The organism is Streptomyces sp. NBC_01264 (assembly GCF_026340675.1).
GTDB lineage: Bacteria > Actinomycetota > Actinomycetes > Streptomycetales > Streptomycetaceae > Streptomyces.
The window spans coordinates 1,593,010-1,649,416 of the sequence record NZ_JAPEOX010000002.1; the positions used below are offsets into that span (position 1 = coordinate 1,593,010).

The window sequence follows — 56,407 nt, forward strand, 5'->3', positions numbered from 1 at the left end:
TCGCGCCGCTGGTCGTCGTCGGCCGCGTACAGCCGGCCGACCAGCGCGGAGATGTTCGGCTTGAGCAGTCCGGTGCCGATGACGATGAGGACCAGGCCGGGCCAGACGAAGACCGGGTTCGGGACGGCCATCAGGACGTGGCCGGCCATGATGACCACGCCGCCCCACAGGACGGCCCTGCGGGCGCCGAGGAACCGGTCGGCGATCCAGCCGCCGGGCAGCGCCAGCAGCGAGATCATGGCCATGTAGACGCCTTCCACGGCCTCCGCGGTGCCCTCGTGGAGTCCCATGCCCCCGTGGCCGCGGGAGGCGGCGAGGAAGTGCACGAGGATGGCGACCATGCCGTAGAGGCTGAAACGCTCCCACAGCTCGGCGAGGACGAGGGTGGCGAGCCCGCGCGGGTGGCGCTTCCCGCCCACCACCGCCGCGCCCGGTCCTGCGTCCGGTGCTGCGTCCGACGCCGGGGGCTTGTGCATATCCATCGAAGGCTTCACATATTCAGTGGAGCCCTGTCGCGCGGGTCCCGGAACGTCCTTTCGGCCTGTTACCGCGGGAAACGGAACGCCCCGGACCGAAGGGCCCGGGGCGTTCGTCGTACCGGAGGGAGCGAGGCGCGGGTCAGAGGTCCGCGAGGGCCAGACCGGCCTGCGCGGCGGCGGCCTGGACGGTCTGCTCCAGCAGCACCGCGATGGTCATCGGGCCGACGCCGCCGGGGACCGGGGTGATCAGGGAGGCGCGGGCGGCGGCCGACTCGAAGTGGACGTCGCCGACGTTGCCCTCGTTGTAGCCGGCGTCCAGGACCACGGCGCCCGGCTTGATGTCCTCGCCGCGGATGAACTCGGCCTTGCCCACGGCGGCGACCAGCACGTCGGCCTTGCGGACGATGGACGGCAGGTCCACGGTGCGGGAGTGGCAGTAGGTGACGGTGGCGTTCTGCTCCAGCAGCAGCATCCCGGCGGGCTTGCCCAGGATCGCGCTGCGGCCGACGACCACGGCGTGCTTGCCGGTCAGGTCCACGTCGTAGGCCTCCAGCAGCCGCATGATGCCGCCGGGGGTGCAGGAGACGAAGCCCGGCAGTCCGAAGCCCATGGCTGCGAAGGAGTGCATGGTGACCCCGTCGACGTCCTTCCCCGGGGCGATGGCCTCGAAGGCGGCGCGCTCGTCGATGTGGTGCGGGACGGGGTGCTGGAGCAGGATGCCGCTGATCTCCGGGTCCTCGGAGAGCGCGGTCAGGGTGGCGACGAGCTCCTCGGTGGTCGTCGCGGCCGGCAGCTCCACGTGGCGGGAGGTGATCCCGGCCTTGGCGCAGCGGTTCTGCTTCATCCGGACGTAGGTGACGGACGCGGGGTCCTCGCCCACCAGCACGGTGGCCAGACAGGGTGCGGTACCGGTGCGCTCGGTGATCTTCGCGGCGTACTCGGCGGTCTGCTCGGAGATGCGGCGGGCGAGGGCGGTGCCGTCCATCAGCGTGGCGGTCCGTGCCTGTTGGGCGGTCGTCTGAAGTGTCATCGGGGCTCCTGGCGTCGCTACGGGATCGCGGTTCGCCCAGGCGCGCGGCAGTCGGCGTACGGGATGCGGGATGCGGGTGTACGCCGGGCCGCTCCCCGGTGGTGATCCACCCGAACGCCAGTCACGGCCCGCCGTAAGTGTAAGCGAACCCCCGCGGGGCCCGGTGCGGGCCCCGCGCCCGGCAATCGGGTGGATGACCGGGCCCGGACCTGGGACGATCGAGGGATGACGCGTACTTTCGACCACCTCGTCGCGGAAGCGGAATCCGTCTCCGTGGACGGCTGGGACTTCTCCTGGCTCGACGGCCGCGCCACCGAGCAGCGTCCCTCCTGGGGCTACCAGCGCCTCCTGGCCCGGCACCTGGCGCGGGTCGGCTCCGCCCTGGACATCCAGACCGGAGGCGGGGAGGTGCTCGCCGGAGCCGGGCCCCTGCCGCCGCTGACGGTGGCCACCGAATCGTGGCCGCCGAACATCGACAAGGCGACAAAGCTGCTGCACCCGCTCGGCACGGTGGTGGTCGCGGACTCCGACGAGCCGCCACTGCCGTTCGGCGACGAGGCCTTCGAGTTCGTCTCCAGCCGGCATCCGGTGACGGTCTGGTGGGAGGAGATCGCGCGGGTGCTGAAGCCCGGTGGCACGTACTTCTCCCAGCAGGTCGGGCCGGCGAGCGTTTTCGAGCTCGTGGAGTACTTCCTGGGCCCGCAGCCCGAGGAGGTCCGGCGGGGCCGGCACCCCGACGACGCGGTCGCCGGGGCCACGAAGGCGGGGCTGGAGGTGGTCGATCTGCGCTCCGAGCGGCTTCGGACCGAGTTCCACGACATCGGAGCCGTGATCTACTTTCTGAGGAAGGTGATCTGGATGGTGCCGGGCTTCACGGTCGGGCAGCATCGGGACCGATTGCGCGAGCTGCACGAACAGATCGCGCACGAGGGCCCGTTCGTCGCTCACACCGCCCGCTTTCTCATCGAAGCCCGCAAAACGGGCTGACAAAACGGGCGGACGCGACCACCCGCGACCGGCTCCCCGGTCACGGCGTGGCGCAGGTCACTCAATTCAGCGCGTAACGAATCTACTCGGGCATGCGATGAACCGACAGGTGTCCTCGTGCGGCCCGGAATACAGCCCCCCCTCGGGTCTGTTTCCCGAGTTCGCGCGATGATGTCCCGCCACCCCTTATCTGTTCGCAACGAGAGGCTCCTTGTGTCGCTCAGCCCGTCCCGTACGTTCCCCACGGAAATCGCCGAATCAGAGGCCCTGGTCGCGCTTGTCGAGCGCGGCCGCGAGCAGGGTCACATCAACGGTGATGACGTGCGCCAGGCCTTCGAGGCCGGCCGCATCCCGGTGGACCAGTGGAAGCGGGTCCTGCGCAGCCTGAACCAGGTCCTGGACGAGGAGGGCGTCGCGCTGCACGTGAGCGCCGCCCCCGCCACGAAGGCTCCCGCCAAGAAGGTGCGCAAGGCGGCCGCCGCCCCGGCGCGCGTCGCCAAGAAGGCCGCTGCCCCGCCGCGCCTCATCGGTGCGCGCAAAACGGCCGCCACCACCCCCGCCGCGGCGATATCCGACCCGTCGGCCTCCGGGACCGAGGAGGAGGTGGTGGCCGAGGCCGCCGCCGCGCCCAAGAAGCGGACGGTCAAGAAGGCCGCCGTCAAGAAGACCGCCGTGAAGAAGACGGCCGCCACGAAGAAGACCGCCAAGGACGGCGACGAGGGCGATGCCCCCGTGGCCGAGGGCGAGGACTGGGCGGCCGAGGACCTGGACGAGGGCGACGAGAAGGAGACGCCCAAGACGGGCGGCAGCGCCGGCTTCGTCCTGTCCGACGACGACGAGGACGACGCCCCGGCCCAGACCGTCATGGTCGCCGGCGCCACCGCCGACCCCGTCAAGGACTACCTCAAGCTCATCGGCAAGGTGCCGCTGCTCAACGCCGAGCAGGAGGTGGAGCTCGCCAAGCGCATCGAGGCCGGTCTCTTCTCCGAGTACAAGCTCGAAGAGGAGGAGGACCACAAGCCCGCGTTCAAGCGCGAGCTGGAGATCCTCGTCGAGGACGGCCGCCGGGCCAAGAACCACCTGCTGGAGGCCAACCTCCGTCTCGTGGTCTCCCTGGCCAAGCGCTACACCGGCCGCGGCATGCTCTTCCTGGACCTGATCCAGGAGGGCAACGTCGGTCTGATCCGCGCGGTGGAGAAGTTCGACTACACCAAGGGCTTCAAGTTCTCCACGTACGCCACCTGGTGGATCCGGCAGGCGATCACGCGTGCCATGGCCGACCAGTCGCGCACGATCCGCATCCCCGTCCACATGGTCGAGATCATCAACAAGCTGGCCCGTGTCCAGCGCCAGATGCTCCAGGACCTCGGCCGGGAGCCCACTCCGGAGGAGCTGGGCAAGGAACTCGACATGACCCCCGAGAAGGTCATCGAGGTCCAGAAGTACGGCCGCGAGCCGATCTCCCTGCACACCCCGCTGGGTGAGGAGGGTGACAGCGAGTTCGGTGACCTCATCGAGGACTCCGAGGCGGTCGTGCCGGCCGACGCGGTCTCCTTCACCTTCCTCCAGGAGCAGCTCCAGTCCATCCTGGGCACGCTCTCGGAGCGCGAGGCGGGCGTGGTCTCCATGCGCTACGGCCTCAACGACGGCCAGCCGAAGACCCTCGACGAGATCGGCCGCGTGTACGGGGTCACCCGTGAGCGCATCCGCCAGATCGAGTCGAAGACCATGTCGAAGCTCCGTCACCCGTCGCGCTCGCAGGTGCTGCGCGACTACCTCGACTGAGTCGGCCTGCTCGCAGAGCCCCGCGTCCCCAGCGATCGGTGGGGACGCGGGGCTCTGTCGTCACGGGGCTCCGTCGTCACGGGGGGTCAGACGTGCCCAGGCATCCCGTCAGCGCGTCCCGTACGCGAAGGGGCGATCCACTGGGCCGGGCGCCGGACCAGGAACCGCTGGGCCGCCGGGTAGTGGATCTTCTCGCGCCGGTCGAACGACACGGCGACGCCGGTCCGGTTCCGCGTGACCGCGGTCACGCGGAACACGTGGCCCTCGTGCAATACCTCGTCGCCCTTGGCCAGCTGCTGGGCGATCTTGACGAAGGTGCGGTAACCCTGCGGAGGAGAGGTCTCGTCCATGGGGCCTCCCCTGCGTGCGGGACATTCCCCAGTGTCGCCGGATCCTGGTACGGGTGGTGCGGCTCACCGGCGGGCCTCGACCAGGCGCGGCATGTCGCGGGCCGACTCCACGAGGAACCAGGCGGGCAGCACGGGCAGGCCGTCGGCGTCGTCGGCGATGACGGTCTGGGCGACCTCGACGGAGATCTCGGCGAGCTGGACGAGGAGGGACTTGGCCCGGTACGCGGTCTGCCGGACGGCGGGCGAGACGTGCTCGCGCCGTGCGGGCAGCTCCTTGACCAGCCGGCCCCGGAAGGCGTCGGCCAGGTAGTAGAGCAGGTCGCGGTCGGCGAGGCGGGTGGGCCAGTTCGCGTCGCCCTTCATGATCGCCTCGATGCCGAAGGAGTGGCGGACGATCTTCGCGTAACCGCAGAAGGAGACGGCGTGCGCCGGGGTGAGGGTGCCGTGCGCGATCACCTTGAGGGTCGTCTCGTCCAGCTCGGTGCCGAAGGAGTGCAGGGCGTCCGAGAGCATGTGCCAGGAGCGCGGCGTGGAGAAGGGCTCCTCCGTCTTGGGCGGCTGCGACCACAGGTGGTCGGGCCGGTCGGTGAGGTAGTCGGTGACCCACGGGTGGATCCCGTGCTCGCCGGCCCAGACCAGCCAGTCCCCGGCGGAGGCGTTCAGGTGGACGTGGGTGAGCCGGTTGACCAGCGCGGAGGCGATGGGGCGGGCCAGGGCGTTGTCGGTGGCCCGGTTGCCCGCGCCGATGACGATGGAGCCGGCGGGCAGCTCGTAGGAGCCGATCCGCCGGTCGAGGATCAGGGAGTAGAAGGCCTTCTGCACGTCCGGGCCGGCGGCGTTGAGCTCGTCGAGGAACAGGCAGTACGGCTCCTCGCGGGCGATGGCCTCGGGCGGGCAGAACACGGAGCGCCCGTCACGGATCTGCGGTACGCCGATCAGGTCCTCGGGCGCGAGCTGCGTACCGAGCAGGCTCACGCACTGCAGCCCCAGCGAGTCGGCGAACTTCCGCACGAGCGAGGACTTGCCGATGCCGGGCGCGCCCCAGAGGAACACGGGCCGCACGGTGGCGAGTCCGAGGAGCAGTTCGGGGAGCTGGGCGGGGGTGACGGTGACGGCAGCCTGCACGGGTGGGGATGTCCTTAGGGTCCGGGTACGCGGTGCGCGCGGTGTGCCCAGTGTGAGCACACCGCAGGGCCCGGGGCACCCGGTTTTTCCGGGCCCCCGAGGCCCTCCGGCCCCTTGCGCTCAGGCCGCGGAGTGCTCCAGCAGGTGCTTGAGCTTCTCCTCGCTGCGGGGCATCTCCTTGCGGACCATGGGCTTGACCGCGAGCGGGACGAACGCCCTGCCCAGGCCGTGGCCCTCGAAGTCGACGGCGATGGTCACGCGCGAGCGGGCGCCTCCGTCGAGGGGTTCGATGCGGCCCCGCACGTCCGGGCGGACCGGTCCGTCGACACCGTGGAAGTGCCAGCTCCTCGGCGGATCCATGTCCACGACCTCCATGGTCGTGGGGATCGACCGGCGGCCGACCCGGCGGGTGACGAGGACCCTGGACCCGACATGGACGGGGAGGTCCCCCATCGGCACGGCCGACAGGGCACTGTCCTGCCACTCCGGCAGGTGCGTGGGGTCCGTGATGTACGAGTAGACGTCCTCGGGACTGCGGTCTATGTCGATGCTGTTGCTGATCGCGGACATGGCGACCCCTCGGAGCCCCCCTGGTGGACTCTGCTTCCAAAGTACGCCCGGGGCCGACGGCCGACGCTCCCTGTGCCGACATCCCCGGTGCCGCCGTCGCTAAGCCGCCGGCGCCGGGTCCGTGCCCGGGGTCACCTCGGCCTCCGGGGGAACCGGGACCTGGGGTCCGTCCGCCTCGGTGAGCCAGCGGCGCAGGACCTCGTGGACCGCCTCCGCTCCCACCAGCTCCCCGTCCGGCCGGAACACCGGCTCGGACAGCTCCACCGGCCACATCAGGAACGGGTGGCCCTGTTCCCCGCCCAGGCCGCCGTGCGAGCCGATCTGCTCCTCGAAGGCGTGCACCGAGCCCGTCCGCGGGTCGTAGGCCGAGTTCACCATCACGTCGGCCACGTGCGGGAAGGTGTCGGTCCGCCGGACCGACCGTGCGGCGCCGGGCCCGAAGGGGGCCAGCAGTTCCTCCGCCGCGCCGGGCACGTCCAGCCGGGCCTCGGCTCCGCCGGCCGCCAGGACGGTCCCGTCGACGAGCAGGAACCCGACCCCGGGATGGTTCGCCAGGGTGGAGAGCAGCGCCGGGTGCGCGCGCTCGATCCGTTCCCTGGACGCCCGGCCGGGCAGGTCCGGGAAGGAGATCAGCCCGAGGTTGCCCGAGGCCAGGACCACCGGGTCCGTGCCCGCCCCGGAGCGGGCCTCCTCGTCGGTCTCCTCCTCGGGCCGGTGCAGGGCGGCCAGTACGGCGGACCGCGCCTCGGCGCCGCTGTGCGTGCGGCCGGCCTTCCGGGAGACCGGGAGCCCGCAGCCCGCGCGGACCAGGTCCTTCAGGGTGAGCCCGTACCGGGCCAGGAAGGTCTCCCCCGGGCTCTGGCCGTGGTCCGAGAGCAGCACGATCCGGTACTCGCGGGGCGCGTGCTCGGCGACCCGGGCGATCAGCGCCAGGCTGCGGTCGAGCCGGGCGAGCACCTGCTCGGTGTCCCGCGAGCGCGGGCCCGAGTGGTGGGCGACCTCGTCGTAGGCGACCAGGTCCGCGTAGACCGCGGCGCGCCCGGCCAGCATGTCGCCGATGACCGCGGCGACCACGACGTCGCGCTCCACCACCGTCGCGAAGGCCCGGATCAGCGGGTAGAGACCGCCGCGCGCGACCCGTGGCCGGTCCCCGCGCAGGCGGCCGCGCAGCGACTGGGTGATCTCGCGGGCCACCTCGGCGACGAAGGAGAGCGCCGTGCGGACCGCGTTGGCCGGGTCGGAGAAGTACGCGAAGTACCCGGCGCGGGAGCGGTTGTGCGGGCCCCGCCGGGCGGAGACGGACAGGACGAGCGCCAGTTGGCCGGCGCCGCCGCTGAAGAGGTTGCCGCGGCTGGCGCCGTCGAGGGTGAGCAGGCCGCCGTCCCGGGTCCGTTCGACGGCCCGCCGCTGGAGCTCGGCGGCGCTGGTGGGCCGGTTGCAGACGACCACCTCGCCGGTGTCCTTCTCGTACCAGCGGAAGGCCGGAACGTCGAAGTTGGAGCCGTGCAGGATGCCGAGCTGGCTGGCGCCGGTCTGGCTCGACCAGTCGGTGCGCCAGGAGGTGACGCGGTGGGTGCGGTCGAGCCAGTCGGCCACCGTCGGCATCAGGCCGCTGCCGGCCGCGCGCCGCAGCACCTCGTACCCGACCCCGTCGAGCTGCAGGAACACCAGGGCGGGGGCGCGTTCGTCGGCTCCGGGCATGCCCTCGCGGTGCTGGCGGCGCCGGCGGCGGTCGGCGAGCCGGTAGAGCCGGCGCCGGTAGGCCTCGTCGTCCCGTACGGCGAGGGCGGTGGAGGTCGCGGACGCGACGGCGGACATCACGGCGGCGACCACCACCGCCGTCTCGGGGTCCGCCTCGCCGCGGCCGGCCGGGATCAGGCTGAGCGCCAGCAGCAGCAGCGAGCCGTTGAGGAAGAAGACGAGCAGGCCGAGGACCAGGGCCGGCACGAGCAGCAGGGCGCGTACGAGAACCGGCCACACCAGCGCGCTCAGCAGACCGAACGCACCGGCGCCGATGGCGGCCGTCAGACCTATCCGAGTGATGCTGTCGCGGTCGCCGCCCGCGCCCGCCTGGAGATGGAAGTCGGGGAGGATTCCGGCCAGGGCGAGCATCGTGAGGGTGGACACCGCCCAGACGATGACCACGCGCACCAGGGCGCCGCCCGTACGTCGCCACCCGCCTCGCAACACGCCGAACCCGCCTCACCACTGTGGCCCGCGCCGCGCCGACGAGCCCCCGTCCCCACGGTGTCCAGGCTCGCACAGCGGCGACCGCCCGGCCGGGTGACACGGGCGGCGGATGTGCGTACGGGGAGCGGCCGGGGGCTACGTGCCGTCGTATCCGGCGGTCGGCATGGAGAGCCGGCGGTGCACCTCGGCCTTCATCGCGGAGGTGTAGCGCGGCTCTTCGAGACCGGCGGTTTCCAGCCGTACGCCGCGCCGTGCGCACTCGGCGGTGAACTCGCCCACGGAGCGCAGCGCGCGGGTCAGCACCCGGTGGTTGGCGGTGACGAAGAGGTCGACGCGGCCGGCGTCGATGTCGTTCCACAGCCCGCAGTGGTCGGCGCGCAGCCCGTAGACGAACAGTTGGCGGGTCACCACGTAGCCCCGGTCGAGCGCCCAGCGGGCGCACATGGCGTGCTGGCTCCGGGTGTCGACGGCGAAGGGATCCGTGTCCAGATCTTCCAGCGGGGCCAGGCTGGCGATCGCGGCCACGCGCAGCTCATCCATGCCGCCCGACCCTACTCCGATCCGCCGCCGGGGAGGAGGGGGCGTGGAGCCCCGGTTCCGGGCGGTTTGGGCGGGCAGCCTTTAGGCTCGGACGGGACCCGGCGGCAAGCGGGGCGGGGGCAGTCGAGGGAGGGGATCAGGGGCCGGTGGAGATCACCTGGTGGGGCCACGCCACGTGCACGGTCGAGGACTCCGGTGTCCGGCTGCTCACGGACCCGCTCTTCGCACGCCGTCTAGCGCACCTGAGGCGCCGTCGCGGGGCGGTGCCCCCGCCGGAGGCGGCGGTCGCCGACGCGGTGCTCGTCTCGCACCTGCACTCCGACCACCTGCACCTGCCCTCGCTGGCGCGCCTCGCGCGCGGGACCCGGCTGCTGGTGCCCCGCGGGGCGCCGCGCGCGGTGCCGGGGCTGGTGCGGACAGCCGCGGTGCGGGGGCTGGTGGTCACGGAGGTGGCGCCGGGCGACACGGTGGCCGTGGGAGACGGCGTACGGAGCTCCGGCGTACGGGTCCGGGTGGTCAGCGCGCGGCACGACGGGCGGCGGCTGCCCTTCGGCCCCCGGATCGCGCCCGCGCTGGGGTACGTGATCGAGGGCGCTTCGCGGACCTACTTCGCCGGGGACACCGGCCTGTTCGACTCGATGGCCGAAGAGGTCGGCCCGGTGGACGTGGCCCTGCTGCCGGTGGGGGGCTGGGGACCCAACCTGGGCCCGGGCCACCTGGACGCGGCGGGTGCGGCGCGCGCGCTGGCCCTGCTGGCGCCGGCCGCGGCGGTCCCGGTGCACTGGGGTACGTACTGGCCGATCGGGATGGACGCGGTGCGGCCGCACGAGTTCCACGCGCCGGGCGAGGAGTTCGTACGGTGTGCTCGGCGGGAGGCGCCGAAGGTCGCGGTCCGGGTGCCCTCGCACGGTGAACGGGTGCGGCTGCCGTGAGCGGTCTGTGGCAGCTCGCGGAGTCGGCCTCGCAGGTCCCGGCGGAGTCCACCCAGCAGGCGGTCGGCTACCCGACCCTGTTCGTGCTGGTGGCGCTGGGCGCGCTGGTGCCGGTGATCCCGACGGGCGCGCTCGTCAGCACGGCCGCGGTGGTGGCCTTCCACCAGGACTCCCTCCCCTTCGGGCTGTTGCTGGTGTTCGGAGTCTCCTCGCTGTCCGCGTTCGCCGGCGACATGGCGCTGTACTGGCTGGGCCGCCGCGGTGTCCGCTCCCGCAACGGCTCGCGCTGGCTGGAGGCCCTGCGCCGGCGTGCGACCCCCGAACGCCTCGCCCAGGCGCAGCGCAAGCTCGACGAGAACGGCGTCCTGGTCCTGGTGGTCTCCCGCCTCCTCCCGGGCGGCCGCATCCCGGTGATGCTGGCGTGCCTCCTCGCGGAGCTCCCCCTGCGCCGCTTCGCCCGCGGCGACGGCCCCGCCTGCCTGGCCTGGGCGGCGACCTACGGCCTGATCGGCATCGTGGGCGGCTCCCTGTTCGCGGAACCCTGGAAGGGCGTCGCCCTGGCGGTGGCCCTCACGGTGCTCATCAGCACGGCCCCGGGACTGTGGCGCCGCCTCCGCGGCTGACCCGGCCGGTCCCGGGGAGGAGCCGAATCGTGGAACCGGGGGTCCCCCGGACGGAGGCCGAGGGAGGGTAGGGGACAGCCCCGCAGTGACGGGGCACCGGCACCGGCACCGCCTGCGCCTGCGCCTGCGCCTGCGCCTGCGCCTGCGACAGCCTCGAGCCGATGCCGCCTCAGGGTGCCGGGTCCGGGCGTCGAAGGGCAGGGAAGGCGGCGGGGGTTGCCCAGCCGCGCAGGACGGCATCAACCGTTGACCGGAACGCGGTCTCGGCTGCGGTGCCGTCGAGGCCGCCGGCGAGTTCGAGGGTCACGAGCCCGTGCAGGGCGACCCACAACGAGACGGCGATCCGGGTGGTGTCCCCCGCGAGGATCCCGTCCGCCACGGCACGGTCGATCGCCGCGACCAGCGGTCGCACCGGGTCTCGGTCGCCGACCCGGGTCGACGGTACGAAGGACTGTGCGCCACCGAACAACACCGCGTACAGGTGGCGGTGTTCGCGTCCCCAATGGCAATACGCCACGGCCAGCGCGTACAGATCCTCCAGGGCGTCCTCCTTGCCGGGAACGGCCGCCAGGTCCTGGAACAGGCCGGCGACCGCCTGGTCGCGCACCTCGCGGATCAGTCCGCCCTTCCCCTGGAACAACGTGTACACCGCCGCCGTCGACGTTCCGGCGGCGGTGGCCAGCGCGCGGACCGTGACCGACTCCTGGGGACGGGTGGCGAACATCTCGGTCGCGCATGCCACGAGCCGTTCTCTGACGGCGTCGTCGTTCGTTCTCGGCCTTCCCATGGGGAGCAGTTTACCCGTGCTGATAACATCGTTTCAAAACACCGTTTGGAAACTCCGGGGAGCTCGCCATGTCACCATCCGCCATACGTCCGTTGCGTCTTGTCGGCCGCCTGCTGGCGGCCACCGCCGCGGTGGTGGGGCTGGTCGCCCTATTCCTGGCGCTGATCGTCGCGACCGACGGCGCGGGATCGGGATTCGTCGCATGGTCCGTGGCTGTCGGGATCGCGGTTCTCGCAACTCTGTGGCGGGGCCGCCGCCGCTCTCGGCGGGGACAGCTGGTGGCGTTCCTTCCGGTGCTCGTCGCAGCGGGCCTGGCGCTGTCGGTGTGCGTCCCCACCGTCCCCACGACGCGCCACCACCCGCCCGCCCTGTCGTTCGTGACCACCGAGCACTGGCGCCTGTCCACCGGCAGCCGGGTCGCGGTCTACCACTACCCGCCCACCGGCAGCAGCCCCCGGCAGCGCGTCCCGCTCGTCTACCTCAACGGCGGCCCGGTGCGCGGCATCTCAGTGCTCGACCACGGCTTCCTGCGGCGGCTCGCAGGACAGGGCTACGACGTGTACGCCTACGAACAGGCCGGCGGTGGACGCAGCGACCTGCTGCCCATGGACCAGTACTCGATCACCCGGTCCGTCCACGACCTCCGTGCCTTCGTCGGCAAGCTCGGCAAGGGCCGCGCCGACGTGCTGGGATTCTCCTCAGGCGCGGTCGTGCTCACCCGCGCGCTGGCCGACCCGGCCATCGCCGCCCACCTGGGCCGGGCGGTCATCGCCGAGCCGGGCCCGATGGACGGCCCCACCGCCCGGACGGCCGAGCAGAAGGGCCGGCCGTCGGCCCGCGACATCGCACCGGCCCTGACCGGACCGCGCTCCACACACGTCCCACGGTACGCGGTCGCCTTCGGCCTCATGCGGCTCGGACTGCTCAGCCCGGACAACGGGCTGGTAGGGCAGGCGGAGGGCGACAATGCCTTCACCGCCGCCGATCTCGGCAGCGACACCGCGTCCGCCTACTGCGCGCGGGACGCGCACCGCATCCCGGTCGAGGACACTGCGGAGAACTTCTCCTTCAGCGCTGCCGCCAGCCTCCGCATTCAGCAAACGATCAAGGACTCCCCCTCCATCGCCCCTCAGCTCAGGCGCTCCCGGACACCCGCGATGCTGATGATCGCCGAGTGCTCCTCCCAGGCCCGGCAGTGGCAGACAGCCGTCCTCGCGGACAACCCCGCGATCCAGCGCACCCAGTACATGCCCGGCGTCGGCCACCACATGTGGAACGGCCTGGGTGACAACGACCAACGAGCGGCAGCCGCCATCACCGCGTTCCTCCAGGACGAGCCCGCACCGCTGCCCGACTACCCGACCCGAGCCGACATCCCCGCCTTCCTCCGGGGCCACAAGTAGGCGAGCAGACCCACTGCGTCGCATCCGAGGTGCGTGGACGAGTTGGCGGTTTCCCGTGTCGTTGCTCGGCGCTGCACGCCACCTGGCCGTAGCCGTACGAGAACAGGGCCGTGACGCGCAGCCTCGGCTACAGCGCTCGGGACGCCCCGACCGGGAGGTCCCAGAGGTGTTCCCGGGGCAGCCCGGTGCGGGTCCACGCGGCCTGTACCCGCTCCAGCGGCTCCATCACCGGCTCCGAGGAGAGCACGAAGGTCCCCCAGTGCATCGGAGCCATCCGGATCGCCCCCAGGTCCAGACAGGCCTGCACCGCCTCCTCCGGATCCGCGTGGACGTCCCGCAGCCACCACCGCGGGGCGTAGGCCCCGATCGGGAGCAGCGCGAGGTCGATGCCGGGGTGCCGCCGCCCGATCTCGCCGAACCAGTGCCCGTAGCCCGTGTCGCCCGCGAAGTACACCTTCTTCGTGGCCCCGGCTCCGGAGGCGGCGGCACTGAGCATCCACCCGCCCCACAACGTCCGGCACGCGTCCAGCAGCGACCGCTTCGACCAGTGGTGCGCCGGCACGAACTCGAACCGTACGCCGCCCAGTTCGGCCGACTCCCACCAGTCGAGTTCGGTGACCCGGGTGAACCCCCGCCGCCGGCACCAGCGCGCGAGACCGGCCGGGACGAAGAGCGGCGTCGCACGCGGGAGGCGTTTGAGGGTGGGGGCGTCGAGGTGGTCGTAGTGGTTGTGGCTGATCACCACGGCGTCGACCGGCGGCAGTTCCTCCCAGCGCACCCCGACGGGCGTCATCCGGGCCGGGGTTCCGAGGATCCGCCGGGACCACACGGGGTCGGTCAGTACCGTGAGCCCGCCGATCCGCAGGATCCAGCTGGCGTGCCCGGCCCAGGTGACGGACACCGCCCCGGTGGGCACGGCGGGCAGCGGGGCGGGCGCGTACGGCAGGTCCGGGATGCCGCGCAGCCCCTCGGGGCCCGGCCGGAAGGCGCCCTCGCGCGCGAGCCGGGCGAACGCCCGCAGCCCGGGCAGCGGGGTGGTCAGCCGGTCCGCGAACGAGCGCGGCCACAGCCTGTGTTCCCCGAGCGCCCGCGGCCTCGAGTGCCGGACACCGGCAACGGCAACGGGCCCGGCGCTGACACCGGCACCAGCACCCGCACGCGCACCCGCACCGCCCCGGGAAGGCGCCGGGGCGACGTCGGGGCCCGCCCCGGCCCGGGAGGCCGAGGGGGCGTCCGTCTGATCCCTCATCGAGAAGTCTCCGTTCACCGGCGGCAGTCGGGGGTTCCAGGGCGGGGGAGGCCGGGGGCGGGGGCCACGGCGGAGGTCAGTCGGACAGCCCGGCCAGGACCGACCGGAGCCGGGCCAGGGAGTCCCGTACATGGGGCAGGGCGAGCGGGTCGGTCGCGGTGAGCGCCGCGAGCCGCTCCTCCGGGGTGGCGCCCAGCAGCGGTCCGGTCGACAGCCGGACCCGCGGGGCGACGGCCTCGTCGGCGAACCGCTGCCCGCCGGGCGTCGGCGCGCCGAGCCGTCCGCCCAGCCAGTCCTCCAGCTCCATCGCGTCGCCGACCCCCTGCCTGGCGAGCCCCGAGCGCAGCGGGGTCAGGTCGGCGTAGAGGTGGCGGCCGGCCTGCGGGGGCCGGGCCAGTGCCCCGGCGGCCAGCAGTTCCCGGTGCGCGGCCCGGGCCACCGTGCCGTGCAGGGCGGCGGCCGCCGCGGCCCGGCCCGCGACGGCGGCGGGCTCGTCGAGGGCGTGCGCGGCCGCCCCCGCGACGGGGCCCGCGACGAGCCCGCCGGTCGCGGTGAGCGTGTCCAGGGTCCGGGCCCGCAGCCAGGTGCCGCGCGGGGTGCCGGGGAACCGGACGACGGCGGCGGGCCAGCCCGCGGGCAGCAGGGCGCCCGAGAGGTCCAGGAGCACGGCGGTGTCGTCCGGCAGCATCTCGGCGGGGCTGAGCACGACGAGCCGGTCACGGGAGCCCGGCAGCCCGCCGGGGGCGTCCGTGCCCGGGCCGTCCGGCCCTCCCAGCCGGCCGCGGACCGGCCGGTGCACGGTGTCGCGCCAGGTCTCGTCACTGACGACGAACAGCCCGGCGGACGCGGCGGCCTCGCAGGCCTCCCGGAGCAGCTCGGGCGGCGGAACGGTCGCGGTCGGGTCGTCGGCGACGGACAGCAGCAGCACGCGCGGGTCGCCGCCCTCGGCACGCACCCGGCGCACGGTCTCCAGCAGGGCGTACGGGTCGGGTACGCCGCCGCACTCGGCCGGGGTCGGCACGTGGTAGGCCCGCCGTCCCAGCAGCCGGACCTGCGGCGTCCACCAGGCGGGACACGGCCGGGGCAGCATGACGTCGCCGCCGTAGGCGCCGAGCAGCGCGAGCAGCAGGGCGGGCGCGCCGGGTCCGGCGGCCACGTGGTCGGGATCGGTGGGCAGCCCGCGCCTGCCCCAGTGCCGGGCCGCGGCGGCCCGTACGGGCACTCCCCCGCCGGCAGGCTCGGGGGCTGAACGCCAGGCGGCTGCCGCGAGGACCGCCGTGAGCTCGGGCAGCACGGGCAGGCCCGGCTGGGGGGCGGGCGGACCGTAGCGGACCGGGCCCCGGCCCTCGGCCGTCGTGCGCTGGATCCCCGACGTCCCCGACACCGCGCGCCACCTCTCCCTGCCGTTCCCGCGCTCCCGACCATGCCTTTATACGGTTATTCGTCCGTGGTCGCCCGTTGTGCGTCAGCCGCTCCTCCCCAGCAGCGCGAGCAGCCGGGTCTGGGCGTCCGCTCCGGCGGGCACCTCCAGCGGAGCCGCGTACATGCCGCTCGCGGCCAGTCCGTCGGCGTAGGGCATGACCTCCTTGATGGAGAACTCGACGAGGCCGTCCGGCAGCCGGTCGTCCGCGCCGATGCCCCGCGCGAGGTCCCAGGTGTGGACCACGCAGTCGGCGGTCAGTTCCGAGCAGTACGCCGATCCGAGCGCGGGCCCGTAGGAGAGCCGGACCGTGCGGTCCAGCGCCCCGGGGACCTCGAAGGCGGTGTGCGCGGCGGCCGAGGCCTCGTCCCAGGCGGCGGCCGGATCCGTGCCGAGCACGTCGCCGTTGAAGGTGCTGCCGATGTCCTCGACGGTGCGGCCGTCGGTCACCAGGGGCGGTATCCAGAGCTGTTCGGCGGTGACGTGGTTGACCAGGTCGCGCACGCTCCATTCGCTGCAGGGCGTCGGCGCGTCCCACTGCGCGTCCGAGACCGCGTGGACGTACTGGCCGAAGAGCCGCAGCGCCTCGGCGTGCCGGTCGAGCAGCGGGTCCGGCATGGATCTCACCGTCCTTCGTTCCCCCGGATTCACTGTCCTCGCCCCGGCTACAGGCTGCCACCCGCTCGGCCGAACCCCTTGGCGCACAGGGATGGTGTCCACATGTCAAAACGCATATCTCAGATGCCGAACTGATCCCTTACGGTGAAACCACGCCTCGACAGGCCTCGACAGCACTTCGACGACGAAGGAGCCAGGTCCATGAACGCCACGGACTCCGCTGAGCCCGCGCACGAGACCGCGGTCTACACCCACGGACACCACGAGTCGGTGCTGCGCTCGCACCGCTGGCGCACCGCCGAGAACTCCGCCGCGTACCTGATCGGCGCGCTGCGCCCGGGGACGGCCGTCCTGGACGTGGGCTGCGGCCCGGGCACGATCACGGCGGACCTGGCGGAGCTGGTGGGACCGCAGGGCCGGGTCACGGCGGTGGACGCGGCGCGGGACGTGGTCGACCAGGCCGCCGCGTACGCGAAGGAACGGGGCCTGACCAACATCGGGTTCGCCACCGCCGACGTCCACGCGCTGGACTTCCCGGACGACTCCTTCGACGTGGTCCATGCCCATCAGGTGCTGCAGCACCTGGGCGACCCGGTCCAGGCGCTGCGCGAGATGCGCCGGGTGTGCCGGCCGGGCGGGATCGTCGCGGCGCGGGACGCGGACTATGCGGCGATGACCTGGTACCCGCAGACCCCGGGACTGGAGGAATGGCTGGACCTGTACCGGCGGGTGGCCCGCGCCAACGGCGGCGAGCCGGACGCCGGACGCCGCCTGCGCGCGTGGGCGCGGGCGGCGGGCTTCACGGACGTGACCTGCACGGCGACCTCGTGGTGCTACGCGACCGCCGAGGAGGCCGCCTGGTGGTCCGCGCTGTGGGCGGACCGTACGACGGCCTCGGCCTACGCCGGGATCGCGACCGGCGGCGGACACGCGACGCGGGCCGAGCTGTCGGCCGTCGCCGACGCCTGGCACACGTGGGGCGCCGACCCGGACGCCTGGTTCTCGGTGCTGAACGGCGAGATCATCTGCCGCGCCTGACCCCGTGCACCTGACCCCGTGCGACGCCCGGCCGGCCGGGCCGGCCGGGCCGTCCCCGGGTCAGGCCGCCAGGCGTACGGGGAGCAGCTCGGGCCGCTTGGCCGTACGGCCGTCTCCGGAGGAGCGCCCGCGCAGCCGCCTCCCGATCCAGGGCCCGGCGAAGCCCACGGCCCACCGCAGTTCCCCGGCGGCGCCCCGCAGCCCCGTCGGGGCGGCGGGCGGCGGGCCGGGCAGCGGGCGGGTCCACGCGTCGTCGCTGCCGGGCAGCCCCAGGGCGTGCGCGACACCGGCGGCGATCATCGCGTGACCGGACGGCGCGGCGTGCAGCCGGTCCGCGCTCCACATCCGGGGGTCGGTGGAGGCCTCGTGGCGTTCGAAGTCGGCGACGGCCACCCCGTGCCGCTCCGCGGCCCGCCGTATCCGCTCGTTGAGCGCGATGACGCGCGGCGCCGCCCCCTTGGCGAGCGGGACGAGCTTGGCGATGTCGGGGAAGGTGACGGTGGCGACGCGGGCGCCCTGCGCGGTCAGCGCGGCGAACATCGCCTCCAGGTGCCCGGCGACCTCGTCGGCGTCGAACCGGGGCCGCAGCACGTCGTTGACCCCGGCGACCACCGTGGCCAGGTCGGGGCGGAGCGCGAGGGCCGGCCCCAGCTGCCCCTCGCGGACCCCCGCCGCGAGGCGGCCCCGTACGGCCAGGTTGGCGTAGAGCACGTCGGGCTCGTGCACCGCGAGCAGCTCGGCGAGCCGGTCGCGGTGCACCCGCGCAGCCCGGTGCGGTCGTCCCCGTCGCCGACGCCCTCGCTCTGGCTGTCGCCGAGCGCCACGTACCGGGCGTACCGGGCCGGCCGTCGCTGCTCACTGCTCTCCACGGGATGCCCGCCTCTCGTTCAGAATGATCGTGGTGCGCTCGTACCAGGCCCGGTTGGCCCGCTCGAACTCCAGGCCGCGCAGGCAGGTGAGGTAGGGGCCGATCCGTGCGCCGTGGCGCAGGAACTCCTCCTCGGTGCGCTCGCCGCGCATCGAGCGCAGCAGCTTCTCGAACAGCTCCGCCTTGGCCGTCGCGAAGGCGGTCCGCTCCGCGAGCTGTGCGATCAGCCCCGCCGTGTCGGTGTACTCGGCCGCCTGGACCTTCACGAGCAGGTCGTCGCGGATGACGCAGGGCTTGGTCTCGGCGGCGGTGAAGCGCTCCAGCTCGGCCAGTCCGGCGTCCGTGACCTGGAACAGGCGCTTGTTCGGCCGGGTGTCCTGGACCACCTCACGGCCCGCGATGAGGCCGTCCCGCTCCAGCTTGGCCAGCTCGGCGTAGAGCTGCTGGGGCAGGGCGTGCCAGAAGTTGGCCACGCCCGTGCCGAAGGCCTTGGCCAGCTGGTAGCCGCTCAGCTCCTCGTCGAGCAGCGCCGCCAGTACGGCGTGGCGCAAAGCCATCGGTCGGTCTCCTCGGGATGCGGGATCGTGCGCGGCGGCGTCTTCTCAAGGACGCCCGGGCCATGATAGTCAAGAAACTGACTAATCACATCGGTGACTATCATCGGTGACTACCGAGGAGCCCTCATGAGTACCGACACCACCACGGCCGACCGTTTCCGCGCCGCCGTCGCCGGCCATGACCTCGCCGCGCTGGACGTGCTGTTCACCGACGACGTCCGGCTCAACAGCCCGGTGAAGTCGAAGCCGTTCGAGGGCAAGCCGGCCGTACTGGCCCTCTTCCGCGTCCTCCTGCGCACCTTCGAGGGCTTCCACTACGTCGGCCACTTCGACGGCAGCGTCCAGTCCGCCGGGGTCCCGTTCGGGGCGGAGGGAGCCGAGGGGCCGGCGACCGTACTGCCGTTCCGGACCACCGTGGGTGACCGGCAGGTGCACGGCATCGACATGCTGCACCTCACGCCCGAGGGCCTGATCGACGAGATCACCGTGATGCTCCGCCCCCAGACGGCGGTCGTGGCGGTCGGCGAGGCGGTCCTGGCCGGCCTGCTCACCGACGGCGTGGTGACCGGCTGACCGGAGCTCCGGCGGCAGCCCAGTAGACTCGGTGCCCGTGGCGGATACCCAGTACGAAGACCTGTTGAAGCTGGTGCTCACCTCCGGAACGGCGAAGGCCGACCGGACGGGCACCGGCACCCGGAGTGTCTTCGGGCACCAACTGCGTTACGACCTCTCGCAGGGGTTCCCCCTGGTCACCACCAAGAAGGTGCACCTCAAGTCGATCGTGTACGAGCTGCTGTGGTTCCTGCGCGGCGAGTCCAACGTCGGCTGGCTGCGGGAGCACGGCGTCACCATCTGGGACGAGTGGGCCGACGAGAACGGCGACCTCGGCCCGGTCTACGGCGCCCAGTGGCGCTCCTGGCCCACCCCGGACGGCGCGCACATCGACCAGATCAGCGAGGTCCTCGACACGCTGCGCCGCGACCCGGACTCCCGCCGGATGATCGTCTCCGCCTGGAACGTCTCCGAGCTGTCGAAGATGGCGCTCGCGCCGTGCCACGCCTTCTTCCAGTTCTACGTGGCCGACGGCAAGCTCTCCTGCCAGCTGTACCAGCGCAGCGCGGACCTGTTCCTCGGCGTGCCGTTCAACATCGCCAGCTACGCCCTGCTCACCCACATGGTCGCCCAGCAGGCCGGCCTGGAGCCGGGCGACTTCATCTGGACCGGCGGTGACTGCCACATCTACGACAACCACGTCGAGCAGGTCACCGAGCAGATCTCCCGCACCCCCTTCGAATTCCCCGAGCTGGAGCTGCACCGGGCCGACTCCCTCTTCGACTACGCCTTCGGCGACGTCAAGGTGGCCGGCTACCAGCACCACCCGGCCATCAAGGCCCCGGTCGCGGTATGAACGCGGACCTGACCGCCGACCTGACCGGGGATCCGACTGGGGGGCTGACCGGGGACATGAGCGTCGGGCTGATCTGGGCGCAGAGCCTCGACGGCGTGATCGGCGCGGACAACGGGATTCCCTGGCGGCTGCCCGAGGACATGGCCCACTTCAAGGCCACCACCCTCGGCCATCCGGTGGTGATGGGCCGCAAGACCTGGGATTCGCTGCCGGCGCGGTTCCGTCCCCTGGCCGGGCGGCGCAACATCGTGGTGACGCGCGATCCCGACTGGGCCGCGGAGGGCGCGGAGCGCGCCGGATCCATCGACGAGGCCCTGGAGCTGGCCGCGGCACGGCCCGAGGCGACGGCCCGCACCGCCTCCTGCTGGGTGATCGGCGGCGGCGAGGTCTATCGTGCCGCGCTGGCCCACGCCGTCAGGCTCTCGGTGACCGAGGTCGACACGCAGGTGATCGGCGACACCCACGCCCCGGAACTGGACCCGGCGTGGACGGTCGCCGAGGACGGCGGCTGGCAGTCCTCGGTGACCGGTCTGCGCTACCGCATCCGCACCTACGCCCGGTAGGGGCCGCCGCCTAGTCGGTGGCGACCGCGCGCAGGATGTCCAGACGCGCCGCGCCGGGCGCCAGCCCGCGAGCACGCCCGCCGCCACGCCCACCAGGGCCACGAGGGCGAGCCGCAGCGGCGGGACGGCGAAGGTGAACGCGCTGTCGCCCGCCGCGTCCGAGGCCTTCACCAGGACCCATCCGAGGACGCCGCCCAGCGCCAGACCGCCGGCCGTGCCGAAGGCGGCGACCAGGACCGACTCCCAGCGGACCATGGCCCGCAGCTGTCCCCGGGTCTGGCCGACCGCCCGGAGCAGCCCCAGTTCGCGGGTGCGCTCGTGGACGGCGAGGGTCAGCGTGTTGGCGATGCCCAGCAGGGCGATCAGTACGGCGAGGGCGAGCAGCGCGTAGACGAGGGTCAGCATCATGTCGGTGCCGCCCGCCGACGACCGCGCGTACGCCGCGCGCGTCTGCACCTCGGGGCCGCCGTAGGCCGCGGCCGCCCTTTCGACCGCCGCCTTACCGGCCGCGGCCGACGCCCCGTCCTTGAAGGCTGGGCGGCCCACCCCGTACCGACCTGGGCGAAGACGGCCACGACCAGCGAGGAGCGCCAGGCCGGGCCCCGCCCGGTCCGCTCCACCCACCGCTGCCAGGGAGGAACCCCGGGCCGCTCGCGCTGCTCTGCCATACCGCCCACGCTAGGCCGTATCCGCCCCGACCCGCGTCACTCCGGCGTAGCGTTTCCGACGTACTCCCCAGGTAGTACGCGGGGTAGTACCCGGCGGCACACAGGTCCGGACGGCCATGGCTCGAGGAACTCCGCCGCCACCGCGCCGCGACAGAGACGGCGGAGACGGCGGAGACGGCCTAGTCCTCCGGCGGGCGCATGCGGAAGTTGTACGGGGCCGGCAGGGGGCAGTCCGTGAGGGTGGACCAGACGTCCGAGAGGGTCTCCTCGCCCTCGCGGAGGTCGGGGAGTTCGAAGCCCTCCTCGAAGACGCGCCGGGCCGCGCGGACATGGCCCTCCGCCGCGAGCAGCCGGGCCGCCGACAGTCGGAAGCGGCCCTCCTCGCGCAGGGCGGGGCGCAGCCCGTCCCATACCGAGCGGGCCTGGGGCAGCAGCCCCGCCGCCAGCAGGGACGCCAGTGCCTCCCGGCCCAGCGCCGATTCGGCGGCCAGCCAGCTCGCACCGCCCCGGCTCTCCTGGGCCAGGTCCTCGAAGGCCTCGGCGTACCAGCGGGCCGCCCGGGCGGGGTCCCCGGCCAGGTCGTCCGCCACCGCCAGGCACCTCAGCAGGGGCCACCGCGAGGGGGCCAGCGGCAGCCCGCGCTCCCAGCTGCGTACCGCCTGGGCGATGTCCCCCGCGTGCCACTGGGCGACCCCGAGGTGGTACTCGGTCAGGGGGTCCGCCGGGGCCGTCTCCAGCATGTCCCGCCAGTGCGGGGCGACCAGGCTCGGGCCGGGCGGGGTCACCCGGCGCGGAGCGGGGAAGACGCCGGTGCGCCACAACTCCAGCCAGGGGGCCTGGTCCTCCTCGAGGGTGTCCTCGGGGAAGGGGGTGCCGGGCAGTTTGTGGCCCCCGCACAGGACCTCCAGCGCGCCCCAGCCCGAGCCGGCGGCCAGCCGCTCTCCCGGTTCGGTGTCGGCGCACCCGCGCCACCCCTCGTACGCCGCGTCCACGGCCGGGCCGGGCAGCGCGGACTCCAGTGCCGTGCCCGCGGCGGAGCGGGCCGCCGCCCAGTCGTCCCCGTGCACGGCCGCCGGGTCCGCGGACAGGGCTCCGTAGGCCTCCAGCCAGCTGAACTCCGCACCCGCCTCCAGGCGTACGTGCTCCAGCTGGGTCCGGGCGAGCCCCGCCTGGATCTCCGCGTACCCGCCCGTGCCGGGTTCGGTCAGCCATTCCTGCCAGCGCCGGCCGCCCTCGCCCGCGCCCCAGACGAAGAGCTTGCGGCCGCGCAGCCGGGCCGTCGAGGTCTGGACGAGTCCGCGCCCGTCGGCGTCGAGCGAGGCGATCCAGGGCCGGTTCCCGGCCTCGACCTCGTAGAAGAAGTCGGCGGGGTACGTGCTGCGCAGCGGGTACGTGCGGTCCGCGCCCTCCCACCCGGGGACGGGGATGCGCCGCAGGGAGCGCTCGTACCCGAAGTGCCAGGCCTCGTCGGCCGGGGCCAGCACGCGGGTGCCGGCGTCCTCGGGCACGGCGATGTTGGACCACCAGTAGACGGGCGCGGGCCGCTCGTGCGGGTTGCGCACGCGGACGCCGACGTAGAGGAACTCCGAGTCCTCGGGCAGCCACAGGTCCACCTGGAAGGGCAGGTCGCGCAGCCGCTCCCATTCCCAGAGCCGGACCATCACTCCCTCGTCGGGCGCCGGGACGAGCGCGGCGTGCAAGGGGGCGCAGGACAGGGTGGTGTGGCCGGTGGCACCCAGGTTCCACTCGATGCCGCCGGAGAACCAGGCGCCGTTCAGCGCGAAGTTCGCGGGCTGGAACACCGGGTTGCGGTACAGCAGTTCGCGTCCGGTGGGGAGGTGGACGAGCGAATGGATCCGGCCACCGAGGCCGGGCAGGACAGTGACGCGCAGATGCGCGTTCTCGATGACGATCGTCTCGAAGTCCCGCTCGGCGCGCTGCCGTTGGTAGCCGTCCCGGATCCGGACGGGCAGCAGCGAACGCAACGGCTCGTACCCGATCTGGCGTGCCATGTCGCGCGGCAGGCCCTCGCGGGAGCGCTCGTCCAGCGTGTGCACCCCGCCGGACTCGCGGAGGGCGGGCAGTGGGTTCTCGGGACCCAACGGGGCTGCGGGAAGGGTCAGTACGGAGCGGCGGACGGTGGTGGCCATGAGGGAAATGGAACACGCCACGGCCGCCGGTGCACAGGGATTCGGCGGATCACCACCGGTCAGGATTACGCAAAACCTTCTCGCGCGCGGGCCGGTGTCCGACCATGGAGGGCATGAGCGACGTGATCAGAAGAGGTCAGTTCTTCGACGGGGAAGAATCGGAGAGCCGGTTCTCGGGACCGACGACGGGTGACGAACGACGGATGCTCGTCGACATGCTGGGGGCGCAGCGCGCGACGCTCCGGCTCAAGTGTGCCGATCTGGGGCACGAGTTGGCCGAGCGGTCGGTGGAGCCGTCCACGCTGTCGCTGCTGGGCCTGGTCCGCCACCTCGCGGACGTGGAGCGCCGCTGGTTCCGGCAGGTGCTGAACGGGCAGGAGGTCGCGCTCCGGTTCTGGTCCGCGGCCGCTCCCGACGGGGACTTCGACGGCGCGGTGTCCTCGCCCGGGGTGATCCGGGAGGCCTGGGAGGCGTGGCGGGCGGAGGTGGAGTTCGCGCAGACGTTCACGGAGCGGGCGCCGGACCTTGAGGTGTCCGGGAAGGACGCGTGGCGGGGCGAGGTCTCGCTGCGCTGGGTGCTGATCCACATGATCGAGGAGTACGCGCGGCACAACGGCCACGCGGACCTGCTGCGCGAGCGGATCGACGGCGCGATCGGGATCTGACGGGGGCCCGGGGCCCGGGCGCACGGACCATGGGTGCGCGGGCCCGGGGCGCGCGAGCCCCGGGCCCGGGGCGCCTGCCTACGCGAACGCCCCCGCCACCAGGTCGGCGAGCAGCGCGCCCGCGCGCCCCTCCGGGTCCAGGTCCGGGTCGTAGATGGTCACGTTGAGTCCGACACAGCGCAGGGAGCTGATCAACACTCCGAGCAGTTCGGCGAGTTCGTCGGGGATCAGGCCCCCGGGGTCCGGGCTGTCGACGGCCGGCATCACGGACGGGTCCAGGACGTCGGCGTCCAGGTGGACCCAGAACCCGGCGGTGGCCGGAGGCTGCAGTCCCGTCAGGGCGGTACGGGCCACCGGCCCGGCGCCGCGGTCGCGGATCGCCCCCACCGTGGCGGCGAAGATCCCGGCGGCGCGCAGCTCCGGAAGGTCGGGGTCCCCGTCGCGCAGCCCGAAGAGCCGGACGTCCTCGTCGCGCACGTAGGGCCCGAGGCCCTCCAGGTCCGCGAGGTCCGCCTGGCCGCGGCCGGTGGCGAGCGCCAGCTCCTCGCCGCCGGCCGCGCCGACGGGCCCGTTGACGGCCTCGTTGCCGGGGTGGCGGAAGTCGGCGGAGCCGTCGATCGCGGCGATGCCGTACCGCCCGAGGCGCCGCATGGCCAGGGAGGCGCCGAGCTGGATGGAGCAGTCGCCGCCGAGCACGACGGGGAACTCCCCGGAGCGCAGGTGGTCCTCGATCCGGTCGGCGAGGGCGACGGTGTAGGCAGCCAGCGGCCCGGCGTGGAACACGCCGTCGCCCTCCTTCCAGTCCCCCCGGTCGTAGCGCGGCGGGACGACCACCCCGCCCTCGCGCGCACCGAGCCGGGCCAGCAGGCCCTGCTCGCGCAGGGCCCCGGCCAGTTTGTACACGCCGGGAACGGCGCCCGGGGCCGGGGGGCGGAGCCCTAGGTTGGACGGCGCATCGAGGAGCACGAGGGTTCGCATGGAATCATCCTGTGCGATGCGGGGCCCCGGGACACGGCATTTCGGCCGTGAGGGCCCAGCGTTCGTGGTCCCGCCAGGCGCCGTCGACCTGGAGGAAGTCCGGCGACAGTCCCTCCAGTCGGAAGCCGAGCCCCCGGACGAGGGCGATCGAGGCGGTGTTTCCCGGCTGGATATTGGCCTCCAGCCGGTGCAGTGCGAGCCCGTCCGCCGCGAAGGCGTGGCCGACGGCCAGGCCGAGCGCCTCCCGCATCAGCCCCCGGCCCGCCGCGTGCGCGAAGGCCCCGTAGCCGAGGGCGCCGCACCGGAAGGCGCCGAGGACGATGTTGCTGACGTTGACGAAGCCTGCGATCGCGCCCGACTCCCGTTCACACACGAGGAATCCGGCCCGTCCCGCCGCGGCGGCACCGCCCGGACCGCCGGTGGCGCCGGCGATCAGCGGGGCGGCGTACGCCTGGTAGGCCTCCGCGGTCGCGGGCGGCGACAGCCACGGGTGGTGCAGGCCCCGGCTCTCACGCACCCGGGCGGTGAACTCGGCCTCGTCGACGGGGCGGTAGGGCCGCAACCCGGTCCGACCACCCTCCACGGCATACGGAAAATATGGCATCGCCCCAGGTTAGGTGGTGTGTCAGGATCTCAATGTGATCATCACCCCGAACACCGAAGAACTGCTCCTCGCGGCCGCGTACAACAACGCCGCGTGGTGCGCCGCGGTCTGCCGCGACGGCGGCTTCACCGCCCAGGTCTGGAGCAGCCCGCGCCCGACCCCGCCGTACTACCCGGACGCCGTGACCCTCACCCGGGACACCGACACGGCCGCACTGCTCGCCGGGATCGACACCGCCGCGCCGCACGCCTCCGTCAAGGACAGCTTCGCCGCGCTCGACCTGGCCCCGGCCGGCTTCGAGGTCCTCTTCGGTGCCGAGTGGATCCACCGCCCGGCGGGTGCTCCCGGCGCCGGCCCGGCCCCGGCCCTGGCGTGGAGCCGGATCTCCGGCCCCGCGGAGCTGGAAGCGTGGGAGACGGCCTGGGACGGCGAGGAGAGCACGGGCCTGTTCCACCCGGGACTGCTCGACGGGGAGACGGAAGGGACTCCGGAGATCGCCTTCCTCGCGGGGCGCGACGCCGAGGGCCGGATCCTCGCCGGGGCCGCGGCCAACCGCACCGGTCAAGTGGTCGGCATCTCCAACGTGTTCAGTGCCGACGGCACCCCCGACGACGAGGCCTGGGCGGGCGCGCTGACCCTGGCCGCCGCACTCTGGCCCGGCCTGGCACTCGTCGGCTACGAATCGGGGGACGACCTCGACACGGCGCTGCGCCACGGCTTCACGGCCATCGGCCCGCTCCGGGTCTGGGTCCACTCGGACTGACCGGGCCGACCCGCCTGACCGGTCCGACCCACCTCACCGGGCCGACCCGCCTGACGGGCCCGACCGGGCCGACCCGCCGCGGCTCCCGCTACTTGCGCCGCCGGGCGAAGTAGGCCCCGCACAGTCCGCCCAGCACCGCCGCGATCAGCAGGGCGACGTACAGCGGCATCGTCACCTGCGGGATCAGCAGCCGGATCTTGGTCGGGCGGGTGTTCTCGAAGATGAACACCAGCGTGAGCACCGCGAGCGCCGCGACGCCCGCGCGGCCCGGGGTGATCTGCCCGCGACCCTTGCCACGGCTCTTGGACGTGTGGGAGCTCATGACCCCATCGTCCGGCCACCGCGGCCCGGGGGCTCAGTCGGACAGGGCCAAACGGGGGATGTCCGCCCGCTCGAAGCCGAACACCTGCGCGTACAGGGACAGCTCCGCCTCCAGCGCCCGGACCATCGTGTCCGCGCGCCGGAAGCCGTGGCCCTCGCCCTCGAAGGTGACGTACGCGTGCGGCACCGAGCGCCCGCGCATCGCGGCCACCAGCCGCTCCGCCTGCGCGGGCGGGCAGACCGGGTCGTCCAGGCCCTGGAGCAGGACGAACGGCGCGGTGATCCCGTCGGCGCGGGCCACGGGCGAGCGCTCGCGGCTGAGCAGGGCCAGGGTCTGCGGGGGTCCGGCGAGGCCGTCGATGTAGCGGGACTCCAGGTCGTGGGTCTCGGCGGCGAAGCCGGTCAGGTCCAGGACCGGGTAGATGATCGCCGCGCACGCGTACAGGTCGGTGGACGCCAGCGAGGCCGCGGCCGTCCAGCCGCCCGCGCTGCCGCCCCGGATCGCGAGCCGGTCCGGGTCGGCGGTGCCCTCGGCGGCCAGGGCCCGCGCCACGGCGGCGCAGTCCTCGACGTCGACGATGCCCCACTGTTCGCGCAGCCGTTCCCGGTAGGCGCGCCCGTAGCCCGTGGAGCCGCCGTAGTTGACCTCGACGACGCCGATGCCGCGCGAGGTGAAGTAGGCGATGTGCAGGTCGAGTACGGGCGGCACGTGGTCGGTGGGGCCGCCGTGCGCCCACACCACGTACGGGGGCAGCTCGTCGGCCCGGGCACGCAGCAGGGGGTGGTGCGGCGGGTAGACGTGGGCGTGGATCTCCCGGCCGCCCCGGCCGAAGAAGGTCCTGCTCTGCGGTTCCGGGTAGTACGCGGGGTCCTCCCGGTCGGCGGGCCCCGGTGCGCCGGCCCCACCGGGCCCGCCCGTCGGGTCCGTCCCGTCCGCCCCCGGGGAGCCGCGGCCGCCGACCACGCGGGCGTGCCCGGTGGCCGTGTCCAGCTCCACCACCTCGTACGCGCTGCGCGGGCTCGCCGCGACCCCGTAGACGCGGCTGCCGCTGACGGCGAGCGTGGGCTGCCAGGCCGTCCACGGCCCGGCCGCGTCGACCAGGTCCCCGCTCTCCGGGTCGAGCACGCCGAGCACCGAGGCGCCCCGGCCGTGCAGGACGGCGACCAGTCCGTCGGGGAGCGCGGCGATCCAGCGCAGGCCGGGCTTCCACAGCGCCCCGCCGAACTCCTCTTCCCGGGGGCACAGGTTGACGGCCTCGCCCGTCTGCGGGTCCACCCGGTACGGGTTCCACCAGCCACCCCGGTCGCTCACCGCGAGGAGGCTTCCGCCGGTGGTCCACTCGACCTGTGCGACGGCCTCCTCCGGTCCCCCGAGCACGGTACGGGCCTGCGCGAGCCGGCCGTCCGGAGTGACCTCGGCGAGCCGGAGCTCGGTGCCGTCCCACGGCATCCGGGGGTGGTCCCACACCAGCCAGGCGGCCTGCCGGCCGTCCGGGGAAAGCCGGGGCCCGGTGCTGAACCGGTACCGGTCGTCGGTCAACTCCCGTACGCGTGACCGGTCTTCGGCGGCCGACCCGTCCAGCGGTACGGCGGCCAGTACGCGCCGCACGTCGGTGGGCGCGACTCCGGTGAACTCCTCGAGCACGCACCAGACTTCGCCGTCCCGCAGCACGGGGTCGGCCCAGCGCAGCCCGCCGCCGATCGCGGAGAGCGGGGTCAGCGGCCGCGGCTCGGGGCTGCCGGGCGCGTCGGGCTCGTACGCGTACAGCCGCTGGTCGGCGAAGTGGACGAAGACCACCAGCGGTCCGCCCAGGGGGCGTTCGGTGCCCGCCCAGGGCAGGCCGCCGTACTCGGTGACCCGGCTGCGCACGTTCCACGGCGCGGGCAGCGCGCAGACCGCGGGCCCGCCGTCCGCGGGCCTGCGGACCAGGGTGCGACGGCCGCCTTCGGCCGGCCGGGGCACCGTCCACCACACCTCGGCGCCGATCGCGCCGACGTACTCGGGCCTCCCGTCGAGGGAGGCGGCGAGCGCGGCGCCGATCGGCGAGGGCCAGCTGCCGTAGGGGGCGGTGCCGTCGCCGCGCGGGCTCGTCGGCGGGGCCATCACAGGGCGCGCATGGCTCGGTCGAGGACGCGGACCCCGAAGTGCAGGGCGTCGACGGGCACCCGCTCGTCCACTCCGTGGAAGAGGGACCAGTAGTCGAAGCCGGGCGGCAGCTTGAGCGGGGAGAAACCGTAGCCGGTGATGCCGAGCCGGGAGAACTGCTTGGCGTCGGTGCCGCCCGCCATGCAGAAGGGCACCACGTGTCCCTCGGGGTCGAAGGCCTCGACGGACTCGCGCAGGATCCCGTACGCCCGCCCGTCCACGGGGGCTTCGAGGGCCACTTCCCGGTGGTGGAACTCCCAGTGCACGTCGGGGCCGGTGAGCTCGTCGAGGGTGGCGATGAACTCGGCCTCGCCGCCGGGCAGCATCCGGCCGTCGACGTACGCGGTGGCGGTGCCGGGGATGACGTTGAGCTTGTAACCGGCGCTGAGCATCGTCGGGTTGGCACTGTTGCGGACGGTCGCCTCGACGAGCGCGCCGGCCGGGCCGAGCTTGTTGAGGATCTGGTCGAGCTGGAACCCGGGGGCTCGCGGATCGACCGACATCCCCTGCAGGGCGGCGAGTTCGGTGATGCAGGCGGTGACGGTGTCGGTGAGGCGGACCGGCCAGTCGTGCTCGCCGATGCGGGCGACGGCTGCGGCGAGCCGGCTGACCGCGTTGGCCCGGTTGGGCTTGGATCCGTGCCCGGCCGTGCCGGTCGCGGTCAACTTCAGCCAGGCGGTCCCGCGTTCACCGGCAGCGATCGGATAGAGGGCCTGTCCGGGTGCGGCGTGCACGGTGAAGGCCCCGGACTCGCTGAGGCCCTCGGTACAGCCCTCGAAGAGCTCGGGGTGGTGATCGGCGAGGAAGCCCGAGCCGTCGATCGCGCTGTCCTCCTCGTCGGCGGTGTAGGCGATCACGATGTCCCGCCGGGGTCTCACGCCGGCCCGCGCCCAGGCCCGTACGACGGCCAGCACCATCGCGTCCATGTTCTTCATGTCGACGGCGCCGCGGCCCCAGACCACCCCGTCCCGGATCTCGCCGGAGAAGGGGTCCACGCTCCAGTCGGCGGCCTCGGCCGGGACCACGTCGAGGTGACCGTGGACCAGGAGGGCGGGGGCGGCGGGGTCGGTGCCCGGGATCCGGGCCACCACGTTGGTGCGGCCCGGGGTGCGCTCCAGCAGCGCGGGCTCCAGCCCGATGTCGGCCAGCCGCTCGGCGACGTACTCGGCGGCCGGGCGTTCCCGGCAGTCGCCGCCGCCGCGGTTGGTGGTGTCGATGCGGATCAGGCCGGAGGTGAACTCGACGGCCTCGTCGAGCGCCACCCGGTCGACGGGCGTACCGGTGGCACCGGGGCCGGCGCCCGGCTCGGTCATGTCAGCCATACTGCTCCTCCACCGCTGCGGAGACGATCGTGGTGACCGCCTTGAAGGTCCGGATCCCCTCGTACATCGTCGCGCTGGTATAGCCGACCCTACGCTCACCGGCCCGCTCGACCCCGGGCACGACGGTGGCGGCCATCGCCAGGTGCTCGGCGTCGAACTCCACCTCCACCGCGAACGGCCCGCCCCGCACCGGTTCGTACCGGACGGCGAGGGCCGCGGCCTCCTTGGCGGCGGCCCGGATGTCGGCGGCCGTACGGGCCGGGGTGCGGCAGACCGCGGCGTAGCGCGAAACGTGGTCCTTGACGGCGACGGTCACCGCGTCCGGTGCGTAGCCGGCGGCGTCGACGCAGGTCAGGTCGTCTCCGGTGACGAGGACGACGGGGACCCCGTACTCGGCGACCACGTGCGCGTTGAGCAGGCCCTCGCTGGCGCGGGTCCCGTTGACCCAGACCCCGGTGATGGAGTTGGCGAGGTAGGTGTGGGCGAGCACGCCCTCCTCGCCGGCGCCGGTGTGGTAGCCCACGAAGGCGATGCCGTCGACGTCCCCGTGCTGGACGCCCTCGACCATGGAGAGGGACTTGTGGCGGCCGGTCAGCATCTCGACGCGGGCGTCGAGCTTCTCCAGCAGCAGGTTGCGCATGGTGGAGTGGGCCTCGTTGACGAGGACCTGGTCGGCGCCGGCGTCGTAGAACCCGAGGACGGCGGCGTTCACGTCGGAGGTGAACATGGTCCGGCAGCGTTCCCACTGCGGGGTCCCGGGCATCACGTCGGCGGGCCAGGTGACGCCGGTGGCGCCTTCCATATCGGCGGAGATGAGGATCTTCATCGGGCCCCCAGGCGGCGGTCGGTAGCGCTCCGGGCCCCACCCTAGCTCTCCGGCCCCCGCTGGGCCTCGGGGTCACGCCCCGGGCGCGCCGGGTCGCGGGCGGGCCGGTTTCACCCGATCCGGTGAGGCCCGGTCCCCGGCCTCACCGGCAACGGCCTTGCTCAGCCCTTGACTTCGGCGGCCAGGTTGGCGAGGAGGGTGTCGTAGATGCGGGCCAGACCCTTGGGCGCGAAGGTGCGCTCGAAGAAGCCGCCGATGCCGCCCGCGCCGTTCCACACGGTGGTGACGACGGCCTTGGACTTGCCCTCGCCCGCCGGGGTCACGGTCCAGGTGGTGACCATGGAGGAGTTGCGGTCCTTCTCCACGAGCTGCCCGTCGGTGGGCTCGGTGACCTCCAGCAGGCAGTCGCGGACCCGCTTGCTGGTGGCCTGGAGCTTCCAGTGGACGAGGGTGCCTTCGCCGTCGCCGCCCTCGCGCACCTCGTACTCGCTGAAGTGCTCGGGCAGCACCTTGCCCCGGGTCCCGGTGTAGTCGGCCAGCGCGTCGAACACGGTCTCCGCGTCCGCCCCGATGATGCGTTCCGTGGTGGCCTCGACCTGCGCCATGGCGTTCCTCCAGCAGTTGTGTTCGCTCGTCACCGCGAAGCCAACCACCTCCGGCCCGACCGCCCAAATCCGGGTCGGATGCGGCAGCGCACGAAGACCAGGAGGGCGCCCCCGGGCAGGGCCTCCAGGTAGCGCGCGGCTCCGTACCGGCCCCGGGCCGCCGCGGCCTGCGCGGCCCCTCGGCCCGGATCTCGGCGAGGGCCGGCGCCTCCCGCTACGTGGCCTCCGGCGCCGTGAGCGCGCCGACCAGCCGGGGCATGGCGCGCCGCTCGACCGCGATGAGCACCTCGGTGTCGCCGTCCCGGCACTGGGCCACGTGAAAGATCTGCCCCTTGTTGCCCCGCGCGCGGGACCGGGGTCCGTGGCGTACGGGTGCCGGACCCGCTCCAGCACCAGGCCGGGCGGCAGCGGCGTGCGCCCTGCACGGCCGCTCGGGTCGTCGGTCCACGCGAGGACGCCCGGGCCCACGACGATGTGGCTGTGGCGCGGGGCGCCCCCGGGGCCGCCGTTGTCACCGAGCAGGAGGGCCGGGAAGGTCCGGTCCCGCTGCCTCGTGCGCGGGCGCACCCGGATCCTGTCGGTGCCCTTCCTCGTCTGATGGAGGCAGACGGCGGCCCGAGGCCCAGCGCCCAGCCGAGCGCGGTCTCGTGGGCGGTGCGCGGGTTGTGTTCGGTGAAGACGGTCCTGGCCGCCTCTCCGGTGCCGTAGTCGACGTGCCGGATCTCGCCCCGCCAGCCGACCAGCCGCAGCACGGTGCCGGTGGGTGCGAAGGAGGAGCTGGTGGAGCCGGACACCTGGATCTCCTGCCGGCCGCCGTCCTCCCGCCGGACCTCCAGGTAGACCCTCCGGTTGCGGCTGCCCTCGCTGCGCACCTTTTCCAGGACGGCCGGTACCCCGCTCAGGCAGTCGCCCGCGCGCTCCCGGCCACGCAGCTGGTGGCGGCATCGCAGTCCCTGCTTGGCGGCGGTTGCCACGAGGCCGCCGAGGGTGGTTCTGGCGAGGTCGTGGGCGGCGAGGTGTGCCAGTGCCGGCAGGGCCCGGTCGTCGGCGGTGGAGCCGAGGGCGCGGCAGGCCAGTGCTCGGAGGTCCGGGTCGGGATCGGTGGTGAGGACGATCAGGTCATCCACCACCGGCGCGCCGAAGGCCGCGATCGCCGAGGCGAGATGACCGGCCTTCGGGTACGTACGGTTCCCGCTCGAATCGGCGGCATGGACGGTGACGAGGGATGTCGGCCCGTCCGGCGGGTGGCCGAGTGCGTCCCCGAGCGGGTCGGCGAGCGGTGGTTGGAGCTCGCCCAAGCGCAGGGCCAGTGGGCCGATTCGGGTGCCGACGTCCGCGTCGTAGTGGCCGTCGCCCCGCAGGTTCGCGGCCAGCTTGGCGACCGTACGGAACAGCGGCTCTGCGCGGTCCGATGGGGAATCGGCGAGGGCATCGAGTCGGCCGGACATCGCCGCGGTGACGGCGGTCGGCGGGCGACCGGTGGCCTCCAGGACCGCCTCCGCCCAGGCGAGTGGCTCGCACTGGCGCTCGTGGAGCTGGCGACCCCACAGGCGGAGGACGGCGTCACGGTGGCCGGTCATCCCGGGATCGTTCCAGCAGGGAACACCGACGGCCAACGGGTTTTCCTTCTTCGACCTGGTCGTCCCGGTCCAGGTCGAAGCCACTCGGCCACCCCGCACGATCATGGGAACGTTTGTTCTATTCTCGGAGTCGAGCTACCGAGGGAGGCGCACCATGCGCTGGGACAACCTGACCGCGGGCCCCACGGGCCCGGCCGCGCTCTTCGGCGCCGACTCCGTCGTGACCCGCACCTTCGACACCCCCGAGTTCCGCGGGATCACCTTCCACGAGGTCCGCGCCCGCTCGATCGTCAACCGGGTCCCCGGCGCCTCCCGGATGCCGTTCGAGTGGACCGTGAACCCGTACCGGGGTTGCAGTCACGCCTGCGTGTACTGCTTCGCGCGCAAGACCCACAGTTATCTCGACCTCGACACCGGGATCGGCTTCGACTCCCAGATCGTCGTCAAGACCAACGCCCCCGAACTGCTGCGCCGCGAGCTCGCCTCGCCCGGCTGGAGCGGCGCGCACATCGCGATGGGCACCAACGTGGACTGCTACCAGCGCGCCGAGGGCCGCTACCGCCTCATGCCCGGGATCATCGAGGCGCTGCGCGAGCGGGCCAACCCCTTCTCCATCCTCACCAAGGGCACGCTGATCCTGCGCGACCTCCCCCTCATCCAGCAGGCCGCCGCCGTCGCCGACGTCGGGATCTCCGTCTCCGTCGGCTTCACCGACACCGCCCTGTGGCGCACGGTCGAGCCCGGCACCCCCTCCCCCGCCGCCCGGCTGCAGGCCGTCCGCACCCTCACCGACGCGGGCATCGAGTGCGGGGTGCTGATGGCCCCCGTGATCCCCTTCCTCGGGGACTCCCCGGAGCAGCTGAGGGCCACCGTCCGGGCCGTCGCAGAGTCGGGCGCGACCTCCGTGACACCCCTGGTACTCCATCTGCGCCCCGGCGCCCGCGAGTGGTTCACGGCCTGGCTGGGCGAGCACCACCCCCACCTGGTCGAGCGGTACGAGCGGATGTACGCGGGCGGCTCGTACGCGCCGACCTGGTACCAGCGGATGATCACCCGCCAAGTCCACGAGCGCGCCGCCGAATTCGGCATCGGCCCCGGCGGCCGCGGACCGGCCCGGCGGATCGTCGTACCGGAGCGGCCGGAAGGCGCCGCGCCCGCGCCCGGGCCGACCCAGCTCAGCCTGCTCTGAGCGCCCGTAGGACCGTACGATCGACTGAAGGGTCATCACATCGGGCCAATCGGGGCCCCCAATCCCCCCTTTCGGGCGCAGGTTCCGGGACGATTCCGCCCAGAACCCTCGGCTGGGAGGCCCCATGCTGCACCCGATGCTGCGCCCCAAGACAAGCAAGCCCGGTCCCGCCCTGCGGCGCGCCGCCGTCCTGCTCGCGGTGTCCACCATCGCCGCCGCCCTGGCGAGCCCGGTCACGGCCGCGGCCCCGGTGGCGGCCCCCGCGGCGGCCCCGGTCGCCGAGGCCCTGAAGTGGTTCAACTGCGCGACCTCCCGCTACCCGACGCTCCAGTGCGCCTCCCTCAAGGTCCCCCTCGACCACGAGAACCCGGCGGGCCGGCAGATCTCCCTGGCCCTGACCCGGGTCCCCCACACGGCCGCCCGCTCCCAGGGCCCGCTGCTGGTCAACCCCGGCGGGCCCGGCGGCAGCGGCCGCACCCTGGCCGGTTTCATCGCCTCCGCACTGCCCAAGGACGTCGCGGCCCAGTACGACGTGATCGGCTTCGACCCCCGCGGCGTCGGCAAGAGCGAGCCGGCCCTGGACTGCGGCGCCGGCCACTTCACCCCCGTACGGCCCGACTCCGTTCCGCTGGACGAGGAGACCGAGCGGGCCAACCTGGAGCGGGTGAAGTCCTTCGCCGAGTCCTGCCAGACCAAGCACGCCGACGTCCTCCCGTACATCGGCACCGTCTCGGCGGCCCGCGACCTCGAAGTGCTCCGTACCGCCCTGCGCGCGGACAAGCTCAGCTACTTCGGCTACTCCTACGGCACCTACCTGGGCGCGGTGTACGCCAAGCTCCACCCCGACCGCGTGCACCGCCTGGTCCTGGACTCCGTCGTCGACCCGGCCGGGGTCTGGTACGAGGACAACCTCGCCCAGGACCAGGCCTTCGACTCCCGCCACAAGGCCTTCCTGGCCTGGGTGGCCCGGTACGACTCCACCTACCACCTCGGCACCGACCCGGCCGAGGTCGAGGCCCGCTGGTACGAGATGCGGACCGCGCTGCGCACGGCCCCGGCGGGCGCCAAGGTGGGCCCGGCGGAGCTGGAGGACACCTTCATGCCGGGCGGCTACTTCAACGGCTACTGGCCCCACCTCGCGACGGCCTTCGCCGCGTACGCGGTGGAGGGCGACCCGAAGCCGCTGGTCGCCGCGTACGAGAAGTTCGGCGCGGTGGAGCCCTCGGCCGGCAACAGCTACAGCGTGTACACGGCCGTGCAGTGCCGGGACTCGGCGTGGCCGAAGGACTGGAACCAGTGGCGGGCCGACATGTGGCGCACGCACGCCAAGGCCCCCTTCATGACCTGGAACAACGCCTGGTACAACGCCCCCTGCGCGTTCTGGCCGACCGAGCCGCTCGAGGCACCGGACGTCACCAACTCGGCGCTCCCGCAGGCGCTCCTCTTCCAGGCGACCGAGGACGCGGCGACCCCGTACGAGGGCGCGGTGAGCATGCGGCGCAAGCTCGCGGGCTCGGCGCTGGTGGTCGAGGAGGGCGGCGGCAACCACGGCATCGCCCTCAGCGGCAACAAGTGCCTCGACGAGAAGCTGGCTTCGTACCTGCTGACGGGCAAGGCCGCGGACGCCGTCTGCCCCGCCCAGGCGGCGCCCACCCCGATCCCGGCGACCCGCGCGGTCCCGCCCTCGGCGGGCGGAGCGGCACTTCACGGCCTGCTGGGCTTCCGGGGCTAGGCCCATCCGAGCCGCACAGCGGGCAAGATCGGGCCCATGAACACCTCACAGGACAACCACCTCACCCGTGTCGCCGCGCCCGAGGGCGTGGCCCCGGGCACCGGCTACCACCACGTCGTCTGGGGCACGGGCCGGTTCGTCGCCGTCTCCGGACAGTGCGCCTTCGACGAGAAGGGCGAGCTGGTCGGCGAGGGCGACCCCGCCGCCCAGGCCCGGCAGGTGTTCGAGAACCTGCGGCTGTGCCTGGCCGCGGCCGGGGCCGGCTTCGAGGACGTGGTGAAGCTGACGTACTTCGTCACGGACATCGCCCACCTCCCGGCGGTACGGGAGGCCCGCGACGAGGTGATCGCCCCGGACCGCCTCCCGGCCTCCTCGGCGGTCCAGGTGGCGGCTCTGTTCCGGCCCGAACTGCTGCTGGAGATCGAAGCGTTCGCGGTCGTCCCGGAGCCGGCCGCGACCGAGTCGCCCTCCGAGACCGGGACCGGATTCCGGACCGGCTCCGCGGCCGGGTTCGGAACCGGCTTCAAGACCGGCTTCGCGAGCTGACGCCTTAGGCGCCCAGCCCCCGCAGGGCCGCCGTCGCCGCCACGGCCAGCCGGGGGTGCGACTGGGCCCGGGTCAGGACCTCCCGGGCCCGCTCGTCCGCCAGCGCGCCCAGCCCCTCCACACAGGCCAGGGCCACCCGCCAGTACGGGTCGTGCGGCGCGAGCAGCCGCGACAGCGTGCGGATCAGGGCCGGGGCGGACTCCGGGGCGCGCAGCGCCGCCAGCAGCCGGACCGGGTGCAGGGCGTAGGCCGTGCGCAGTTCGTTGGTGGCCAGCGCCGCCGCCGCGCGGGCGGTGCGCGGGTCCCCGAGGACGGCCAGCGCCTGCGCGGCGGCCTCGCAGCGCGGCGGGTCCCGGTGGTTGAGCAGCAGGACCAGGGACTCGAAGGCGCGCCGGTCGCCGGCCAGCCCCAGCCGGTACGCGGCCAGCTCGCGGGCCCACAGCGGCAGCCCGGCGGAGGTGAGGGAAGCCGCGAGGGCGTCGCCGTCCGCCGCGAGCAGGGCCGCGTACTCCGCCTCGTACTCCGGTGCCTGCGCGGCTTCCGCCCGCAGGCGCTCCAACACGTCGTTCACCCGGCCACCTTAGGGGGTCTCCCGCCGTTCGGGCCGGGCCTTCGAACAGCCGGTTGATCGATGATCGATGATCGGTACATTTGGGCGGTACAGGTCACATCTCCGCGCTCTGGCGGACCAGTTACCAACGGGTTACTGTCCCTACAACACGTACGAGGGCGGCCTGGTGACGCAGCCACCTCGTACCAGTCGGTTCTGCACGACCACCACCTCACGGCGTGACCCCGGGACAGGGCCTCCGCCGTTTCCGCCCTCAGGGCCGCTTCCCTCCGAGTCGCTTCCCTCCGGGAGTACCCGGAATCCCCGGGACGCCCCCCGGGCCTCTCCGCACGGCTTCTCCGTACGGCATCCGCGCGCGCCGTGCACTCCGCGCGCCCCTCAGTCGTCACCCTCTTCCACTGGAGTCCCGCGATGGACCTTCCGTCCACGTCCAGTCAGTCGTCCCCCTCCCGCCCCGCCCTGCAGACCATCGCGGTCGTCGGCCTCGGCACGATGGGCTCCGGCATCGCCGAGGTCCTCGCCCGGGCCGGCCGCGAGGTCATCGGCATCGACATCAGCGAGGCCGCCGCCCGCCGGGCCACCGCGGCCCTCGCGGCGGCCACCGCCCGCTCCGTCGCCAAGGAGCAGCTCACCGAGCAGGAGCGCGACGCGGTGCTCGCCCGCTTCCGCACCTTCTCCGAGCTGGGCGCCGCCGCCGACGCCGACCTCGTCATCGAGGTGGTCCCCGAGTCCTACGAGCTCAAGCAGCGGATCTTCCGCGAGCTCGACGCGATCGTCCGGCCCACCGCGATCCTCGCCACCGGCACCAACGCCCTGTCGGTGACGCGGATGGCCGCCGAGTCGCAGCGCCCGGAGCGCGTGGTCGGCCTGCACTTCTTCAACCCGGTCACCGCGATGAAGCTGGTCGAGGTCGTCTCCAGCGTGCTGACGGCCCCGCCGGCCGTCGAGGCGGTCACCACACTGGCCCGCGAGCTCGGCAAGGAGCCCGTCGCGGTCGGCGACCGCCCCGGCTTCGTCGCCGACGGCCTGCTCTTCGGCTACCTCAACCAGGCCGCCGCCATGTACGAGTCGCGGTACGCCTCCCGCGAGGACATCGACGCGGCGATGAAGCTGGGCTGCGGCCTGCCGATGGGCCCGCTCGCGCTGCTCGACCTGATCGGCGTGGACACCGCCCGCACCGTCCTGGAGGCCATGTACACCTCCTCGGGCGACCGGCTGCACGCCCCCGCCCCGATCCTCGGCCACCTCTCCGAGGCGGGCCTGACCGGGCAGAAGTCCGGGCGCGGCTTCTACACCTACGAGGCCCCGGGCAGCCAGGTCGTCGTCCGTGACCTGCAGACCCCGCCGGACGGGGAACTGGTCCGGGCGAGCCGTCCGGTGAACTCGGTCGGCGTGGCCGGTTCGGGCACGATGGCGAGCGGGATCGCGCAGGTCTTCGCGCAGGCCGGCTTCCCCGTGGTGCTGGCGGCCCGCAGCCAGGAGAAGGCGGACGCGGCGAAGGCCGCGATCGGGAAGTCCCTGGCCCGCGCGGTGGACCGGGGCCGGCTGACGGCCGAGGCCGCCGCCGCCACCGTGGGCCGGATCACGGCGGCGGGTTCGCTGGACGCCTTCTCTGACGTGGACCTGGCCGTGGAGGCCGTCGCCGAGGACCTGGAGGTGAAGCAGGAGCTGTTCCGGGCGCTGGACAAGGCCTGCAAGCCCGGTGCGGTGCTCGCCACGACCACCTCCTCGCTCCCGGTGATCGCGATCGCCCGTGCGACCTCGCGTCCCGAGGACGTGATCGGCATGCACTTCTTCAACCCGGCCCCGGCGATGAAGCTGGTCGAGGTGGTCCGGACCGTCCTGACCGCCGACGACGTGCACGCCACGGTCCGCGGGATCTGCGGTCAGGTGCGCAAGCACGCGGTGGACTGCGGGGACCGGGCCGGCTTCATCGTGAACGCGCTGCTGTTCCCGTACCTCAACAACGCGATCAAGATGGTCGAGCAGCACTACGCCGGCATCGACGACATCGACGCGGCGATGAAGCTGGGCGGCGGCTACCCGATGGGGCCCTTCGAGCTCCTCGACGTGGTCGGCCTGGACGTGTCGCTGGCCATCGAGAAGGTCCTGCACAAGGAGTTCCGCGACCCGGGCCTGGCCCCGTCCCCGCTGCTGGAGCACCTGGTCGCGGCGGGCTGCCTGGGCCGGAAGACCGGCCGCGGATTCCGTGAGTACGCCCCCCGCCGGTAACCGGCGGCAGGCGCAGGAGCCCCAGGAGCCCCAAAGACAGGATGCGTGGGGAGGGCTGCTCGGGTCCGCCGGACCCTCACGGCGGACGAACCCTCCCGAGGAGCACTGTGTGCCCAGTGCCGGCCCTCCCCCGCATCCCTCCCCGTCCCACCCCCCTCGGGAGCGCTCTCCCGCGGGAATGAAGTACTTTCGCTCTATGTCCCAGCCCGCCAAGACCTCACCCCGCGCCTCCGCGGTCTCCGACGCCCCGGAGACCCCGGCCGGTACCAAGGCGGCCGCGCAGCGGCTCAAGATGCGCCGCGAGCTCGCGGCGGCCGCCATGGAGCTCTTCGCGAACAAGGGGTACGAGGCCACGACGGTCGACGAGATCGCCTCGGTGGCCGGGGTCGCGCGCCGGACCTTCTTCCGGCACTTCCGGTCCAAGGAAGAGGCGATCTTCCCGGACCACGACGACACCCTGACCCGCGCCGAGGCCGTCCTCGACGTGGCCCCGGCCCACGAGCACCCGCTCGACACGGTGTGCCGGGGGATCAAGGAAGTCATGAAGATGTACGCCGCCTCGCCGGCGGTGTCGGTGGAGCGCTACCGGCTCACCCGCGAGGTTCCGGCGCTGCGGGAGCGGGAGATCGCCTCGGTCGCCCGCTACGAGCGGCTGTTCACCCGCTACCTGCTGGCCCATTTCGACGAGACCGACCACCACGACGGCAACGACGACCCGCTCCTGGCGGAGGTCGCCGCCTCGGCGGTGGTCACGGCCCACAACCACGTGCTGCGGCGCTGGCTGCGGGCGGGCGGGCAGGGCGACGTGGAGGCGCAGCTCGACCACGCCTTCTCGATCGTGCGCAAGACCTTCGGTTCGGGGATCGGCGCGGGGCGCACGCTCAGCGCGTCGCCGGCGTCGGCGTCGGCGTCGGCGTCGGCGCCGGAACCCGCCGCCGCGCCGGCGACCGTGCGTACGCAGGGCGAGGTTCTGGTGGCGGTGGCCCGTACGGACGCCCCGCTGGACGAGGTCATGCGGACCATCGAAGAGGCGCTCAGAAACAAGTAGGGCGACACGCCTGGACCCGTCCGGGCGACACATGTCACAGCGGCCGCTCCCGTTCCGGGGGCGGCCGCTTTCGTTTGTCCGAGTTGCCCCTACTCGCGGGTAACTCTGATCGATCATCGCTCATCCGTGCAGGTCAATCGGCAAATGAGAGAAAGTTTTGGCACCCGGTGCCTTGCTGAGTGACACGGGGTGCCATACGTTGAATCTCGTCCGGATGTCCCCGCGGGCCGGCCCACTCGGCACGGAACGCGCCCCGGATGCCTGCGTCACCAGGCCTCCCGCACCGCCCCACCACAGGCAACGCGCAGCTCCACCCCAGCCGAATCGACGGCGCCCCTCATTCATCGCTTCGCCGCTCAGCAGCTCAACGCACCCCGTTTCCCTCAGCGCACCCTCATCAGCGCACGGCCGGAGGCAACACCGTGAAGGACATCCTGGACGCGATCCAGTCGCAGGCCGCGACGGCCGCCGACTTCGCTGCCCTGCCGCTCCCCGACTCGTACCGCGCGATCACCGTGCACAAGGACGAGGCGGAGATGTTCGCCGGGCTCACCACCCGCGAGAAGGACCCCCGCAAGTCCCTGCACCTCGACGAGGTCCCGCTCCCCGAGCTGGGACCGGGTGAGGCCCTGGTCGCCGTCATGGCGTCCTCGGTCAACTACAACTCGGTGTGGACCTCGATCTTCGAGCCGGTCTCCACCTTCAGCTTCCTGGAGCGCTACGGGCGCCTCTCGGAGCTCACCAAGCGCCACGACCTGCCGTACCACATCATCGGCTCCGACCTCGCGGGCGTCGTCCTGCGCACCGGCCCCGGCGTCAACGCCTGGAAGCCGGGCGACGAGGTCGTCGCACACTGCCTGTCGGTCGAGCTGGAGTCCTCGGACGGCCACAACGACACGATGCTCGACCCCGAGCAGCGCATCTGGGGCTTCGAGACCAACTTCGGCGGCCTGGCGGAGATCGCACTGGTCAAGTCGAACCAGCTGATGCCCAAGCCCGACCACCTCAGCTGGGAGGAGGCCGCCTCCCCCGGTCTGGTCAACTCCACCGCGTACCGCCAGCTGGTCTCCCGCAACGGCGCCGGCATGAAGCAGGGCGACAACGTCCTGATCTGGGGCGCCAGCGGCGGACTCGGCTCGTACGCCACCCAGTTCGCGCTGGCCGGCGGCGCCAACCCGATCTGCGTGGTCTCCTCCCCGGAGAAGGCCGACATCTGCCGGGCCATGGGCGCGACGGCGGTCATCGACCGCAACGCCGAGGGCTACAAGTTCTGGAAGGACGAGCACACCCAGGACCCGAAGGAGTGGAAGCGCTTCGGCAAGCGCATCCGCGAGCTCACCGGCGGCGAGGACATCGACATCGTCTTCGAGCACCCGGGCCGCGAGACCTTCGGCGCGAGCGTCTACGTCACGCGCAAGGGCGGCACCATCACCACCTGCGCCTCGACCTCGGGCTACATGCACGAGTACGACAACCGCTACCTGTGGATGTCCCTGAAGAAGATCATCGGCTCGCACTTCGCGAACTACCGCGAGGCCTGGGAGGCCAACCGCCTGATCTCGAAGGGCAAGATCCACCCCACCCTGTCGCGGGTCTACTCCCTGGAGGAGACCGGCCAGGCGGCCTACGACGTCCACCGCAACCTCCACCAGGGCAAGGTCGGCGTGCTCTGCCTGTCCCCCGAGGAGGGCCTCGGCGTCCGGGACCACGAGATGCGGGCGACGCACCTCGACGCGATCAACCGCTTCCGCAACATCTGAGAACCCTCAAAGGCCAAAGGGACAGCCTGAGATGACAGAGCGCCAGAAGGACCGTCCGTGGCTCATGCGGACGTACGCCGGCCACTCCACGGCCGAGGCGTCCAACGAGCTGTACCGCCGCAACCTCGCCAAGGGCCAGACCGGCCTGTCGGTCGCGTTCGACCTGCCGACGCAGACCGGTTACGACCCCGACCACATCCTCGCCCGCGGCGAGGTCGGCCGGGTCGGGGTCCCGGTCTCCCATCTGGGCGACATGCGGCGGCTGTTCCAGGACATCCCCCTGGAGCAGATGAACACCTCGATGACGATCAACGCCACCGCCATGTGGCTGCTGGCGCTCTACCAGGTGGCCGCCGAGGAGCAGGGCGCGGACATCGCCCAGCTCCAGGGCACCACCCAGAACGACATCGTCAAGGAGTACCTCTCGCGCGGGACGCACGTCTTCCCGCCGGGACCGTCCCTCCGCCTGACGACGGACATGATCGCGTACACGGTCAACCACATCCCGAAGTGGAACCCGATCAACATCTGCAGCTACCACCTGCAGGAGGCCGGGGCCACGCCGGTCCAGGAGATCTCGTACGCGATGTCCACGGCCATCGCGGTCCTGGACTCGGTGCGCGACTCGGGCCAGGTCCCGCCGGAGCGGTTCGGCGAGGTCGTCGCCCGGATCTCCTTCTTCGTGAACGCGGGCGTCCGCTTCATCGAGGAGATGTGCAAGATGCGCGCCTTCGGCCGCATCTGGGACCAGGTCACCCGCGAGCGCTACGGCATCGAGAACGACAAGCAGCGCCGCTTCCGGTACGGGGTCCAGGTCAACTCCCTGGGCCTGACCGAGGCGCAGCCGGAGAACAACGTCCAGCGGATCGTGCTGGAGATGCTCGCGGTGACCCTCTCCAAGGACGCCCGCGCCCGCGCCGTGCAGCTGCCCGCCTGGAACGAGGCGCTGGGCCTGCCCCGGCCCTGGGACCAGCAGTGGTCGCTGCGCATCCAGCAGGTCCTGGCCCACGAGAGCGACCTGCTGGAGTACGAGGACATCTTCGCCGGCTCGCACGTGATCGAGGCCAAGGTCGAGTCCCTGGTGGCCGAGTGCCTGGCCGAGATCGACCGGATCCAGGAGATGGGCGGCGCGATGGCGGCCGTCGAGTCCGGGTACCTCAAGGGCGAGCTGGTCTCCTCGCACGCCGCGCGGCGGGCCCGGATCGAGGACGGCCAGGACAAGATCGTCGGCGTCAACTGCTTCCAGCAGACCGAGGAGAACCCGCTCACCGCGGACCTCGACGGCGCCATCATGACAGTGGACGGGGCCCTGGAGGCGCAGACCGTCGAGCGCATCGGCCGCTGGAAGGCCGAGCGCCAGGAGTCCTCGGACCGGCAGGGCGGCGGCGACCCGTTCGTCTTCCCCACGGTCATGCAGGCCCTGGACCGGCTCAAGGAGGCCGCCGCCGGGGACGAGAACCTGATGGAGGCCACCCTGGAGTGCGCCCGCGCCGGTGTCACCACCGGCGAGTGGGCGGGCGCGCTGCGCGAGGTTTTCGGCGAGTTCCGGGCACCGACCGGGGTCTCCTCGGCCCCGGTGGCCGTGACCGCCGAGGAGGGGACCCCCATGGCCCTCGTCCGCGCGAAGGTCTCCCGTACGGCCGAGGACCTCGGCTCCGGCCGGCTGCGCCTGCTGGTCGGCAAGCCCGGCCTGGACGGGCACTCCAACGGCGCCGAGCAGATCGCCGTACGGGCCCGCGACGCCGGCTTCGAGGTGGTCTACCAGGGCATCCGGCTCACCCCCGAGGAGATCTCCTCGGCGGCCCTGGCCGAGGACGTGCACTGCGTGGGACTGTCCATCCTGTCCGGCTCGCACAGCGCGCTGGTTCCCGACGTACTGGAACGGCTGCGCGCGGCGGGGGCGGGTGACATCCCCGTCGTCCTCGGAGGCATCATTCCGAATGCCGACGCCGTGGCGCTGAAGGAGGCCGGGGTGGCGGCGGTCTTCACCCCGAAGGACTTCGGCATCACGGAGATCATCGGCCGTATCGTCGACGAGATCCGCAAGGCCAACAAGCTCCACCCGCTCGGCGACGCCGACGAGATTCTCGACACTGACACCCTTGCAAGCACGGAGGTCCCCGCATGACCACGCCCTCTTCCCCGGTCAACCGGCTGCGGCCGCGCCGCTCCTGCCTCGCGGTGCCGGGTTCCAACCCCCGGTTCCTGGAGAAGGCCCAGGGCCTGCCGGCCGACCAGGTCTTCCTCGACCTGGAGGACGCCTGCGCCCCGCTCGCCAAGGAGGGCGCCCGCCACACGATCGTGGAGGCGCTGAACCAGGGTGACTGGACCGGCAAGACCCGCGTGGTGCGCGTCAACGACTGGACCACGCACTGGACGTACCGCGACGTGATCACGGTCGTCGAGGGCGCCGGCCAGAACCTCGACTGCATCATGCTGCCGAAGGTCCAGGACGCCCAGCAGGTCGTGGCGCTCGACCTCCTCCTGACGCAGATCGAGAAGACGATGGGCTTCGAGGTCGGCAAGATCGGCATCGAGGCACAGATCGAGAACGCCAAGGGCCTGGTGAACGTCGACGAGATCGCCGCCGCCTCGCCGCGGCTGGAGACCATCATCTTCGGGCCGGCCGACTTCATGGCCTCCATCAACATGAAGTCCCTGGTCGTGGGCATGCAGCCGCCCGGCTACGGCGCGGACGCCTACCACTACATCCTGATGCGGATCCTGATGGCGGCCCGCATGCACGACCTCCAGGCGATCGACGGCCCCTTCCTCCAGATCAAGAACGTGGACGGCTACCGCGAGGTCGCCGGGCGCGCGGCGGCCCTGGGCTTCGACGGCAAGTGGGTGCTGCACCCCGGCCAGGTCGACGCGGCCAACGAGGTCTTCTCCCCCTCCCAGGAGGACTACGACCACGCCGAGCTGATCCTCGACGCGTACGACTGGTGCACCTCCGAGGCCGGCGGCAAGAAGGGCTCGGCGATGCTCGGCGACGAGATGATCGACGAGGCCAGCCGCAAGATGGCGCTGGTCATCTCGGGCAAGGGCCGCGCGGCGGGCATGCGCCGGACGTCGAAGTTCGAGGCCCCGAGCGCCTGAGGCGATCCCGCAGCGTCGGGCGCACCCATCCCCCGTCCCGGGTCCGCAGGACCCGGGCGAGCACCCCGGAGGGGTCACCATGCAGTTTGGCCGCACCTACGAAGAGTTCACCCCCGGCGACGTCTACAAGCACTGGCCCGGGAAGACGGTCACCGAGTACGACGACCACCTCTTCTGTCTGCTGACCATGAACCACCACCCGCTCCACATGGACAGCAACTACGCGGAGAACACGACCGACTTCGGCAAGAACGTGGTCGTGGGCAACTACATCTACTCGCTGCTGCTGGGCATGTCGGTCCCGGACGTCTCCGGCAAGGCCATCGCCAACCTGGAGATCGAGTCCCTGCGGCACGTGGCGCCGACCTTCCACGGCGACACCATCTACGGCGAGACCACGGTCCTCGACAAGACCCCGTCGAAGTCGAAGAACGACCGCGGCATCGTCTACGTGGAGACCAAGGGCTACAAGCAGGACGGCACCCTCGTCTGCGTCTTCCGGCGCAAGGTGATGGTCCCGACCGAGACGTACATCAAGGAGCGCGGCGGCGAGCAGCCCGGCCGCCCCACGCTGAAGGAACAGGGGAAGTAGAACCATGAGCCGACTTGCCCAGACCGCCGGCCTGACGGACGACCAGAGGGACATCCTCAAGACCGTCCGGGAGTTCGTAGACAAAGAGATCATCCCGGTCGCGACCGAGCTGGAGCACCGGGACGAGTACCCGCAGCAGATCGTCGACGGACTCAAGGAACTCGGCCTCTTCGGCCTGATGATCCCGGAGGAGTACGGCGGCCTGGGCGAGTCGCTCCTCACGTACGCGCTGTGCGTCGAGGAGATCGCGCGCGGCTGGATGTCCGTCTCGGGCATCATCAACACGCACTTCATCGTGGCGTACATGCTCAAGCAGCACGGGACGCAGGAGCAGAAGGAGTACTTCCTCCCGCGCATGGCCCTGGGCGAGGTGCGCGGCGCGTTCTCGATGTCCGAGCCGGGGCTCGGCTCCGATGTGTCGGCCATCACCTCCAAGGCGGTGAAGGACGGCGACGAGTACGTCCTGAACGGCCAGAAGATGTGGCTGACGAACGGCGGCACGTCCACGCTGGTGGCCGTTCTGGTGCGCAGTGACGAAGGACACCCCGAGGGCACCGCGCCCCACAAGTCGATGACGACCTTCCTCGTGGAGAAGGAGGCCGGCTTCGGTGAGGTCCGGCCCGGCCTGACCATCCCGGGCAAGATCGACAAGATGGGCTACAAGGGCGTCGACACGACCGAGCTCATCATGGACGGACTGCGCATTCCGGCCAATCGGGTCCTCGGCGGGGCGACCGGCCGAGGGTTTTACCAAATGATGGACGGGGTCGAGGTCGGCCGCGTCAACGTGGCGGCCCGTGGCTGCGGCGTCGCACAGCGTGCGTTCGAGCTGGGTGTCTCATATGCCCAGCAACGTCACACTTTCGGCAAGGCCATCGCCGAGCACCAGGCGATCCAGTTCAAGCTGGCCGAGATGGCTACCAAGGTCGAAGCCGCCCATGCGATGATGGTCAATGCAGCACGCAAAAAGGACTCCGGGGAACGAAACGACCTCGAAGCAGGGATGGCGAAGTACCTCGCCTCCGAGTACTGCAAGGAGGTGGTGGAGGACGCGTTCCGTATCCACGGTGGCTACGGCTTCTCGAAGGAGTACGAGATCGAGCGCCTCTACCGTGAGGCACCCATGCTGCTCATCGGTGAAGGTACCGCCGAGATCCAGAAAATGATCATCGGGCGACGCCTGCTCGAGGAGTACCGGCTCCAGGGCTGAAAGTCCCTTTTGGGGTAAATCGTCCAGCGGTTTACCGCGAAAGAGTCACTGGCTCACGGCCATCGACTCGGCTTCTGGCTTGCCCAGTTGTTGCGCGCAACCGATAGCATTCCAGTAAAGCCGCCGTCCCGTCCCCCCGTTTGCGGCGCGGCATCACCCGCTACGAAGGTCATCCATGCCCCACAGCCAAACCTCTGCACCTCGCGTCGGCCTCCTCGGTGGACGCCTCGCGCGCGGAGCATCGCCGTGGCTTCTGCCGACCGTCGCCACCGCCGCCGTCAGCCTCGTCCGGGCCCGCAAGTCCGGACGCTGGGCGGCAGTGGCCGTGCCCACCACCGCGCTCGCGGCGGGCATGCTGTGGTTCTTCCGCGACCCCGAGCGTGAGATCACGCAGGGCAGGGTCATCTCGCCCGCCGACGGTGTGGTGCAGAGCATCATGCCGTGGAAGGACGGACGCACCCGCGTCGCGATCTTCATGAGCCCCCTGAACGTCCACGTCAACCGCGCGCCCCTCGCGGGCACGGTGACGTCCGTGGAGCACGTCCCCGGTGGATTCGTTCCGGCGTTCAACAAGGAGAGCGAGAACAACGAGCGCGTCGTCTGGCACTTCGACACCGAGCTCGGCGACATCGAGATGGTGCAGATCGCCGGCGCCGTCGCCCGTCGCATCGTCCCGTACCTGCCGGCCGGCACCAAGGTGGAGCAGGGCGAACGCATCGGTCTGATCCGCTTCGGCTCCCGCGTCGACATCTACCTCCCCGAGGGCGTCGAGGTCGCGGTCGAGGTCGGACAGGCCACCACCGCGGGGGTGACCCGAATTGACCGTGACTGACCCTGAGACTCCTGCCGCGGGCTGGGTGCCCGAGGCCTCCGAGGAGGAGTCGGCCGACGACGACATGCCGCTCTCACTGCGGCTGTCGATAGCGGACACCCTCACCCTCGGCAACGCGACCTGCGGATTCATGGCGGTGTACTTCACCACCACCGGGATCCTCATCCCGCACCTCACCGGCAGCGGCGGGTCGGGCATGGCCCGCAGCAGCGCCGCGACGGCAGTGATACTGATGCTGCTCGCCGCGGTCTTCGACCTCTTCGACGGCATCGTGGCCCGCAAGCTGCGCAGCTCGCCGATGGGCGCCGAGCTGGACAACCTGTCCGACCTGATCAGCTTCGGGCTGGCGCCCGCGTACTTCGTCCTCGTCTGGGGCATGGTCGCCGACGACGCGGTGCAGAAGATGTCGGCGCTGGCGGCGATCGTGGTCCTGCTGGCGGTCGTCCTGCGCCTCGCGAGATTCAGCTGCGTGGTCATGAAGGACGGCATGTTCCAGGGCATGCCGAGCCCCTTCGGTGCGCTCACGGTCGTCTCGATCGTGCTGCTGGAGCTGCCGTTCATCCCGACCCTGCTGGCGATCGTCGGCGTGGCCTGGCTGATGGTGAGCCGGGTCGAGTACCCCAAGCCGCGGGGTGTCCTCGCGGTGGCGATGCTCAGCTGGATCGTCGCTGCGATGGGGCTGCTGGCCGCGTGGGCGTTCGACGCGCCGGGCGGCGGGGCGCTGCTCCAGACCGGCTGCGCGCTGCAGATCGCTCTGGCGGCGACCATCCCGCTGTTCGCGACGACCCGTCGCGCGAACACGTTCCGCCACAACCGTCGCGAGGCGAGGGCCACCCAGGCCCCGTAGCCTCCCGCCGTACCCGCAAGGGCCCCCGACCGCCACTAGGCGGGCGGGGGCCCTTCCGCATGCGGGCCGCTGCGCGGGGCTTGGAGGGGGCGGGCGGGCCCACCCTGCGCTGTGCCTGCGCGGGGCCGCCTGTACGCCCTGCGCGGGGCCCTGGGCCCTTGCGGGGGGGCCGGATCGGCGGCGGGGCCGCTTGTGCCGCTGCGCAGGGCGGAGTCCCCTACCCGCCCTTCCACCGTTCCCCGGGCTCCGCCCGGACCCCTTGCCTCGTGCGGCGCCGTTCCCGGGGGCCAGCCCCCGGACCCCCGCTCCTCAAACGCCGGAGGGGCTGGATGTGGCAGACGCCGGAAGGGCCGGATTCTGCAGACGACGGAGGGGCTGGATTCGGCAGACGCCGGAAAGGCTGGAATGTGCAGGGCCGGGGCTGGATGGCGCGGAGCGCCATTTCAGCCGTCCGGCGTTTGAGGACCGGGGTCTGGGGCGGAGCCCCAGGGGGTCCGGGTGCGGCCCGGGACCCCTCCAGCCCCGCCGGCGTTTGAGGCGCGGGTCCGGGCAGCACCCGGGGAACGGGCGAAGGGCGGGTAGGGGACCCAGCCCAGCGCAGCGGCAAGGGGTGCCGCGGGGACTCCGGCCCGCGCGGCGGCACAGGTCGCAGGGGGGCCCAGCCTCGCGCGGCGGCACAGGTCGCCGCGGGGGCTTCGGCTCGCGGCGCTGGGACACGGCCCCGTCGGCGCCGCGCCGTGGGGCGGCGGCAGGGGGACGGCTCGCCGTCGGGGGCGCGGTGCGGCCAGGGGCTGCGCGCAGCCGGGATCCGGCGGCGGGGCCACGGGCCGGTGCGGACCGCGCCTAAGCTTGGTGTCGGAAAACCGCCAGCCCGGGGGCCGGCCGCCCGGGAGGATGGGAGCCATGTACACCGACACGGAGCGTTGCGTACGGGCCGTCCAATCGAAGGACGCGCGGTTCGACGGCTGGTTCTTCACCGCCGTCAGGACCACCGGGATCTACTGTCGCCCCAGCTGCCCCGCCGTACCGCCCAAGGTCGAGAACATGACCTTCCTGCCCAGCGCCGCCGCCTGCCAGCAGAACGGGTACCGCGCCTGCAAGCGGTGCCGGCCCGACACCTCCCCCGGCTCCCCCGAGTGGAACGCCCGCGCCGACGCCGTCGCCCGGGCCATGCGCCTGATCCAGGACGGCGTGGTCGACCGCGAGGGCGTCCCGGGGCTGGCCTCCCGGCTCGGGTACTCCGCCCGCCAGGTGGAGCGCCAGCTCGGCGCCGAGCTCGGGGCCGGGCCCCTCGCCCTGGCCAGGGCCCAGCGCGCGCAGACCGCCCGGCTGCTGATCGAGACCTCGGGGCTCCCGATGGGCGACATCGCCTTCGCCGCCGGGTTCTCCTCGATCCGGACCTTCAACGACACCGTCCGCGAGGTGTTCGCCCTGGCCCCGAGCGAGCTCCGGGCGCGGGCGGCGACCCGGGGCACCGCCCCGGGTCCCGGAGCCGCCCAGGTGCCCGGCACCATCAGCCTGCGGCTCCCCTTCCGCGCCCCGCTCACCCCCGACAACCTCTTCGGCCACCTCGCCGCGACCGCCGTACCCGGGGTCGAGGAGTGGCGGGCGGGCGCCTACCGCCGCACGCTGCGGCTCCCGTACGGCACCGGCGTCGTCGCCCTCACCCCGCGGCCCGACCACATCGGCTGCCGGCTCGCCCTCACCGACCTGCGCGACCTGACCATCGCCATCAGCCGCTGCCGCCGGCTCCTGGACCTCGACGCGGACCCCGAGGCCGTCGACGAGCAGCTCAGCGCCGACCCGCTGCTGGCCCCGCTCGTGGCCAAGGCTCCCGGGCGCCGGGTGCCGCGTACGGTCGACGCGGAGGAGTTCGCCGTACGGGCGGTCCTCGGGCAGCAGGTGTCGACCGCGGCGGCCCGTACGCACGCGGCGCGTCTGGTGCGCGCCCACGGCGAGCCGGTGGCCGACCCCGACCCCGAGGGCGGGCTGACGCACCTGTTCCCCACCTCGCAGGCCCTGGCCGGGATCGATCCCGAGTCGCTCGCCCTGCCGCGCAGCCGGCGCACCACCTTCACCACGCTCGTCTCGGCCCTCGCCGACGGCTCGCTCCCGCTCGGGATCGACAGCGACTGGGAGGCGGCCCGCGCACGGCTGGGGGCGCTGCCCGGCTTCGGTCCGTGGACCACCGAGATCATCGCGATGCGGGCCCTGGGCGACCCGGACGCCTTCATCCCGGCCGACCTGGGGATCCGGCGGGCCGCGCAGGGGCTCGGCCTGCCCTCCACGCCCGCGGCGCTGACCGCCCGCGCGGCGCACTGGCGGCCCTGGCGCGCGTACGCCGTGCAGTACCTGTGGGCCACCGAGGACCACGCCATCAACGTCCTGCCCGCCTGACCATCCGGCCGCCTGGCCGTCTGGCCGTCTGGCCGTCCGACCCAACCGAACTTCCGAGGAGTACGAGCCGTCATGAGCAGCAGCACCAGGACCAGTACCAAGCAGCACACCGTCGTGGACAGTCCCTACGGGCCGCTGACCCTCGTCGCCGCCGACGGGGTCCTGTGCGGCCTCTACATGACCGGACAGCGTCACCGCCCGGCCGAGGAGGCCTTCGGGGAACGCGTCGCGGCCGGTGAGGCCCCCTTCCCGGAGGTGCTGCGGCAGCTGACCGCGTACTTCGCCGGGGAGCTCACCGCCTTCGACCTGCCGGTCCGGCTGGAGGGCACCGAGTTCCAGCGCAGCGTGTGGGAGCAGCTCGTACGGATCCCCTACGGGCAGACCTGGTCCTACGGGGAGCTGGCCGCCAAGCTCGGCAAGCCGAACGCCTCCCGCGCGGTCGGGCTCGCCAACGGCAAGAACCCGGTCGGCATCATCGTCCCGTGCCACCGCGTCATCGGAGCCTCCGGCTCCATGACCGGCTACGGCGGCGGCATCGACCGCAAGGTGCGACTGCTGGCCTTCGAGTCCGGGGCCGAGCAGCTCTAGGGCCCGTCCGCCGCCCGGGGTTGGCGCCGTCGCCCTCCAGCTCGGCCGCGGTGCGGCCCGGGGCGACCACCCGCTCGGCGAACTCCCGCACTTTCGGGGTCGGCCTACCCCCGAGTGACTCCGGGCGCCCCCGGCCCCCCGGGCTTCCAGCCCCAGGCCGTGAGCATGCCGGGCGACAGCCCGGCGTACGCCGGTGACCCCAGCAGCCGCACGGCCTCGGCGAGCCGGTCCTCGTCGAGGAGCCCCGTCGCCAGCATGTCCGTCCGGGCCCGGTCCCAGGTGTCCGCCCAGAACCGGCTGATCGCGCTGCCCGGCAGCAGCGGTGGTACGTGGATCTCGGCCGCCACCGATTCCAGCCCCGCCGCCTCCAGCAGCTCGGGGTGGTCGACCACCCTCGACACGTCCGTCCCGATGCCGTCGCGCAGCGCGCGCCACATGGCCCGCATCGCGTCGCCGTACGGGGTGCGGGGCGCGGAGTCCGTCGTCAGGTCCACGGCGTCGCTGATCACCAGGACCCCGCCGGGGACGAGGAGTTCGCCGAGCCGCGAGATCAGCCGCGGCCGATCCGGCAGGTGCATGAGGACGAACCGGGCGTGGACCAGCCGGAAGAGCCCCGGGGCGAATCCCTCCGCGGTGACGTCCGCCTGGAGCGGAGTCAGCCCCGGCACCGGGTGCGCCGTGAGGAACCGTACGTCCCGGTCCACGGCGAGTACCTCCGCGACCCCCGCCTCCTCCAGCAGCCGGCGCGCCACCGTCCCGGTGCCCGCCCCGATGTCGAGGCAGGTCCAGCCCGGGCCCACTCCCAGCCGTCGCAGCCGGGACATGGTCGTGGCGTCGTAGGTGAGGGAGCCTAGGTCGATCCGGTCTCCTTCGCCCGCAGCCTCGGGGCGGAAGACCCGCTCGCCGTAGCGCCCCGGGCCCTCGGGCCCCGTGCCGGTCATGGGCCCATTGTCGCAAGGGGGCGGGGACACCACACCTCGGAGGCGGGGACGAGGGGCCGGCGGTCCACGTGGATGTGGACGCCCTGGAGGGACCGGCTAGATCACCACCAGCGGGACCAGCAGCGCGAAGGCGGCGCCGGCCTCGACCGCGTAGCCGTACAGGGACGGGTGCTGGACGGGGGCCGCGAGCAGGACCACGCTCTGCTGGGCCGCGGCCGCGCCCACCCAGTCGGCGTCGGCGCCGAGGCCGCCCTGGTACCAGCCCTCGCAGGAACCGGGGCCGGTGACGGCGAGGACGTCGTCCTCGCGGCGGTAGAAGGCCTGCCATCCCTCGGCCGGTGCGGACCAGGCCTCGAAGTCGGTGAACTGCGCCCAGCCGCCGTCGCGGATCGCGGTGTCGAACATCCAGACCGGCACCCCCTCGGGGGTGACCTCGCCGCTCTCCTGCTGATCGGTGGTGAAGTGGACCATGGGCAGGGCGTCGGGCCCGTCCGCGGTACTGGGCCAGGCGTACATCGTGATCATCTGCTGAATTCTGTCCTGCTCGGTGTAGGCACGGAATAACGAGCGGAAGGCGCGTGGAAGCGGCTACGAGGCCTGCGACCTGCGGCCGTTCTCCAGCTCCACGGTGCCCTCGCCGGACTGCAGTACGCGGTACGCCTCCTGGGTGCGCAGGCCCAGGGATCCGAGCAGATGGTCCGTCAGCGCGGCCGGATCCACCAGCCGCCACGAGAGCAGCTCCTCCTCCTGGAGCTTGATGGAGGCGAGCTGTGCGGCATCGAGCACGCCGCCGCCGTAGAGGTAGGCGACGAGCGGGGGCCGGCCCGGGCCGGTGGACCAGTCGACGGCGAGCAGCCGGCCGAGCGGCACGTCGATGCCGATCTCCTCGGCGCTCTCCCGGCGGGCGGCCGTGCGCGGGGACTCCCCCGTGTCCGACTCGATCGTGCCGCCGGGCAGGGCCCAGCCCTCCCGGTAGTTGGGCTCCACGAGGAGCACCCGGCCCTCGGCGTCCCGGAAGAGGGCGGCCGCGCCGGCCAGCACCCGGGGCAGGCTCGCGATGTAGGTGGCGTAGTCATCCGTGGTGGTCACCGCGCAACCCTACCCAGCCGCCCCGGGCCCGCGGGGATCACCCTTCCGGGGTGGACCCGCCGCCGGAACCGCCGCCGGTTCCGCCGCCCGTGCCGTCCTCGCGGTCGCGGTTCCTCGACTCCGCCACGCGCCGCAGGCGGGGGTGGCGGGCCGGGCCGTGTTCGGTGATGGCGTCGCCGACCATGGCCTTGACCGCGTCCCGCATCCCGTGCAGGGGGTGGTGGCGGACGGGGCCCGCGCCCGGGTCCGCCCGCAGTTCCTTCACCAGGGCCCAGCACAGGACCAGCATCACCACCACGAAGGGCAGCGCGACCAGGATGGTGGCCGTCTGGAGGGACTTCAGGCCGCCCGCGACGAGGAGTACGGCGGCCACGGCGGCCATCAGCACGCCCCAGGTGACCACGAGCCAGGTCGGCGGGTGCAGGGAGCCGCGGCTGGTGAGGGAGCCCATGACGAGGGAGGCGGAGTCGGCGCTGGTGACGAAGTACGTCATCACCAGGAGCATCGCGATCCACGAGGTGACCGTGCCGAGCGGGAGCGCGTCGAGCATCGCGAAGAGCGAGGCCTCGGTGCCCTCCTTGGCCTTGGCGGCCATGTCGGCGACGCCGGTGGAGTCGAGGCGGATCGCGGTGCCGCCCATGACGCAGAACCAGACGACGGTGGCGCCGCTGGGGACCAGGAGCACGCCGACGAGGAACTCGCGGATGGTGCGGCCGCGCGAGATGCGGGCGATGAAGGTGCCGACGAAGGGCGCCCAGGAGAGCCACCACGCCCAGTAGAAGATCGTCCACGCTCCGAGCCACTCGCTGTCGGTGAAGGCGCCGGTACGGGTGGCCATCGGGAGCAGTTCGTGCAGGTAGCTGCCGACGCTCGCCGGGATCACGTCGAGGATGTAGACGGTCGGGCCGAGGACGAAGACGAAGGTCATCAGGGCCGCGGCGAGCACGATGTTGATCGTGCTGAGCCATTTGACGCCCTTGTGCAGCCCGGAGAAGGCGGAGAGCACGAAGGCGGCGGACAGCGATCCGATGATGATCAGCTCGACCGTCGTCGAGTCCTCGATGCCGGTGGTGATGTTGAGGCCCTTGGCCACCTGAAGGGCGCCGAGGCCGAGGCTGGTGGCGGTGCCGAAGACGGTCGCGAAGACGGCGAGCAGATCGATGGCCTTGCCCTGCCAGCCGTTGGCGCGCTCCTCGCCCATGAGGGGGACGAAGGCGGAGCTGAGGCGGTTGCCGCGGCCCTTGCGGAAGGTCGCGTAGGCGAGCGCGAGGCCGGCGATGCCGTAGATCGCCCAGGGCGTGAGGGTCCAGTGGAAGAAGGAGTAGTCGAGCGCGGCGCGGGCGGCGTCGCCGGTGCCGGGGGCCGCACCCGAGGCCGGGGGCGGGTTCAGGTAGTGGGTGAGCGGCTCGCCCACCCCGTAGAACATCAGCCCGATGCCCATGCCCGCGCTGAACATCATCGCGATCCACGCGAGGTTCGTGAACTCCGGCTCCGAGTCGTCCTTGCCGAGGCGGATCCGGCCGAAGCGGCTGATCGCGAGCACGACGCACATGACGAGGAACACATCGGCGGCGATCACGAAGAGCCACGCGAAGTTGCTCAGCACCCAGGCCAGCGCGCTGCTCGACGCCGAGTCGAAGGAGCTCTTGCCCAGGGCCGCCCATCCGACCACGGCCAGGACGCAGACCACTCCGATCACCACGACCGTGAGGTCGGGCGTCCCGTCCGTGCCGTCGGCGCCGCCGGCGCCGCGGCCGGGGCCCGCGGACCCGCCACCTGGGGAATCCGGACGTGACTGTTCCAGTGAATCCGTGCTCATGCGGCCACACTATGCAGGCGTATATCCATATTTAGGGGCATGCCGCGCCGGGTGTGGCCCAGGCCACGCATGGGCATAGGAGGATCCTCCGGATAGGCTCATGGGTGGCGCGACTGCACTGTTCGATAGCAAGGGATTAGCAAGGTGACGGACGGAGCAGTAACTGAGACCGCGCGCGTGCTCATCGCCGCGGACAAATTCAAGGGCTCGCTCACGGCCGTTCAGGTCGCGGAGCGGGTCACGGCAGGCCTTCGCAAGGCCGTACCGGGCGTGGAGATCGAGACCCTCCCCGTCGCGGACGGCGGCGACGGTACGGTCGCGGCCGCTGTGGCGGCCGGTTTCGAACGCCGGGAGGTACGGGTCACCGGACCGCTCGGTGACCAGGTCACGGCCGCTTTCGCGCTGCGCGAGGGCACCGCGGTGGTCGAGATGGCGGAGGCCTCCGGCCTCCAGCTGCTGCCGGCGGGTGTCTTCGCCCCGCTGACGGCGACCACCTACGGCTCCGGCGAACTGCTGAAGGCCGCACTCGACGCGGGAGCGCGCTCGATCGTCTTCGGTGTGGGCGGCAGCGCCACCACCGACGGCGGTGCGGGCATGCTGGCCGCGCTGGGCGCGGTGTTCCTGGACGCGAACGGTGAACCCGTCGGTCCGGGCGGCGGCGCGCTGGCCGGGCTGGCCTCGGCCGACCTGTCGGGCATCGACCCCCGCATCAAGGAGATCGACTTCGTCCTGGCGAGCGACGTGGACAACCCTCTGACGGGTCCG

51 protein-coding genes, 3 pseudogenes and 1 riboswitch (2 of these 55 running past the window's edge) are annotated in these 56,407 nt (G+C 72.8%); of the genes and pseudogenes, 26 read left to right on the forward strand and 28 right to left on the reverse strand.

Annotated features, from left to right (window positions below; translation table 11 throughout):
• Together OG435_RS40225 and OG435_RS40230 are read right to left on the reverse strand one after the other, a co-directional pair.
• Positions 1-482, reverse strand: the 5' end (the start) of a protein-coding gene (locus OG435_RS40225) for a peptide MFS transporter (RefSeq protein WP_266884935.1). It extends 1,057 nt beyond the left edge of the window; only the first 482 of its 1,539 coding nucleotides appear in the window; the start codon lies at positions 480-482; its stop codon lies beyond the left edge, outside the window.
• A gap of 136 nt (positions 483-618) precedes the next feature.
• Positions 619-1,509, reverse strand: coding sequence for a bifunctional 5,10-methylenetetrahydrofolate dehydrogenase/5,10-methenyltetrahydrofolate cyclohydrolase (locus OG435_RS40230; RefSeq protein ID WP_266884936.1), 891 nt, complete (start codon positions 1,507-1,509; stop codon positions 619-621).
• Positions 1,510-1,536: 27 nt separating this feature from the next.
• A riboswitch (ZMP/ZTP riboswitch) is annotated at positions 1,537-1,644 on the reverse strand.
• 90 nt (positions 1,645-1,734) lie between these two features.
• Here OG435_RS40230 and OG435_RS40235 point away from each other — a divergent pair.
• Both OG435_RS40235 and OG435_RS40240 read left to right on the forward strand, forming a co-directional pair.
• Positions 1,735-2,496, forward strand: coding sequence for a class I SAM-dependent methyltransferase (locus tag OG435_RS40235; protein ID WP_266884939.1), 762 nt, complete (start codon positions 1,735-1,737; stop codon positions 2,494-2,496).
• A gap of 213 nt (positions 2,497-2,709) precedes the next feature.
• On the forward strand, positions 2,710-4,281 hold the full coding sequence (locus tag OG435_RS40240) for an RNA polymerase sigma factor (RefSeq protein ID WP_266884941.1): 1,572 nt from the start codon (positions 2,710-2,712) through the stop codon (positions 4,279-4,281).
• Positions 4,282-4,367: 86 nt separating this feature from the next.
• Here the strand turns inward: OG435_RS40240 and OG435_RS40245 are convergent, their stop codons facing one another.
• From OG435_RS40245 to OG435_RS40265, 5 genes are all read right to left on the reverse strand, one after another.
• Positions 4,368-4,631, reverse strand: coding sequence for a hypothetical protein (locus OG435_RS40245; RefSeq protein WP_266884944.1), 264 nt, complete (start codon positions 4,629-4,631; stop codon positions 4,368-4,370).
• A 63-nt stretch (positions 4,632-4,694) separates the two neighbouring features.
• Positions 4,695-5,756, reverse strand: coding sequence for an ATP-binding protein (locus OG435_RS40250; protein WP_266884947.1), 1,062 nt, complete (start codon positions 5,754-5,756; stop codon positions 4,695-4,697).
• 120 nt (positions 5,757-5,876) lie between these two features.
• Positions 5,877-6,326, reverse strand: a complete 450-nt coding sequence (locus OG435_RS40255; RefSeq protein WP_266884949.1) for an SRPBCC family protein — start codon at positions 6,324-6,326, stop codon at positions 5,877-5,879.
• A gap of 99 nt (positions 6,327-6,425) precedes the next feature.
• On the reverse strand, positions 6,426-8,516 hold the full coding sequence (locus OG435_RS40260; protein WP_266884951.1) for a phage holin family protein: 2,091 nt from the start codon (positions 8,514-8,516) through the stop codon (positions 6,426-6,428).
• Between the two features lie 135 nt (positions 8,517-8,651).
• Complete coding sequence (locus OG435_RS40265) at positions 8,652-9,056, reverse strand: hypothetical protein (RefSeq protein WP_266884953.1); 405 nt, start codon at positions 9,054-9,056, stop codon at positions 8,652-8,654.
• A 146-nt stretch (positions 9,057-9,202) separates the two neighbouring features.
• Here OG435_RS40265 and OG435_RS40270 point away from each other — a divergent pair, with 146 nt between their 5' ends.
• Entirely contained in the window at positions 9,203-9,988 is a 786-nt protein-coding gene (locus OG435_RS40270) for an MBL fold metallo-hydrolase (protein WP_266884955.1), read from the forward strand.
• 5 nt (positions 9,989-9,993) lie between these two features.
• On the forward strand, positions 9,994-10,611 hold the full coding sequence (locus tag OG435_RS40275; RefSeq protein ID WP_266886518.1) for a DedA family protein: 618 nt from the start codon (positions 9,994-9,996) through the stop codon (positions 10,609-10,611).
• Between the two features lie 169 nt (positions 10,612-10,780).
• Here the strand turns inward: OG435_RS40275 and OG435_RS40280 are convergent, their stop codons facing one another.
• Positions 10,781-11,398 (reverse strand): TetR/AcrR family transcriptional regulator, encoded by a 618-nt coding sequence (locus tag OG435_RS40280; RefSeq protein WP_266884957.1) that lies wholly within the window; start codon positions 11,396-11,398, stop codon positions 10,781-10,783.
• A 68-nt stretch (positions 11,399-11,466) separates the two neighbouring features.
• On the opposite strand from OG435_RS40280, the gene OG435_RS40285 reads away from it, so the two are divergent.
• Positions 11,467-12,801 (forward strand): alpha/beta fold hydrolase, encoded by a 1,335-nt coding sequence (locus tag OG435_RS40285; protein ID WP_266884959.1) that lies wholly within the window; start codon positions 11,467-11,469, stop codon positions 12,799-12,801.
• A gap of 127 nt (positions 12,802-12,928) precedes the next feature.
• Here OG435_RS40285 and OG435_RS40290 read toward each other — a convergent pair whose 3' ends face one another.
• From OG435_RS40290 to OG435_RS40300, 3 genes are all read right to left on the reverse strand, one after another.
• Positions 12,929-14,050, reverse strand: a complete 1,122-nt coding sequence (locus OG435_RS40290; RefSeq protein WP_266884961.1) for an MBL fold metallo-hydrolase — start codon at positions 14,048-14,050, stop codon at positions 12,929-12,931.
• Positions 14,051-14,126: 76 nt separating this feature from the next.
• Entirely contained in the window at positions 14,127-15,434 is a 1,308-nt protein-coding gene (locus tag OG435_RS40295; RefSeq protein ID WP_430625823.1) for an aminotransferase class I/II-fold pyridoxal phosphate-dependent enzyme, read from the reverse strand.
• A gap of 81 nt (positions 15,435-15,515) precedes the next feature.
• Entirely contained in the window at positions 15,516-16,088 is a 573-nt protein-coding gene (locus tag OG435_RS40300) for a TIGR03086 family metal-binding protein (RefSeq protein WP_266884963.1), read from the reverse strand.
• A gap of 201 nt (positions 16,089-16,289) precedes the next feature.
• Between OG435_RS40300 and OG435_RS40305 the strand changes: the two genes are divergently transcribed.
• The gene (locus tag OG435_RS40305; protein ID WP_266884965.1) at positions 16,290-17,126 is read left to right on the forward strand and encodes a class I SAM-dependent methyltransferase; all 837 of its coding nucleotides are present in this window, start codon (positions 16,290-16,292) and stop codon (positions 17,124-17,126) included.
• Positions 17,127-17,186: 60 nt separating this feature from the next.
• On the opposite strand, the pseudogene OG435_RS40310 reads toward OG435_RS40305, so the two are convergent.
• A pseudogene (locus OG435_RS40310) lies at positions 17,187-17,995 on the reverse strand (SGNH/GDSL hydrolase family protein).
• Positions 17,982-18,551 (reverse strand): PadR family transcriptional regulator, encoded by a 570-nt coding sequence (locus OG435_RS40315; RefSeq protein WP_266884967.1) that lies wholly within the window; start codon positions 18,549-18,551, stop codon positions 17,982-17,984. The pseudogene OG435_RS40310 and the gene OG435_RS40315 overlap by 14 nt, the downstream one beginning before the upstream one ends.
• Positions 18,552-18,677: 126 nt before the next feature.
• Between OG435_RS40315 and OG435_RS40320 the strand changes: the two genes are divergently transcribed.
• Genes OG435_RS40320 through OG435_RS40330 form a run of 3 tightly spaced genes read left to right on the forward strand, consistent with a single transcriptional unit; the run spans position 18,678 to position 20,522 of the window.
• On the forward strand, positions 18,678-19,124 hold the full coding sequence (locus OG435_RS40320) for a nuclear transport factor 2 family protein (protein WP_266884969.1): 447 nt from the start codon (positions 18,678-18,680) through the stop codon (positions 19,122-19,124).
• Between the two features lie 37 nt (positions 19,125-19,161).
• Positions 19,162-19,959, forward strand: a complete 798-nt coding sequence (locus OG435_RS40325; protein ID WP_266884971.1) for a thymidylate synthase — start codon at positions 19,162-19,164, stop codon at positions 19,957-19,959.
• A 56-nt stretch (positions 19,960-20,015) separates the two neighbouring features.
• Entirely contained in the window at positions 20,016-20,522 is a 507-nt protein-coding gene (locus OG435_RS40330; protein ID WP_266886522.1) for a dihydrofolate reductase, read from the forward strand.
• Positions 20,523-20,532: 10 nt separating this feature from the next.
• On the opposite strand, the pseudogene OG435_RS40335 reads toward OG435_RS40330, so the two are convergent.
• Positions 20,533-21,056, reverse strand: a pseudogene (locus OG435_RS40335) (ABC transporter permease); the annotation flags it as partial.
• 313 nt (positions 21,057-21,369) lie between these two features.
• Positions 21,370-23,340 carry a DUF5107 domain-containing protein gene (locus OG435_RS40340; RefSeq protein WP_266884973.1) on the reverse strand — a complete coding sequence of 657 codons (1,971 nt, stop codon included), beginning with the start codon at positions 23,338-23,340 and terminating at the stop codon, positions 21,370-21,372.
• Between the two features lie 104 nt (positions 23,341-23,444).
• Here OG435_RS40340 and OG435_RS40345 point away from each other — a divergent pair, with 104 nt between their 5' ends.
• Positions 23,445-24,005, forward strand: coding sequence for a DinB family protein (locus OG435_RS40345; RefSeq protein WP_430625824.1), 561 nt, complete (start codon positions 23,445-23,447; stop codon positions 24,003-24,005).
• Positions 24,006-24,083: 78 nt separating this feature from the next.
• Here OG435_RS40345 and OG435_RS40350 read toward each other — a convergent pair whose 3' ends face one another.
• Positions 24,084-24,983 carry an arginase family protein gene (locus OG435_RS40350; RefSeq protein ID WP_266884977.1) on the reverse strand — a complete coding sequence of 300 codons (900 nt, stop codon included), beginning with the start codon at positions 24,981-24,983 and terminating at the stop codon, positions 24,084-24,086.
• A gap of 4 nt (positions 24,984-24,987) precedes the next feature.
• The gene (locus tag OG435_RS40355) at positions 24,988-25,587 is read right to left on the reverse strand and encodes a GNAT family N-acetyltransferase (protein WP_266884979.1); all 600 of its coding nucleotides are present in this window, start codon (positions 25,585-25,587) and stop codon (positions 24,988-24,990) included.
• Positions 25,588-25,621: 34 nt separating this feature from the next.
• Here OG435_RS40355 and OG435_RS40360 point away from each other — a divergent pair, with 34 nt between their 5' ends.
• A complete protein-coding gene (locus OG435_RS40360; protein ID WP_266884981.1) occupies positions 25,622-26,350 on the forward strand; it encodes a hypothetical protein in 729 nt (242 codons plus the stop codon).
• An 88-nt stretch (positions 26,351-26,438) separates the two neighbouring features.
• Here OG435_RS40360 and OG435_RS40365 read toward each other — a convergent pair whose 3' ends face one another.
• The 6 genes from OG435_RS40365 to OG435_RS40390 all read right to left on the reverse strand — a co-directional run bounded on the left by OG435_RS40365 (position 26,439) and on the right by OG435_RS40390 (position 33,150).
• Entirely contained in the window at positions 26,439-26,672 is a 234-nt protein-coding gene (locus tag OG435_RS40365) for a LapA family protein (protein WP_266884983.1), read from the reverse strand.
• Positions 26,673-26,705: 33 nt separating this feature from the next.
• Positions 26,706-28,775, reverse strand: a complete 2,070-nt coding sequence (locus tag OG435_RS40370) for a prolyl oligopeptidase family serine peptidase (RefSeq protein ID WP_266884985.1) — start codon at positions 28,773-28,775, stop codon at positions 26,706-26,708.
• A complete protein-coding gene (locus OG435_RS40375) occupies positions 28,775-30,130 on the reverse strand; it encodes a M20/M25/M40 family metallo-hydrolase (protein WP_430625850.1) in 1,356 nt (451 codons plus the stop codon). Before OG435_RS40375 ends, OG435_RS40370 begins: the two co-directional genes overlap by 1 nt.
• 1 nt (position 30,131) lies before the next feature.
• Positions 30,132-30,965, reverse strand: a complete 834-nt coding sequence (locus OG435_RS40380) for a M55 family metallopeptidase (protein ID WP_266884989.1) — start codon at positions 30,963-30,965, stop codon at positions 30,132-30,134.
• A 161-nt stretch (positions 30,966-31,126) separates the two neighbouring features.
• Positions 31,127-31,570: an SRPBCC family protein gene (locus OG435_RS40385; RefSeq protein ID WP_266884991.1), complete on the reverse strand. Its 444-nt coding sequence runs from the start codon at positions 31,568-31,570 to the stop codon at positions 31,127-31,129.
• Between the two features lie 29 nt (positions 31,571-31,599).
• Entirely contained in the window at positions 31,600-33,150 is a 1,551-nt protein-coding gene (locus tag OG435_RS40390; RefSeq protein WP_266884993.1) for a HEAT repeat domain-containing protein, read from the reverse strand.
• A 154-nt stretch (positions 33,151-33,304) separates the two neighbouring features.
• On the opposite strand from OG435_RS40390, the gene OG435_RS40395 reads away from it, so the two are divergent.
• The 3 genes and pseudogenes from OG435_RS40395 to OG435_RS40405 form a co-directional block, all read left to right on the forward strand.
• Complete coding sequence (locus OG435_RS40395) at positions 33,305-34,339, forward strand: Rv2578c family radical SAM protein (RefSeq protein WP_266884995.1); 1,035 nt, start codon at positions 33,305-33,307, stop codon at positions 34,337-34,339.
• A 124-nt stretch (positions 34,340-34,463) separates the two neighbouring features.
• Positions 34,464-36,071 carry an alpha/beta hydrolase gene (locus tag OG435_RS40400; RefSeq protein WP_266884997.1) on the forward strand — a complete coding sequence of 536 codons (1,608 nt, stop codon included), beginning with the start codon at positions 34,464-34,466 and terminating at the stop codon, positions 36,069-36,071.
• A 36-nt stretch (positions 36,072-36,107) separates the two neighbouring features.
• Positions 36,108-36,518, forward strand: a pseudogene (locus OG435_RS40405) (RidA family protein); the annotation flags it as partial.
• A 103-nt stretch (positions 36,519-36,621) separates the two neighbouring features.
• On the opposite strand, the gene OG435_RS40410 reads toward OG435_RS40405, so the two are convergent.
• On the reverse strand, positions 36,622-37,188 hold the full coding sequence (locus OG435_RS40410) for a HEAT repeat domain-containing protein (protein ID WP_266885002.1): 567 nt from the start codon (positions 37,186-37,188) through the stop codon (positions 36,622-36,624).
• A gap of 411 nt (positions 37,189-37,599) precedes the next feature.
• Between OG435_RS40410 and OG435_RS40415 the strand changes: the two genes are divergently transcribed.
• From OG435_RS40415 to OG435_RS40465, 11 genes are all read left to right on the forward strand, one after another.
• Positions 37,600-39,420, forward strand: coding sequence for a 3-hydroxyacyl-CoA dehydrogenase family protein (locus tag OG435_RS40415; RefSeq protein WP_266885004.1), 1,821 nt, complete (start codon positions 37,600-37,602; stop codon positions 39,418-39,420).
• Between the two features lie 196 nt (positions 39,421-39,616).
• Positions 39,617-40,468, forward strand: coding sequence for a TetR family transcriptional regulator (locus OG435_RS40420; protein ID WP_266885006.1), 852 nt, complete (start codon positions 39,617-39,619; stop codon positions 40,466-40,468).
• Positions 40,469-40,890: 422 nt separating this feature from the next.
• Complete coding sequence (ccrA, locus tag OG435_RS40425) at positions 40,891-42,228, forward strand: crotonyl-CoA carboxylase/reductase (protein ID WP_266885008.1); 1,338 nt, start codon at positions 40,891-40,893, stop codon at positions 42,226-42,228.
• A gap of 31 nt (positions 42,229-42,259) precedes the next feature.
• Positions 42,260-44,356: a protein meaA gene (locus OG435_RS40430; RefSeq protein WP_266885010.1), complete on the forward strand. Its 2,097-nt coding sequence runs from the start codon at positions 42,260-42,262 to the stop codon at positions 44,354-44,356.
• The gene (locus tag OG435_RS40435) at positions 44,353-45,327 is read left to right on the forward strand and encodes an HpcH/HpaI aldolase/citrate lyase family protein (protein WP_266885012.1); all 975 of its coding nucleotides are present in this window, start codon (positions 44,353-44,355) and stop codon (positions 45,325-45,327) included. Before OG435_RS40430 ends, OG435_RS40435 begins: the two co-directional genes overlap by 4 nt.
• Before the next feature lie 79 nt (positions 45,328-45,406).
• Positions 45,407-45,919: a MaoC family dehydratase gene (locus tag OG435_RS40440; RefSeq protein ID WP_266885014.1), complete on the forward strand. Its 513-nt coding sequence runs from the start codon at positions 45,407-45,409 to the stop codon at positions 45,917-45,919.
• 4 nt (positions 45,920-45,923) lie between these two features.
• On the forward strand, positions 45,924-47,129 hold the full coding sequence (locus OG435_RS40445; RefSeq protein ID WP_266885016.1) for an acyl-CoA dehydrogenase family protein: 1,206 nt from the start codon (positions 45,924-45,926) through the stop codon (positions 47,127-47,129).
• 175 nt (positions 47,130-47,304) lie between these two features.
• Positions 47,305-47,961: a phosphatidylserine decarboxylase gene (locus tag OG435_RS40450; protein ID WP_266885018.1), complete on the forward strand. Its 657-nt coding sequence runs from the start codon at positions 47,305-47,307 to the stop codon at positions 47,959-47,961.
• 25 nt (positions 47,962-47,986) lie between these two features.
• Complete coding sequence (gene pssA / locus OG435_RS40455; protein ID WP_266886524.1) at positions 47,987-48,808, forward strand: CDP-diacylglycerol--serine O-phosphatidyltransferase; 822 nt, start codon at positions 47,987-47,989, stop codon at positions 48,806-48,808.
• A gap of 903 nt (positions 48,809-49,711) precedes the next feature.
• The gene (locus OG435_RS40460; RefSeq protein WP_266885020.1) at positions 49,712-51,205 is read left to right on the forward strand and encodes an AlkA N-terminal domain-containing protein; all 1,494 of its coding nucleotides are present in this window, start codon (positions 49,712-49,714) and stop codon (positions 51,203-51,205) included.
• Positions 51,206-51,277: 72 nt separating this feature from the next.
• Positions 51,278-51,793 (forward strand): methylated-DNA--[protein]-cysteine S-methyltransferase, encoded by a 516-nt coding sequence (locus tag OG435_RS40465; protein WP_266885022.1) that lies wholly within the window; start codon positions 51,278-51,280, stop codon positions 51,791-51,793.
• A 104-nt stretch (positions 51,794-51,897) separates the two neighbouring features.
• Here the strand turns inward: OG435_RS40465 and OG435_RS40470 are convergent, their stop codons facing one another.
• From OG435_RS40470 to OG435_RS40485, 4 genes are all read right to left on the reverse strand, one after another.
• Entirely contained in the window at positions 51,898-52,734 is an 837-nt protein-coding gene (locus tag OG435_RS40470) for a class I SAM-dependent methyltransferase (RefSeq protein ID WP_266885025.1), read from the reverse strand.
• A gap of 96 nt (positions 52,735-52,830) precedes the next feature.
• A complete protein-coding gene (locus OG435_RS40475; RefSeq protein WP_266885027.1) occupies positions 52,831-53,259 on the reverse strand; it encodes a hypothetical protein in 429 nt (142 codons plus the stop codon).
• A gap of 63 nt (positions 53,260-53,322) precedes the next feature.
• On the reverse strand, positions 53,323-53,823 hold the full coding sequence (locus OG435_RS40480; RefSeq protein WP_266885029.1) for an NUDIX domain-containing protein: 501 nt from the start codon (positions 53,821-53,823) through the stop codon (positions 53,323-53,325).
• 37 nt (positions 53,824-53,860) lie between these two features.
• Positions 53,861-55,642 (reverse strand): BCCT family transporter, encoded by a 1,782-nt coding sequence (locus tag OG435_RS40485; protein WP_266885031.1) that lies wholly within the window; start codon positions 55,640-55,642, stop codon positions 53,861-53,863.
• 144 nt (positions 55,643-55,786) lie between these two features.
• Here OG435_RS40485 and OG435_RS40490 point away from each other — a divergent pair, with 144 nt between their 5' ends.
• On the forward strand, positions 55,787-56,407 hold the 5' portion of the coding sequence (locus OG435_RS40490) for a glycerate kinase (RefSeq protein ID WP_266885033.1). It continues 528 nt past the right edge of the window; only the first 621 of its 1,149 coding nucleotides appear in the window; it begins with the start codon at positions 55,787-55,789; its stop codon lies beyond the right edge, outside the window.

Bases quoted from the DNA above. Each gene is read 5' to 3' on its own strand.
- OG435_RS40415 (WP_266885004.1), top strand. From the start codon at position 37,600: ATGGACCTTCCGTCCACGTCCAGTCAGTCGTCCCCCTCCCGCCCCGCC.
- OG435_RS40285 (WP_266884959.1), top strand. From the start codon at position 11,467: ATGTCACCATCCGCCATACGTCCGTTGCGTCTTGTCGGCCGCCTGCTG.
- OG435_RS40395 (WP_266884995.1), top strand. From the start codon at position 33,305: ATGCGCTGGGACAACCTGACCGCGGGCCCCACGGGCCCGGCCGCGCTC.
- OG435_RS40420 (WP_266885006.1), top strand. From the start codon at position 39,617: ATGTCCCAGCCCGCCAAGACCTCACCCCGCGCCTCCGCGGTCTCCGAC.
- OG435_RS40245 (WP_266884944.1), bottom strand. From the start codon at position 4,631: ATGGACGAGACCTCTCCTCCGCAGGGTTACCGCACCTTCGTCAAGATC.
- OG435_RS40450 (WP_266885018.1), top strand. From the start codon at position 47,305: ATGCCCCACAGCCAAACCTCTGCACCTCGCGTCGGCCTCCTCGGTGGA.
- OG435_RS40290 (WP_266884961.1), bottom strand. From the start codon at position 14,050: ATGAGGGATCAGACGGACGCCCCCTCGGCCTCCCGGGCCGGGGCGGGC.
- OG435_RS40440 (WP_266885014.1), top strand. From the start codon at position 45,407: ATGCAGTTTGGCCGCACCTACGAAGAGTTCACCCCCGGCGACGTCTAC.
- OG435_RS40350 (WP_266884977.1), bottom strand. From the start codon at position 24,983: ATGCGAACCCTCGTGCTCCTCGATGCGCCGTCCAACCTAGGGCTCCGC.
- OG435_RS40475 (WP_266885027.1), bottom strand. From the start codon at position 53,259: ATGATCACGATGTACGCCTGGCCCAGTACCGCGGACGGGCCCGACGCC.
- OG435_RS40355 (WP_266884979.1), bottom strand. From the start codon at position 25,587: ATGCCATATTTTCCGTATGCCGTGGAGGGTGGTCGGACCGGGTTGCGG.
- OG435_RS40435 (WP_266885012.1), top strand. From the start codon at position 44,353: ATGACCACGCCCTCTTCCCCGGTCAACCGGCTGCGGCCGCGCCGCTCC.
- OG435_RS40255 (WP_266884949.1), bottom strand. From the start codon at position 6,326: ATGTCCGCGATCAGCAACAGCATCGACATAGACCGCAGTCCCGAGGAC.
- OG435_RS40445 (WP_266885016.1), top strand. From the start codon at position 45,924: ATGAGCCGACTTGCCCAGACCGCCGGCCTGACGGACGACCAGAGGGAC.
- OG435_RS40400 (WP_266884997.1), top strand. From the start codon at position 34,464: ATGCTGCACCCGATGCTGCGCCCCAAGACAAGCAAGCCCGGTCCCGCC.
- OG435_RS40460 (WP_266885020.1), top strand. From the start codon at position 49,712: ATGTACACCGACACGGAGCGTTGCGTACGGGCCGTCCAATCGAAGGAC.
- OG435_RS40370 (WP_266884985.1), bottom strand. From the start codon at position 28,775: ATGGCCCCGCCGACGAGCCCGCGCGGCGACGGCACCGCCCCCTACGGC.
- OG435_RS40465 (WP_266885022.1), top strand. From the start codon at position 51,278: ATGAGCAGCAGCACCAGGACCAGTACCAAGCAGCACACCGTCGTGGAC.
- OG435_RS40230 (WP_266884936.1), bottom strand. From the start codon at position 1,509: ATGACACTTCAGACGACCGCCCAACAGGCACGGACCGCCACGCTGATG.
- OG435_RS40390 (WP_266884993.1), bottom strand. From the start codon at position 33,150: ATGACCGGCCACCGTGACGCCGTCCTCCGCCTGTGGGGTCGCCAGCTC.
- OG435_RS40470 (WP_266885025.1), bottom strand. From the start codon at position 52,734: ATGACCGGCACGGGGCCCGAGGGCCCGGGGCGCTACGGCGAGCGGGTC.
- OG435_RS40375 (WP_430625850.1), bottom strand. From the start codon at position 30,130: ATGACCGAGCCGGGCGCCGGCCCCGGTGCCACCGGTACGCCCGTCGAC.
- OG435_RS40385 (WP_266884991.1), bottom strand. From the start codon at position 31,570: ATGGCGCAGGTCGAGGCCACCACGGAACGCATCATCGGGGCGGACGCG.
- OG435_RS40315 (WP_266884967.1), bottom strand. From the start codon at position 18,551: ATGGCTTTGCGCCACGCCGTACTGGCGGCGCTGCTCGACGAGGAGCTG.
- OG435_RS40485 (WP_266885031.1), bottom strand. From the start codon at position 55,642: ATGAGCACGGATTCACTGGAACAGTCACGTCCGGATTCCCCAGGTGGC.
- OG435_RS40265 (WP_266884953.1), bottom strand. From the start codon at position 9,056: ATGGATGAGCTGCGCGTGGCCGCGATCGCCAGCCTGGCCCCGCTGGAA.
- OG435_RS40320 (WP_266884969.1), top strand. From the start codon at position 18,678: ATGAGTACCGACACCACCACGGCCGACCGTTTCCGCGCCGCCGTCGCC.
- OG435_RS40365 (WP_266884983.1), bottom strand. From the start codon at position 26,672: ATGAGCTCCCACACGTCCAAGAGCCGTGGCAAGGGTCGCGGGCAGATC.
- OG435_RS40345 (WP_430625824.1), top strand. From the start codon at position 23,445: ATGGAGGGCATGAGCGACGTGATCAGAAGAGGTCAGTTCTTCGACGGG.
- OG435_RS40235 (WP_266884939.1), top strand. From the start codon at position 1,735: ATGACGCGTACTTTCGACCACCTCGTCGCGGAAGCGGAATCCGTCTCC.
- OG435_RS40300 (WP_266884963.1), bottom strand. From the start codon at position 16,088: ATGCCGGACCCGCTGCTCGACCGGCACGCCGAGGCGCTGCGGCTCTTC.
- OG435_RS40330 (WP_266886522.1), top strand. From the start codon at position 20,016: ATGAGCGTCGGGCTGATCTGGGCGCAGAGCCTCGACGGCGTGATCGGC.
- OG435_RS40340 (WP_266884973.1), bottom strand. From the start codon at position 23,340: ATGGCCACCACCGTCCGCCGCTCCGTACTGACCCTTCCCGCAGCCCCG.
- OG435_RS40380 (WP_266884989.1), bottom strand. From the start codon at position 30,965: ATGAAGATCCTCATCTCCGCCGATATGGAAGGCGCCACCGGCGTCACC.
- OG435_RS40305 (WP_266884965.1), top strand. From the start codon at position 16,290: ATGAACGCCACGGACTCCGCTGAGCCCGCGCACGAGACCGCGGTCTAC.
- OG435_RS40430 (WP_266885010.1), top strand. From the start codon at position 42,260: ATGACAGAGCGCCAGAAGGACCGTCCGTGGCTCATGCGGACGTACGCC.
- OG435_RS40280 (WP_266884957.1), bottom strand. From the start codon at position 11,398: ATGGGAAGGCCGAGAACGAACGACGACGCCGTCAGAGAACGGCTCGTG.